This is a genomic window from Atlantibacter subterraneus, assembly GCF_007570865.1.
Classification (GTDB): Bacteria; Pseudomonadota; Gammaproteobacteria; order Enterobacterales; family Enterobacteriaceae; genus Atlantibacter; species Atlantibacter subterraneus.
Window position 1 is genome coordinate 1 of sequence record NZ_VLPS01000009.1, and the last position, 57,671, is coordinate 57,671.

Consider the following 57,671-nt stretch of genomic DNA (forward strand, 5'->3'; position numbering starts at 1 on the left):
GGATGCCGCCAGAGGGTGCGAGCTACAGGATGTAGCATCGCGCCCGACCCGAAGCCGGACGCGATAAGCCGAGGACAAATTTGCCGGGAGCAAATTTGAACGCCGCTCGCGGCGGCCCCGAAGGGGCGAGGCCCATGGATGGGCCGAGTAATCCGCGAAGCGGCGATTTCGCGCGGGGGAGCCGGGGTCGCCAGGGGGGCGGCGGCGAGCCCCACTGGCCCGTTCGCGTACACTGGCGCTTAAGACTGACTCGAAAGCCCAGGCGAACGGAACAATTCCACCGAACGGAACAATTCCACTAAACAAACCGAACAACCCCACTAAATAAAAAGGCCCCTTGCCCCCGGCAAAAAAAAGCTCCCGCCTTTCGACGAGAGCAACCAGGGTACTACAAATGAAAACCTACATTTACGGACGTACTGCAATCGCTTCGATTTCGATTTTTACATCTTTCGGTAAACGCGCCACTTCCACACACGAGCGCGCCGGGAAGTTCGCGTTGTGCTCCATAAAGAACCCGTTATACACGCGGTTCACCGCCTCAAAATCCGCCAGATCCTTCACAAATACGGTGGTTTTGATGATGTTGTTCACCGTCAGCCCCGCCGCTTCGATGATCCCTTTGACGTTCTGTAACGACTGAAGCGTTTGCGCCTCAATGTCCGCCGCGATCGCACCCGTCTCGGGGCACAGCGGGATCTGCCCGGAAGTAAAGACGAAACTGCCCATATCCACACCCTGGACGTACGGTCCGATGGCCGCCGGGGCAGTGTTGGTCGAAATAATGGTGGTGGTCATACTCACTCCTTTTGAAAAAGGTGGTACGTGCGGCTCCATCGCCGCACGTCATGATTACAGAGCGCTGGTGAATGTCCTGGACACCACATCCTGCTGCTGCTCGCGGGTCAGCGCGTTAAAGCGCACCGCATAGCCGGAAACGCGGATCGTCAGGGTTGGATATTTCTCCGGATGATCGATAGCGTCCAGCAGCATTTCGCGGTTCATCACGTTGACGTTAAGGTGCTGTCCGCCCTCAATCGCCACGTCGTGATGGAAATAACCGTCCAGCAGCCCCACCAGGTTGTTCTTACGCGCCATCTCGTCTTTGCCCAGCGCCGCCGGGACGATAGAGAAGGTGTAAGAAATTCCGTCTTTGGCGTATTTGAACGGCAGTTTCGCGACCGACGTCAGGGACGCTACCGCGCCTTTACGATCGCGGCCGTGCATCGGGTTTGCGCCCGGGGCGAACGGCGTACCGCCACGGCGGCCATCCGGGGTGTTGCCGGTTTTCTGGCCGTACACCACGTTAGAGGTGATGGTCAGAATCGACTGGGTCGGCACCGCGTTGCGGTATGTCGGCAGCGCCTGGATTTTCTGCATAAAGCGAGAAACCAGATCGCAGGCGATGCTGTCGACGCGATCGTCGTTGTTACCGTACTGCGGGTATTCCCCTTCAATCACAAAATCCAGCGCCAGGCCGTTGTGATCGCGCACCGGCATCACGCGGGCATATTTGATTGCCGACAGCGAATCCACCGCCACCGACAGACCGGCGATACCACAAGCCATGGTGCGGTGCACATCGCGGTCGTGCAGCGCCATCAGCGAGGCTTCGTAGCTGTACTTGTCGTGCATATAGTGGATCAGGTTCAGGGCGCTGACGTACTGCACCGCCAGCCAGTCCATAAAGCTGTCGAGGCTGGCCATCACGGTGTCATAATCCAGCACTTCATCCATGATCATCGGCGTTTTCGGGCCGACCTGGATTTTCAGCTTCTCGTCCATCCCGCCGTTGATGCAGTACAGCAGCGTTTTGGCGAGGTTGGCGCGCGCGCCGAAGAACTGCATCTGTTTGCCGATCACCATCGGGCTGACGCAGCAGGCAATGGCGTAATCGTCGCTTTCGAAATCCGGGCGCATCAGGTCGTCGTTCTCGTACTGCAATGAGGACGTTTCGATAGAAACTTTCGCGGCATAGGCTTTAAACGCTTTCGGCAGCGCTTCCGACCACAGAATGGTCAGGTTCGGTTCCGGCGACGGGCCCATGGTGTGTAGGGTATTCAGATAGCGGAATGAGTTTTTGGTTACCAGCGTGCGGCCATCCAGCCCCATCCCGCCGATCACTTCGGTAGCCCAAATCGGGTCGCCGGAGAACAGCGTGTCGAATTCCGGGGTACGCAGGAAGCGCACCATGCGGATTTTCATAATGAAATGGTCGATCAGCTCCTGCGCCTGCACTTCGTTCAGCACGCCGGTTTTGATGTCGCGCTCAATGTAGATGTCGAGGAAAGTCGCGGTACGGCCCAGCGACATCGCGCCGCCGTTCTGGGACTTCACCGCCGCCAGATAGCCAAAGTACAGCCACTGCACCGCTTCCTGGGCGTTACGCGCCGGGCGGGAGACGTCAAAGCCGTAGTTACCGGCCATCTCGGTGATTTGCTGCAATGCGCGCCGGTGTTCGGCCAGCTCTTCACGCAGGCGGATAGTGGCTTCCAGATCTTCGCCGCGCTCCAGTTTCGGTTGCAGATCGGCAAACTGTAATTCACGCTCGCGGATCAGATAAGCGGTGCCATACAGCGCCACGCGGCGGTAGTCACCGATGATGCGCCCGCGGCCGTAGCCGTCCGGCAAACCGGTCAACACGCCGGATTTACGGCAACGCAGCATGTCCGGGGAATAGACATCAAACACGCCCTGGTTATGGGTTTTGCGCAGATGGGTAAAGGTGTACTCGAAATCTTTGTCCATTTCGCGGCCATAGGCATCGAAAGAACTTTTGATCATGTTGACGCCGCCGTACGGGTGCAGCGCGCGCTTCAGCGGCTGGTCGGTTTGCAGACCGACGATTTTTTCCAGCCGCTGCTCGATATACCCCGGCGCGTGGGCGGTAATGGTTGTCGCGACGTTGGTGTCGAAATCGACCGGCGCATGAGTGGCGTTCTCCTTGCGGATGCCTTCCATGACCTTTTCCCACAGCTGCACGGTGGCTGGCGTGGCGTCGGCAAGAAAGCTTTCGTCGCCTTCATACGGGGTATAGTTATGCTGAATAAAATCGCGGACGTTAATCGTTTCCTGCCAGTCAGAACCGGCAAAGCCCTGCCAGGCGTCGAGATACGTGTCGTTTAACGCTACATCAACCTTCATTACAAACTCCCTCTGTACGGTACAGATTAAATAATTCGATATCAGGCAAATTCAGGCTGTGAAACCTGGCGACCCAGGCGGATAGCATCCTGAGCGATCATTTTTTCTTCATTGGTGGGGATCACCGCAGCAGCAGCGCGCGACTGCGGCGCGGAAACCACACGCGGCCCCACGCGGTTTGGCTGGGCGTTTTTGGCGTCGTCCACCTCAATGCCGAACACCTTCAGGCGTTCAATCACCAGATTGCGGATAAGCACTGAGTTCTCGCCAATCCCGCCGGTGAAGATCACCCCGTCCAGACGGCGCAGCGCGCTGGCGTGGCCGCCGATATGGCGTGCAATGCGATGAACAAATGCGCCAATCGCGCGCTGTGCGCCCGCATGGCCTTCGTGATACGCCTGCTCCAGCACGCGTAAATCCGATGACAAACCCGACAGGCCGAGTAGCCCGGAAGATTTATTCACCACCCGCTCCAGATCCTCAAGGCTCTGCCCGGTCTGGCGAGCAAGATAGGCCAGCGCGCCAAAATCCACGTCACCGCTGCGGGTACCCATAATCAGCCCTTCCAGCGGAGTCATGCCCATGGAGGTATCGACGCTTTTGCCATCCTGTACCGCGCAAATCGACGCGCCGTTTCCCAGGTGGGCAATCACCAGCCCGGCGTCGTTGGCATCCAGATTAAGCAGCGCCACGGCTTCGCTGGCGACATAGCGGTGCGAAGTACCGTGGAAACCGTAGCGGCGCACGCCGTGCTGTTCCGCATACTGATACGGCAGCCCGTAGAGATAAGCTTCCGGCTTTAAGGTCTGATGGAAACCGGTGTCGAATACCGCGACCTGCGGCAAACCGGGGAACAGATGGCGCGCGGCTTCCACACCCGCCAGGTTGGCGTAGTTGTGCAGCGGTGCCAGCGGCGACACTTTCTTGATTTGTTCAACCACGTCGTCGTTGATGATTACCGCGTCGCTAAAAATCTCACCGCCGTGAGCGATGCGGTGGCCGATTAACGTCACCGCGTCCATTAACTGACGCTTGTCCAGCTCCCCGGCGATGGCCGTCAGCGCGGCGTCGTAGGTGCTGTCAGCAAGTTTGATTTCGGTGGTTTTATCCACCACCAGCAGGGCATTGTCGGAGCCAATACTGTCGGCAATACCGGAGAGAACCACGTCGCAATGCTCAACGTCTAAAACGGAAAACTTGATCGACGACGAGCCACAATTGATGACAAGTACAACAGAATCTACGTTCATTACACTGCTCCGCCCACCCTTTCGGGTGGGCTTTGAGGTTAAACAGAGTGGGGATTAAAACAGTTTGTAAGCGATGTTCAGGATGGTCAGCAGGCCAATCAGGGTAACGAAGACGTTATCCGCACGACCTTTGTACTTCGCCAGAGCCGGGGTTTTGCCAATCGCGTACATCGGCAGCAGGCACAGCAGAGCAGCGATAATCGGCGCACCCATGGCTTCAATCAGGTCCAGGATGTTCGGGTTGGCGTAAGCCACAACCCAGGTGGAGCCCATGATGAAGATCATGCTGATGGTGTTCAGTTTGCCTTCAGAGATTTTGTTTTTATCGCCTTTGTAGCCGAACTTGAGGATCAGGCCGTTCAGACCTTCCAGCGTGCCCAGATAGTGGCCGAAGAAGGATTTGAAAATCGCTACCAGCGCAATCAGCGAGGCTGCGTATTCCAGAGTCACCGCAAAGGTAGACTTGGTGCCGCTCATGGAAGCGAAGTGGTTAGCCAGGTAAGAAAGCACCGGAATGTTCTGCGCTTTGGCTTCCGCCATGTTGGCCGGAGACAGCGTAAACAGGCAGCTGAAGGCGAAGAACATGACTACGGCAACCATCAGCATGCTGGCGCGAGAGATGATCTGGGAGCATTTTTTCTCGGTGTACTCTTTACCGAAATCGGCTTCGTACTCTTCGCGTTTGGAGACCACGAAGGAAGAGACAATCGGCGAGAAGTTAAAGGAGAACACCATGATGGAGATGCCCAGCCATACGGTCACCAGGATGCCATCGTGGCCCAGCAGGGAGATATCCGCGACGTTGGCTTGCTCGATCACCGCACCGTTCCAGTAAGGGATCAGTGACAGGGAAATCAGCACCAGGCTGGCGATAAACGGCCATACCAGGTAGCTCATCACTTTTACCATCAGGTCTTTACCAAACCAGATAACAAATGCCATCAGCAGCAGCAGGAACAGCGCCACAAAGCCGCGGTTCAACGGTGCCATGCCGAGCTGGTTGACCCAGAAGGTCATAAAGGTGTTGGTAATAGTTACGCCATAAATCCACAACAGCGGACAAATCGCGAAGAAGTACAGGAAAGTGATCACCACGCCGCCGGTTTTACCGAAGTGCTCTTCGACGGTTTCGGTGATGTTGCCTGATGGATTGCTGCCTGACAGACACAGGCGCGCCAGCGCACGGTGGCAGTAGAAGGCAATCGGATAAGCCAGCACTAACATTAATAAAATTGGAATTAAGCCGCCAAAGCCAGCGCGAATCGGGAAAAATAATACCCCGGCACCGATTGCCGTACCAAACAGACCCAGAGTCCACGTGGTGTCAGATTTACGCCAGGCGAAGCCCGACGCTTTCTGACCAGTTGCAATAGTATTATCCAAACTCATTTGAAGTATCCTGTACAAAAATTATTAGTGAGTGGTTTCAAGACCGGTAATTTGCGAAACGCGTGACAGGTCAATATTGCCACCGGAAATAATGCTAACGGTTTTCTTACCCTGGATATAATGATCAAGCTTGCCGCTTAATAATGCAGCGCTGGCTAACGCGCCTGCCCCTTCAGTGATGATTTTATTTCTCTGGATCAGATGAACCATACTGGAGCGAATTTCTTCTTCGGTAACCAGTACAATATCCGTGACCAGATCTTTAACGATTTCATAAGTTAAAACACCCGGGCGCGCTACGTCGCAACCGTCGGCGAGCGTTCCGGCATTACGGTGATTAGTAATGTGACCGGCATAATAAGAAGACGCCATACCGTGAACGTTTTCTGACTGGACGCCGATAATATTAATGCGTGGGTTGATGGATTTAATCGCCAGCGCCACGCCGGCAATCAGTCCACCACCGCCGATGGGTACGATAACGTTGTCGACATCATACAAATCTTCAAGGATTTCAAGGCCAATGGTGCCCTGACCGGCGATGACTTTTTCGTCATCAAATGGCGGGATAAATAAGCGCCCTTCCATTTCCATAATTTCACTGGCTTTCGCGATAGTTTCGTTAAAACTATTTCCGTGCAGGATCACTTCTGCTGAATAATCAGTAGTTGCAGCCACTTTTGATTTCGGCGCGCAGGATGGCATCACCACCTTGCCGTTAATTCCCAGCATGGCGCAAGAAAGAGAAACACCCTGAGCATGGTTGCCGGCCGAACAGGCCACAACACCCTGGCGTTTTTCTTCTTCAGTTAATGAACTTAATTTATTAAAGGCTCCACGAATTTTAAATGACCCGGTGCGTTGCATATTTTCAAATTTAAGAAATATTTCTCCCTTGCAACGTTCGCTTAAATAGTTGGAACGTGGTTGACCGGTTTTATAGACGCGCCCATTCAGGCGAGTGCGGGCTTCCATTATGTCATGGATGGTCAGTGGAAGATTATCGTAGGTTATCATGGTAAATCCTTTCGTAGCCGTCTGATACAGAGTTTTATTTTCAAGACGCGGCGATCCTAAGGTACATCCACCACCATTAATGTGACACACACGTCAAAACGCCCCCGGTCAATGTTTTCGGTGAGTAATTATTTAAGAAAATGCTACGGGGTCGACATTTTAATAATTTCGGATTAATTTAACTAATCCGAATTAAATAAAATAAGTAATACCTCTTTAGGGGCAATATGCTTAATTTTAAATCGAAAGTTAATTCGCGAATTAAATACAGTGATTTTAAATAAAATATGAATTACACACTTCACCGATTATTAACATATTATTTACTTATGGGTGAATTCATGATCATAAGCAGTCTGAATGTTTTTTAACCGCCGTTTTTTCTGCAAGGGAATTTTTCCGGGTGTAACCGAGCGGAGCAAAACGCGTTAAAATGAGATTCGGATCACAAAAAGATTGAACTGAACGGAGTGATGGTTTTATGATCGCCGCATTCCCACCATTCTTTTAACCATCGCGATACTTTCCTATGACAAACAACGCCGTCTCACGCAAAACCGCGTGGCTGCGGGTGGTTACGCTTGCTGTCGCCGCATTCATCTTTAACACCACCGAGTTTGTGCCGGTGGGATTACTGTCTGACATCGCCAGCAGCTTTAATATGCAAAGCGCCCAGGCAGGCATCATGTTGACGATTTACGCCTGGGTAGTGGGATTAATGTCCCTGCCCTTTATGCTGCTGACCAGCCAGATTGAGCGCCGCAAACTGCTGATAGCCCTGTTCGTAGTGTTTATCGCCAGCCATATCCTGTCGTTCCTCGCCTGGAGTTTCGAAGTGCTGGTGATAAGCCGCGTCGGCATCGCTTTTGCGCATGCCATTTTCTGGTCGATCACCGCCTCGCTGGCGATACGCCTGGCCCCGGCGGGCAAACGCGCCCAGGCGCTGAGCCTGATTGCTACCGGCACCGCGCTGGCGTCGGTGCTGGGCATCCCAATTGGCCGCGTGGTCGGGCAATATTTCGGCTGGCGTACCACCTTTTTCGCTATCGGGATGGGCGCGCTGATTACCCTGGTATGCCTGGCGCGGCTGCTGCCGAAACTGCCGAGCGAACATTCCGGGTCGCTTAAAAGCCTGCCGGTGCTGTTCCGCCGCCCGGCGCTCATCAGCATCTATATTCTGACGGTGGTGGTCGTCACCGCGCATTTCACCGCCTACAGCTATATTGAACCCTTTGTACAGACCGTCGCGGGCCTGAGCGAAAACTTCGCCACTTATATGCTGCTGGTGCTGGGTTTTACCGGGATTATCGGCAGCGTGATCTTCGGCAAACTGGGCAACCAGCACGCCTCGCTGCTGATCGCGCTGGCGATAGCTCTGCTGGTGTTCTGTTTACTGCTGCTGCTGCCCGCCAGCGCTAATCGCTGGAGCCTGACCGCGCTGTGCGCCTTCTGGGGGATTGCGATTATGCTGATCGCGCTGGGGATGCAGGTGAAAGTGCTGGCGCTGGCCCCGGACGCCACCGACGTGGCTATGTCACTGTTTTCCGGCATCTTTAATATCGGCATCGGCGCAGGCGCGCTGGTGGGCAATCTGGTGAGTATGAATCTCTCGATGGCATCGGTGGGCTATATCGGCGCTATCCCCGCACTGGCGGCGCTGGTGTGGGCGGTGATTATTTTCCGCCGCTGGCCGGTGTCGCTGGAGGATCCGGCGCGTCAGGTTAACCCGAACTAAACACGCTTTTCATCACGCTCTCCTGCCAGCTGAACCACGGGTTCCAGACCAGGCGAGCGTGAATTTTCCCCGGTTGTTGCTTAGCCTCCGTGATAGCTGGTCACAATCTCCAGCACCCCGTTAATAATAAACTGCACGCCCATACAGACCAGCAAGAAGCCCATCAGGCGCGAAATGGCTTCAATGCCGCCCTTACCCACCACTCGCATCACCGCTCCGGAGCTGCGCAGGCTGCCCCACAGGATAATGCCGACAATCACAAACAGCAGCGGCGGCGCGACGGCGATAATCCACGCCGGGAAGGCGTCGGAATGGCGCAGCGTGGACGCGGAGCTGATGATCATTGCGATGGTGCCTGGCCCGGCGGTACTGGGCATCGCCAGCGGTACAAAGGCGATATTAGTATCCGGTTCTTTAACGATCTCTTCGGTTTTACTCTGCACTTCCGGCGCTTCGTGGCCTTTCGCCGGTGGGAACAGCATCCGGAAACCGATAAATGCCACAATCAGCCCGCCCGCAATACGCAGACCGGGAATCGAAATTCCGAAAGTATCCATGACCAGTTGGCCGGCGTACCACGCCACCAGCATGATCACCACCACGTTGATCGACGTCATCAGCGCGGTGCGGTTACGCTCGGCGCTGCTCATATGGCCGGACAAACCTAAAAACAGCGCCACGGTGGTCAGCGGGTTCGCCAGGGGTAATAGCACCACCAGCCCAAGCCCCAGAGCCTTAAATAATTCCAGCATATCAGTCCTCTTACGGTGAATGGCAGGCGGAGTATAAGGAGGCGCTCGCCGGGATACCATCCTCAAAGCGTAAGGTTTCGTCGCCGTCTTTACAAACCCGGTTAGCAGCCCCAATGCATATGTGAGTGGGTAATATTTCGCCGTAAAAAGTTTAACTTACGAAACGTTTTAACAGATCGTGTCATCTTAAATCCATTCGGTTGACTTATATTTGCCTGGGCAATAATATCCGCCGTGACTAATCTACTTGCCTGGGCAATCACTGTGAATAATCCCGACGATCTGTTTAATAACATCATCCCGCTGGGTCGACTGATCCATCTGGTGAACCAGAAAAAAGATCGTTTGCTTAATGACTACCTCTCCCCGCTGGATATCACCGCCGCGCAGTTCAAAGTGCTGTGTTCCATCCGCTGTGGAGGTTCCATTACGCCGGTGGAGCTGAAAAAGGTGCTTTCCGTAGATTTAGGTGCCCTGACCCGCATGCTTGACCGCCTGGTCAGCAAAGGTTGGATCGAACGCTTGCCGAACCCCAACGACAAGCGCGGCGTACTGATCCAGCTAACCCCGGAAGGCGCGGCGCTGTGTGAGCAATGTCATCAATTAGTAGGGCAAACCCTGCATCAAGAATTAACTAAAAATATGACGGCAGAAGAAGTGGCAACCCTTGAATACCTGCTCAAGAAGGTTCTGCCGTAACCGACGGAGATAAGACGATGTCCAGACGTAACAATGATGCGGTGACGATTCATAGCATTTTGGACTGGATTGAAGAGAATCTGGAGTCCCCACTGTCACTGGAGAAGGTGTCCGAACGTTCGGGTTACTCGAAATGGCACCTGCAACGGATGTTCAAAAAAGAAACCGGCCATTCATTAGGCCAGTACATCCGCAATCGCAAACTGACTGAAATCGCACAGCAGTTAAAAAGCAGCAACGAGCCAATTTTGTTTTTGGCGGAGCGCTATGGGTTTGAATCGCAACAAACCCTGACCCGCACCTTTAAGAACTATTTTTCGCTGCCGCCGCATAAGTTCCGCGTGAATGCCACCGCGAACGATGCGCTGTACCTGCACAGAATTAACCATTAAACCTGCAACAACTTCACGTGTCGTACGTGACTGAGGAAACCATGAAATACGTCTTAGCAGCCTGCGCCCTGCTGGTACTGGCGACAGGCTCTGCTGCGGCGGAGCAATCCACCGGCTTCAGCCATCAGGAAGCCCGCGACCCAATGCTGACCTCCACCACCAATTGCACCTCGCCGTATGATTTCAATCATCGCGGCGCGGGCAGCGATAAATCAGATGAGCTTGGAGTAGCGTACTACAACTGAGTTTAGCGGCGGGCGTTGCGCCCGCCTGCATATTCAGGCTTTGCGCGCCTTACGCGCCATCGGGAAGCCAAACACATTGATGTACAGCCCGCCCATAATCAGCACCGCCCCGCACATTTGCAGCCATGAAAGCGTCTCGCCTAACAGCAGCGCGGCACTCGCCAGTCCCACTACCGGCACCAGCAGCGACAGCGGCGCCACGCGCCAGGTTTCGTAACGCCCTAACAGCGTGCCCCAAATCCCGTAGCCGACAATCGTCGCGCCAAACGCCAGGTACAGCAGCGATAAAATGGTCACCATATCGATGTGCATCAGGCTCAGCACCACCGTAGTTGGGCCATCCAGCAGCATACTGGCGACCAGGAACGGCGCGATGGGGATCAGGGCGCTCCAGACCACCAGTGACATCACCGCCGGGCGCGCTTCATGCTGCATGATCTTCTTATTAAAAATATTGCCGCAGGCCCAGCTAAAGGCACCACCCAGCGTCAGCATAAAGCCCAGCAACGGCACGTGCTCGCCGGTAAGGCTGGCTTCAATCAGCACCAGCACGCCCACCACCGCCAGCAGAATTCCCGCCAGCTGGCGCGGCTGCAAACGCTCGCCGAAGGTCAGCGCGCCGAGAATGATGGTGAAAAACGCCTGGGCCTGAAGCACCAGCGAGGCCAGCCCGGCAGGCATGCCAAACTTAATCGCACAAAACAGAAAGGCGAACTGCCCGAAGCTGATGGTCAACCCGTAGCCCAGCAGCAGGCGCAACGGCACTTTCGGACGGGCAACGAAAAACAGCGCCGGAAAGGCCACCAGCAAAAAACGTAACCCAGCCAGCAGCAACGGCGGCATGGCGTGCAACCCCCACTTGATGACGACAAAATTGACTCCCCACACCGTCACCACCAGCAGCGCCAGTAGCCCATCTTTACGTGTCATACCCTGCCCCAAAATAATTAAATAATTGTTAACACTTCACCCTACCGCAAATCTTTACAAAAAGGGACCACCAAAATATGCCTTGTTAAAAAGCACGTCAGAACAACGGGCTGGGTATACAACGCCGGTACGTCGTGGTATTGCTTGATGGCAACCCAACCGCAGCACATCTCACTGCCAATTACAAAAAGATTACAATATGCAGCCCAGGCACACATTATCTATCGGCGCACTACTCGCCTCGTCGCTCCTGTTAACCATTGGGCGCGGCGCAACATTGCCCTTTATGACCATCTATTTGAACCGCCAGTACGCGATGCCGGTGGACCAGATAGGTATTGCCATGAGTATCGCCCTGACGGTGGGCGTGTTCTTTAGCCTGGGGTTCGGCATCCTGGCCGATCGGTTCGAGAAAAAACGTTATATGCTGCTGGCCATTGCGGTGTTTGTCGGCGGCTTTATCGCGATCCCCCTGACCCACAACGCCGCGCTGGTGGTGGCGTGGTTTTCGCTGGTGAACTGCGCTTACTCGGTGTTCGCCACGGTGTTGAAAAGCTATTTTTCCGATACCCTGACCCCGGCGGTAAAAGCCAAAGTCTTTTCGCTGAATTACACCTTTTTGAATATCGGCTGGACCGTCGGACCGCCGCTCGGCACCTGGCTGCTGCTGTACGGAGTCAATATGCCGTTCTGGCTGGCGGCCATCAGCAGTTCGATCCCCTTTGTCCTGATCCAGTGCTGCGTTAAGCCGCTGCACACCCAGCCGGACAGCCAGACGGAAAAGCGCAGCGCCATCAACGTACTGTTGCAGGATCGCGCGCTGATTTACTTTACCCTGTCGGCGTTTCTCGGCTCGCTGGTGTTTGGCTCTTTCGCCTCCTGCATCGCGCAATACGTGATGGTGGTGGCGGACAACCGGCTGGCAGAAACCGTGATAGGCGTGGTGCTGCCGGTGAACGCGGCGGTGGTGGTGTCGCTGCAATATCTGGTCGGGAAACGCATTCGCGCCGAGAACCTCAAGCGCCTGATGCTGTTTGGGACGCTGTTTTTCCTGCTAGGGCTGGGCGGCTTTATGATTTCCGGAAGTAATCTATGGCTGTGGGGGTTATCCGCCGCCGTGTTTACTTTCGGTGAGCTGATCTACGCGCCGGGGGAATATATGCTGGTGGATAACATCGCGCCCAACGGTTTGAAAGCCAGCTACTTCTCCGCCCAGTCGCTGGGCTGGCTCGGCGGCGCGCTCAACCCGCTGCTGACCGGGGTGATCCTGACTCACCTGCCGCCATGGTCGCTGTTCGCAATTCTAATGGTGGCGACGTCGGGCGCATACCTGCTGATGCTGAAAGGGATGCGCGTCCCGCGAGCGGCGGCGGTAACGGAGTGTGTTTAAGATTCAGGCAGATGCCTTTTTAGACTTTGCAGATATAAGATCGCGCGGTTAACAACCAACTGAGTCAATCCTTTAAGGAATGATAATGAAGAAATGTTTAATTTGCGGCGGCGGTTATTTAACCCATGTGACCCGCGATCTGCCTTATGAACATCAAACCAGAAAGACAACGCTTAACGGCATTTCCGGCGAGTATTGCGACAAATGCGGCGAAATTATCTTCACGCCGGAAGAATGTGAGGCTTTCTGCAGCCAGGCCGCAAAGTTGAAGTCAGAAGAACATAATTCTTTCTAATCTGTTTCAGTCAATTGCCGGGCCTTCGCCCGGCTTAAATCGCTACCAGCCCCCTGACCCCTTCCTGCTCCATCTGACTGCCCGCGCCGCGCTGGATGATTTCGCCGCGCGACATCACCAGATAGCTGTCCGCCAGTTCGGCGGCGAAGTCGTAAAACTGCTCCACCAGCAATATCGCCATATCCCCGCGCTTCGCCAGTTCGCCAATTACCGCGCCGATCTGTTTAATCACCGAAGGCTGAATACCCTCTGTCGGTTCATCCAGGATCAGCAACTGAGGGCGACAGGCCAGCGCCCGGCCAATCGCCAGCTGTTGCTGCTGGCCGCCGGAGAGATCGCCGCCGCGCCGCTGTTTCATCTCATGTAGCACCGGGAACAGCGCGTAGATCTCATCGGGAACGATACGCGCGTCGCGGCCTGAAAAGCGCGACAGCCCCATCAGCAGGTTTTCTTCCACCGTTAAGCGCGGAAAAATTTCCCGGCCCTGGGGCACGTAGGCCATACCCGCCCGCACCCGCTGGTGCGGCTTCAGGCGGGTGATATTTTTATCCTGAAAGTGAACCTCGCCGGAACGGGCGGCAATCAGCCCCATCAGGCACTTCAGCAGGGTGCTTTTCCCGACGCCGTTACGCCCCAGCAGGCAGGTCACTTCCCCAGGCTGCACCTCAAACGACACGCCGCGCAGAATATGGCTGCCGCCGTAATATTGATTCAGACCGCTGACTGTTAACATTCCCGCTCCTTAGCGCCCTAAATAGACGTCGATAACCTGCTCGTTATTCTGCACTTCGCGCAGCGATCCTTCCGCCAGCACCTGACCCTGATGCAACACCGTCACACGGTCGGCGATGGTTTCTACAAAACCCATATCGTGTTCCACCACCATCAGCGAATGCTTGCCCGCCAGGGCGCGGAACAGCTCGGCGCTGTATTCGGTTTCCGCGTCGGTCATGCCCGCCGCCGGTTCATCGAGCAGCAGCAGGTGTGGCTCCTGAATCAGCAGCATACCGATTTCCAGAAACTGCTTTTGTCCGTGGGACAAGGTGCCCGCCGGGCGATGGCGCTCGGCATTCAGCCGCAGCAGGCTTAAAATCTCGTCGATGCGGTCGCGCTTTTCGCCGCTGAGGCGCGCCCGCAGCGTGCCCCACACCGACTTGTCGCCCTTTTGCGCCAGTTCGAGGTTTTCAAACACGCTCAGCGCTTCAAACACCGTTGGCTTCTGAAATTTGCGCCCGATACCCTGACGGGCGATATCAATCGACGACAGCGCGGTCAGATCGGTGGACTGGTCGTAAATCGCCCGTCCGCTCTGGGGCCGGGTTTTGCCGGTGATCACATCCATCAGCGTGGTTTTACCCGCGCCGTTAGGGCCGATAATGCAGCGCAGCTCCCCCACGCCAATCTGCAAACTGAGATCGGTCAGCGCCTTAAACCCGTCGAAACTGACGTTAATATTTTCCAGTTGCAGCACCGGGTCGGTTTGCGCGCGATATCGGTCGGTCATTTGTTGGCGGGTGAACAGCCCTTCATCCGGTTGCATCATTGCTTGCCTCGCTTGATCAGCCCCACCACGCCGCGCGGTAAAAAGCGCGTCACCAGAATAAACATCAGCCCGAGGAACAGCAGCCAGTACTCGGGCATCGCCACGGTGAACAGGCTCTTCGCGCCGTTGACCAGCCCTGCACCAATCACCGGGCCGATCAGCGTGCCGCGCCCGCCCAGCGCCACCCAAATCGCCGCCTCGATGGAGTTGGTAGGCGACATTTCGCCAGGGTTGATAATCCCCACCTGCGGCACATACAGCGCGCCCGCCAGCCCGCACAGCACCGCCGACAGCGTCCAGACCAGCAGCTTGAAGCCTTTCGGGTCGTAGCCGCAGAACGTCAGGCGGCTTTCCGCGTCGCGCACCGCCGTCAGCACCCGGCCAAACTTGCTTTTCGCCAGCAGCCAGCCGATCGCCAGGCTGAGGGTTAACACCAGCACCGTGGCGACAAACAGCCCGATACGCGTCCCGGTGGCGGTCACCGGCATCCCCAGCAGCGTGGTAAAACCGGTAAAGCCGTTATTGCCGCCAAAGCCGGTTTCGTTGCGGAAAAACAGCAGCATTCCGGCCCAGGTGAGCGCCTGGGTCATGATCGAGAAGTAAACGCCTTTGATTTTCGAGCGAAACGCGAAGTAGCCGAACAGCAGCGCCAGCAGGCCCGGCACCAGCACAATCAGCATCAGCATCCAGAGAAAACTGCTGGTACCGAACCAGTACCAGGGCAATTCGCTCCAGGACAAAAAGCTCATAAATCCCGGCAGCCCGTCCCCGGCGGCCTGGCGCATTAAGTACATCCCCATGGCGTAGCCGCCGAGGGCGAAAAACAGCCCGTGGCCCAGAGACAACATCCCGGCATAGCCCCACACCAGATCCAGCGCCACTGCCATAATCGCGTAACAGAGGATTTTGCCTACCAGCGTCAGCATCCACTCCGACAGGTGCAGCGGATGCGCGGCGGGCAGCAGCGCCAGGAACGGCAACGCCAGCAGCGCCGCCAGAATCGCGCCGCCCAGCGCCAGGCTCAGTTTGGGTCGCCGCCGGGTAGCGGCGGTGGTTAACGGCAGGCTAATCATTCAATAACCCTCCCTTTGAGAGCGAACAGGCCCTGCGGGCGCTTCTGGATAAACAGCACAATCAGCAGCAGGATCAGGATCTTGCCCAGCACCGCGCCAAGCTGCGGTTCGAGGATTTTATTCAGGATGCCAAGACTGAACGCCGCCGCCACACTGCCCGCCAGCTGTCCGACGCCGCCCAGCACCACCACTAAAAATGAATCGATGATGTAGCCCTGGCCGAGTTCCGGGCCGACGTTGCCGAGCTGCGACAGCGCCACGCCGCCCAGCCCGGCGATGCCGGAACCGAGGCCGAACGCCAGCATATCCACGCGACCTTCCGGCACGCCGCAGCATGCCGCCATGGCGCGGTTTTGCGTCACCGCCCGCACGTTCATCCCTAACCGGGTGCGGTTAAGCAACAGCCAGGTAAAGGCCAGCACCAGTAGCACAAAGCCAATCACCGCCACCCGGTTCCACGGCAGGATCAGGTTGGGTAACACCTGAATGCCGCCAGAGAGCCACGCCGGGTTTGCCACCTCGACGTTTTGCGCGCCAAACACCATGCGCACAATCTGGATCAACATCAGGCTGATGCCCCAGGTAGCGAGCAGCGTTTCCAGCGGACGACCGTACAAATGGCGGATCACGCTGCGCTCCAGCGCCATGCCGATCCCCGCCGTGACCAGAAACGCTACCGGCAGCGCCACCAGTGGATAGAGCGCCAGCCACTGCGGTGCCCAGGCGGCGAAAGCGTTCTGGGTAAGCCAGGTGCTGTACGCGCCCAGCATCAGCATCTCGCCGTGGGCCATATTGATCACCCCCAGCAGGCCGTAGGTGATGGCGAGGCCCAGCGCCGCCAGCAGCAAAATCGACCCCAGCGACAGGCCCATAAACGCCTGGCCCGCCAGTTCGCCCCACATCAGGCGCTGACCGATGGCCTGCACGCTTTTTTCTGCCTGAGCGCGCACGTCGGCATCGCTTTCAGTATGCGGATCGGTTAACGGCTGCAACCGCGCCTGCACCTGCGGCGAGCCGGATTTCTCCAGCTGTTTTGCCGCCGCCAGACGGACTGCGGGCTGCGGGCTGGTGAGATTAAGCAGCGCCAGCGCGGTAATCAGGGCATCGCGTACCGCACCGTCGGTTTCCTGCTGACGGCGCGTTTCCAGCAGCGTCGCCATCTCCGGGCTGGCATCGCGCTGTAACGTCACGGCGGCGCGCAGTCTTTCCGTGACGTTGTCACTGACCAGATAGTGAGATGCCAGCGCGGCCGCCGCCAGATTGCGCAGCCGGTTAGTCAGGCGCAGCTTTTGGGTCTCGCCCACAGGCGCAGCGGCATCGCCCAGCGGCGTTAAACTTCCGGCGCTGGCGTCAAAAACCTGTTTCTGGCTATCCAGCACCACCCGCTCAGCGGCCAGCGCTTTCAAAAAGGGTAATCGGCTGGGTTCGGGCGCAGTGCCCCAGGCTTCCAGCATTTTCGCCTGTTCGGCGCGGTTGGCGCGTCCGAAGTCATCGCCAGCGGCGGCCCATGCGCGTACCGGTAGCAGCAGCGTCACCAACAGCACATAGATAAAGGTGGCGGGTTTCATCATCACGTCTCCGCATCGGCTCTGCGTAAAATGGCCTCCTGTCGCCAGGAGGCATCAGGCTTAGTTGCTGGCGGTTTTCACCGGCTGGTCGGATTTTTTGTCGTTACCGGCGATAAACGGGCTCCACGGCTGGGCGCGTACCGGCTGTTCGGTCTGCCACACCACGTTGAACTGGCCGTTACCCTCGATTTCGCCAATCATCACCGGCTTGTGGAGGTGATGGTTAGTGGCATCCATGGTCAGGGTAAAGCCGGACGGCGCTTTGACGGTTTGCCCGGCCATGGCGGCGCGCACTTTGTCCACGTCAGTAGTACCGGCTTTCTCGACCGCCTGCGCCCACATATGAATGCCCACCCAGGTGGCTTCCATCGGATCGTTAGTCACTACGCTATCGGCGTTCGGTACTTTGTTGACTTTGGCCCAGGCTTTGTATGCAGCGACAAACTGGGTATTGGTGGGGTTATCCACCGATTCAAAGTAGTTCCACGCCGCCAGGTTGCCCACCAGCGGTTTGGTGTCGATGCCGCGCAGCTCTTCTTCGCCCACCGAGAACGCCACCACCGGTACGTCGGTGGCTTTCACCGCCTGGTTTGCCAGCTCTTTATAGAACGGCACGTTGGAGTCGCCGTTGATGGTCGAGATCACCGCGGTTTTGCCGCCCGCCGAGAATTTCTTGATATCGGCCACGATGGTCTGGTAGTCGCTGTGGCCAAACGGCGTATACACCTCTTCGATATCCTTGTCCGCCACGCCTTTGGAATGCAGGAACGCGCGCAGGATCTTGTTAGTGGTGCGTGGGTAGACATAGTCAGTCCCCAGCAGGAAGAAGCGCTTCGCGCCGCCGCCGTCTTCGCTCATCAGGTATTCCACCGCCGGGATCGCCTGCTGGTTCGGCGCAGCCCCGGTATAGAACACGTTCGGCGACATCTCCTCGCCTTCATACTGCACCGGGTAGAACAGCAGCCCGTTGAGCTCCTCGAACACCGGCAATACCGACTTACGCGACACCGAAGTCCAGCAGCCGAACACCACGTCGACTTTGTCCTGGCTCAGCAGCTGGCGGGCTTTTTCGGCGAACAGCGGCCAGTTAGACGCCGGATCCACCACCACCGGTTCAAGCTTTTTACCCAGTACGCCGCCTTTGGCGTTGATTTCATCAATGGTCATCAGCGCCACGTTTTTCAGCGGCGTTTCCGAGATCGCCATGGTGCCGGAGAGCGAGTGCATAATCCCCACTTTGATGGTATCCGCAGCCTGAACGCTGAAGGTCACGCCCATCGCTGACACGGATGCGCAGAGGGCAAAGGCTTTTAACAAGGTACGTCGTTGCATAACGATGACTCCCAAAAAATGTGCTGTGTGATTAGGATTAACGACACTTCTCCTGCCGCGCCTGGTGCAGCATATGAAGCGTAATTTTGCGAACCTCTTTCTGGCTTTGTGCGATATGCGCGGTCAGTTGGTCACACGCCTCCTCTACGTCGCGGTGGATAATGGCGAGCAAGATGGCGCTATGCTCGGCGTAGGTTGCCGCCACGCGCGGTGCCTGGGTGAAATCGAGGCGCCGCACGATGCGAATTTTCTCGGTCACTTCGCGGTGTACCCGCGCCATTTCCGGGTTCCCGGCGGCGCTCACCAGCGTCATATGAAAAGCTTCATCCCAGGGCGCGACGTCGCTGCCCTCCGCCAGGGCCGGCGAATCGATCCAGAAGCGCACCAGCTCCTGAAGCGCAGCCGGGATCGCGGCATCGGTCCGCTGGCACAGACGGCGCACCGCTTCGCTTTCCAGCACCACCCGCAGGTCGTAAAAGGCTTCCAGCGCGTCGAAATCCACCGGCTTCACCTGCCAGCCGCTGCGCGGCTGCACGTCGAGATAGCCCTCCTGCTCCAGGGCATACAGTGCCTGGCGCACCGGGGTGCGGCTGACGCCCACCCGGGTAGCGATATCCGATTCGCTGAACCGGTCCCCGGGCAGCAGCTGGAAATCAAAGATCGCCTGTTTGACGTGCTGATAGACCCGTCCGGCGATGCCCTCCTGGGCCAGCATGCTCATCAGCTGGCCGCCAGCCACAGCAGCGCATCGCCGGGGCCGACCGGACGCCCTTGCTGGCAGCCAATCGCGGTGACCGTGCCGTCGTTCGGGGCGCAGACCATCAGCTCCATTTTCATTGCCTCGACCACGATCAGTGGCTCGCCCTGCTTCACGCACTGGCCAGGCTCGACGAGGATTTTCCAGATATTGCCGTTGAGATCGGCGTTAACCCGCTGGCCCTGATGCTGGTCATCGGCGGCGTTAAGCAGGCTATTTTCCGTGACGTTGTCACTTTCATCAGTCTGCCAGCGCGCCACTTCTTCGCTAAACGCCGCCTGCTGGCGTTCGCGGAACGCGGCGATATCGGCGGCGTTATCCGCCAGAAACTGCTGGTAGGCAGCAAAGTCGAATTCACTCTCCTCAATGCGCACCTGTGCTCGCCCTTCCCGGAAGGCTTCGCGGAATGCTGTTAATTCGTCTTCGCTGACCGGGTAAAAGCGCACCTGATCAAAGAATTTCAACAGCCACGGCTCGTCGCCAAACTGCCCGTTACGCAGGAATTTGTTCCAGATGGGCAGCGTGCGCCCCACCAGCTGATAGCCGCCGGGGGAATCCATGCCGTAGATGCACATATACATCCCGCCGATGCCCACGGTGCCTTCGGCGGTCCAGGTGCGCGCCGGGTTGTATTTGGAACTTAACAGGCGGTGACGCGGGTCGACCGGCACCGCACAGGGCGCGCCGAGATAGACATCACCCAGCCCGAGGATCAGATAGCTGGCGTCGGTGATAATCCGCAGCACCTCGTCGCGGTCGCTCAGGCCGTTGGCGCGGGCGATAAAGTCGACGTTGTTTGGCAGCCACGGCGCAGCCGGGCGCACTGTTTGCTGATAGCGCTCCACTGCCGCCAGGGTGGCGCTGTCTTCAAACGCCATCGGCAGATGGACAATGCGCGACGGGATTTTCAACGTCGCCACGTCACCCAGCGACGCTTCCAGATGCAGCAGTTGCGCCATCAGTTGGGACTGGGAGATATGCTGCCCGTCATAGCGCACCTGGAGCGATCGCACGCCGGGAGAGAGTTCCTCAACGCCGGAGATAGCCGCCTCGCGGATGGCCGCCATCAGCAGATGTACCCGCAGGCGCAGCGCCAGATCCAGCACGTTCTCCCCGTACTCAATCAGGATGTAGCTGTCGCCAGCCTGTCGCCACACCACCGCCGGACGCGCAGCCTCCGCCTCCCACTGGGCGAGGATCGCCGCGCTGCGGGTCGCGCCAGGTTCAATCGAGGCCGGGATATCCGGCAGCGTATTAGCGGCGCACAGGTTGGTGACCGCCACCTGGTGCGCCAGTTCCAGCGACTGCGCCCAGGCGAAGCTCACCGGATGGAAGCGGATTTTATCGCCGGGTTTGACCTGGCCGACTTTCCACAATTCGCCTTTGGCGATGGTCACCGGGCAGACAAAGCCGCCAAGGCTCGGGCCGTCGCGGGTCAAAATCACCGGGAAATCGCCGGTAAAGTTAATCGCGCCAATAGCGTATTCGCAGTCGTGAACGTTTGACGGATGCAGGCCCGCTTCGCCGCCGTCGGCCCGCGCCCATTGCGGTTTAGGCCCGCTCAGCCGCACGCCAAGGCGGTTGGAGTTGTAATGCACTTCCCACTCGGTCGCGAAAAAGGTTTCCATCGATTCGGGGGTAAAGAAATCCGGTGCGCCGTGCGGCCCGTACAGTACGCCAATTTCCCAGGTATCGCCGTAGCTCGGGATCAGCGCCGGTTCCGGCATTTGCGGCAGGGCAATCGGCGCGGGCGTGGTGCAGGCCGCCAGTTCCGGGCGGGAAATCGCCAGGATGTCGGCGACCTTCAGCGTGCGGCCCGCATGGCCGCCAAACTGCCCGAGGGCAAAGGTGGAACGGCTGCCGAGATACAGCGGCACGTCGATGCCGTTGCGCACCGCCAGATAAGTACGGCAGCCGCGGGTAGCGCGGCCCAGCGTCAGGGTTTGCCCGGCTTTAACGATGACAGGCTGCCAGTAAGCCACCGGTTTATCGTCGAGTTGTGCCGGACAGTTTGCGCCGGTCAGGGCGATAATCGCGTCACTGTGAAAACGCAGCGTCGGGCCTTGCAGGGTAAACTCCAGCCCCGCCGCGCTCGGATGGTTGCCGACAATGCGGTTGGCAAGCTGGAACGCCAGGTCGTCCATCGGACCGGAGGGCGGGACGCCGATATCCCAGTAGCCGGGGCGGCCCGGATAATCCTGCACGCTGCTCCAAGTGCCAGGCTCCAGAACTTCAATGGCGTGGGCCTGATAGCTGACCTCATCCAGCAGCCGGGTCCACATCACCCCGGCCTTGAATTCCGGCAGCACTGCCAGCTGGCGTAGATAGTCAAGGTTGGTGGCGATGCCCGCTAACCGGGTGGCGTCAAGCGCGCGGCGCAGGTTAAGCAGCGCATCCTGGCGATCCTGACCGTGAACAATGATTTTGGCGATCATCGGGTCATAAAACGCGCTGACCTCGCTGCCGGTGCTGACCCAGCCGTCTACCCGCACATTATCCGGGAAGCAGACTTCAGTGAGCACGCCGGGGCTGGGCTGGAAGTTTTTCAGCGGATCTTCGGCGTAGATGCGCACCTCAATCGCCGCGCCGCCGGGGGCGCGGGCCATCGCCTGCCAGTCCAGCGGCTGCGCCGCCGCCAGTCTGACCATGCATTCGATCAAATCGAGACCCGTCACCATTTCGGTCACCGGGTGCTCAACCTGGAGCCGGGTGTTGACCTCAAGAAAGTAAAACGCGTCCTGCGCCGTTTCGTAGATAAATTCCACGGTGCCCGCGCTGCGGTAATTCACCGACTCCCCCAGCGCCACGGCGGCGTTGAGCATCGCCTCGCGGGTGGACTGCGGCAAATTGGGCGCGGGCGTCTCTTCCAGCACTTTCTGGTTACGGCGCTGGAGCGAACAGTCGCGCTCGCCGAGCGCCACCACTTTGCCCTTGCCGTCGCCAAAGATTTGCACTTCCAGATGGCGCGCCCGGTCGATGCAGCGCTCAAGGAATACGCCGTCATCGCTGAAGAACTGCGCCCCCTGGCGCTTGACGGTTTGCCACGCCTCGCACAGCGCCGCCATATCTTCACAGCGCATCAGGCCGATGCCGCCGCCTCCGGCGGTGGTTTTCAGCATCAGCGGGAAACCCACTTCCGTCGCCTGCTCGCAGGCCTCTTCGAGGCTTTGCAATAGCCCGGTGCCGGGCGTCATCGGCAGACCCGCCTGAGCCGCCAGCGCCCGGGCGCGGTGCTTCTGGCCGAAATCGGCGATTTGCGAGGCGTCCGGGCCGATAAACACAATGCCCGCCATTTCGCAGGCGGCGGCAAATTCCGCACGCTCGGAGAGAAAGCCGTAGCCGGGGAAAATCGCCTCTGCGCCGCTCTCTTTTGCCGCCGCGAGGATCTTATCGATATTCAGGTAGCTATCCCGCGCGCTGTCGCCGCCGAGGGCAATCGCCCGCGTGGCGTCGGCGACGTGCGGCGCGTTGCGGTCGCTGTCGGAATACACCGCCACGCTCTCAACGCCCATGCGGTTGAGGGTGCGAATGGCGCGGCAGGCGATTTCGCCACGGTTGGCAATCAGTACACGTTGAAACATGGCGTTCTCCTCAGGCGCTGTGGTGACGGGCGAGCCAGGCTTTCCAGCCGCCCCATGACGTGATATCCGTGGCGTCGGCCAGGGCATACGGCTCGCAGATAAAGCCCTTCACCTGGCGACCGTCGTGCAGCGTCAGCGAGCCGATGCCGAGCGGCGCAGGCACTTCCGCCACCAGTTCGCCAAAGCGCGCCAGCGGCACGTCCCACAGCTCCACCACAATCGGCTGGCCCCTGTCGCCCCGTGACAGGCCGGGCTTCGGCGGCGTGGTGTTTGCCAGGGCATACAGCTGATAGCTGGCGTCGGTGGTGGTTTCCTCGACAAAAACCGCGTTACGGGTGGTGAGCTGGAAATTAAGCGGCTGGCCGCGCAGGTGCGCGCCCACCACCGCCAGGCGCACAAACCCCTGCGCGGCAACCGGCGTGCTGATGGGTAACGCTTTTGAGGTTGCGCCTAACGGCAGCGGCAGCGCCTGCTGCCAGAGGCGACCGAAATCCGCCAGCGCTGCGTCGTGCCAGGCCGGGGCGATTAAGGTGATGCCCGCCGGTAATCCGTCGGCGCGAAAATCCCCCGGCAGCGCCAGCGCGCTGAGATCGGCAAGGTTGGTGAAGTTGGTGTAGGTGCCAAACTGCGAGTTGTAGCGCACCGGCTCCTCAGCCATCTCGTCGATGGTGTGGATGGTGGGAGATGTGGGAACCACCAGCGCGTCGAACCCGGCCAGCACGCTGTTGATTTCCCGGGCCAGCGCGGCGCGGGTGTATTCCGCCTGCCAGGCGTCGCAGGCGCTGAAGCGCTTGCCGCCTTCAACGATGCCGCGCACCGTCGGATCCATCGCTTCGGGGAAACGCGCCAGGATATCGCCCACCGCCACGGTGCGCTCCGCCACCCAGGCCCCGGCGTAGAGCTGTTCGGCAAGCTGGCGGAACGGGGTGAAATCAACAGGAACGCACTGCACGCCCAGCGCTTCCAGCCGCGTCAGGCTTTTGGCAAAGGCGGCTTCACTCAATTCATCGCCAAAGAACTCAAGGCGATCCGGCACCGCCAGCCGCGGCTTAACGCTAAAGCGCGCGGGGGCGGTAAACGGATTGCGGCGCGAGTAAGCGTCTTCAGCGTCAAACCCTCCGGCGATGCTGGCGACTTTCGCCGCGTCGTCAACGGTGAGGGCGAATACCGACACCGTATCGTTGAGGCGGCAGGCAGGCACCACGCCGCTGGCCGAGAACCAGCCTTTGGTTGGCTTGAGACCAACAATATTGTTGAAGCCCGCCGGAACGCGGCCCGATCCTGCGGTATCGGTGCCGAGGGCAAACGGCACCAGCCCGCGCGCCACCACCGACGCCGAACCGGAACTGGAGCCGCCGCTGACGTATCGGGCGTCAAAGGTATTGGGCACCGCGCCATACGGCGAGCGCGTCCCCACCAGACCGGTAGCGAACTGATCGAGGTTGGTTTTACCCACCACAATCGCCCCCGCCGCTTTCAGCTTCGCCACCACGGTGGCATCTTTTTCCGGCAGATAGGCAAACGCCGGACAGGCGGCGGTGGTTTCAAACCCGACGACGTCGATATTATCTTTCACCGCAAACGGCACGCCCCACAGCGCGAAATCGTGCGGGCTTTTGCCCTCTTTCAGCCAGGCGGCTAATTGAGCAATTTGCGAATCGATTAATTCCTCGCTGGCACAGCTAATCCACGCGGGATCCTGTTTATCAAATCCATTTATAAGCTGGCGATAAATATCTGACAGGGCATCGAACGAGTGAGAACAGAATTGTTTCCATTCATCGAGCGTCATTACACCGGGCGAAGAAGAGAGTGGCATCATTGGCTGGCATCCCAACTGGTATACAAGATGGGAGGAATAAAGCAATTGTGATGCCAATATTTATAAATGATTAAATATCAAAGGATTGGATTATTTTTATTGGTTTATTCAATTTTAAATGAACGTCCAGTGAATAATTTGGTGCAAGGCTGCATTAAAGCCGTGCAATAAAACAATATCCGCCAGGATTAACCGGCGGATATTAGTTTTTATGATGGCTGATGATTATCAGTAATAAGAAATGGCAATAATTACCACACTTCAGCGGCAATATCCGTCACCAGACGGACTTTATTCCACTGCTCGGCAGGGGTAATGGCGTTGCCCTCTTCGGTAGAGGCAAATCCACACTGCGGGCTGAGGCAAACCTGGTTGAGATCCACATACTGTGACGCTTCTTTCAGGCGTGCTTTTATCTGCTCACGGTTCTCCAGTTCGCCGTTTTTGGTGGTGATCAGGCCCAGCACCACCTGCTGTTTGCCCGGACGGATAAAGCGCAGCGGAGAGAAATCGCCGGAACGGTCGTTATCGTATTCAAGGAAAAACGCGTCGACGTTAACGGTGCCGAACAGCACTTCGGCCACTGGCTCATAGCCGCCTTCGGCAATCCAGCTGGAGCGGAAGTTGCCCCGGCAAACGTGCAGGCCGATGGTCAGATCGTCCGGTTTGCCTTCCAGCGCCTGGTTCAGCACACGGGCATAAATCTGCGCCAGCTGGTCCGGGTCTTCGCCGCGATCGCGGATCTGCTGGCGCTGTTCGTCAGAGCACAGGTAGGCCCAGACGGTGTCATCGAGTTGCAGGTAACGACAGCCGGCGTCGTAAAACGCGCGGATGGCATCGCGCCAGGTCACGGCGAGATCGGCGAAGTAGTCATCGAGATTCGGGTAGACGTTGCGGTCAATGGCCGCCGCGCCGCCGCGGAAGTGCAGCACGCTCGGGCTGGGGATAGTCATTTTCGGCTCGGCGTTACCGCTGACGCTTTTCAGAAAGCGGAAATCTTCCAGCATCGGATGGTTGCCGAACGCCACTTTGCCGGTAACGCGCACGCTCTGGGCTTTGGTCTGGATGCCGGAGAACTGGATCCCCTGGTTGACTTCCACCAGCTCCACGCCCTGCAGTGCGGCAAAGAAATCAAGATGCCACCAGGCGCGGCGGAATTCGCCGTCGGTCACCACCGTCAGGCCGCAGGCGCACTGCTCTTCCACACAGGCGCGGATGGCATCGTTTTCTACCTGGCGCAGCTGGCTGGCATCGATATCGCCACGGGCGAACTGTTCGCGGGCGCTTTTAATGGCGTCAGGGCGTAAAAAACTGCCGACAACATCGGCGCGGTATGGGGGAAGTTGGCGTTGCATGGTGTCTCCTTGACCCTGAAGATAATTGCCCAGGGTGATTGTTCGCATTATGAAGTTTTAGCCATCTGGACGGCTAGATGCATTGAGAGTGTCATGCAGCGGCAGGTTGTGCAAACGAAGAAAATTCACGGCACATGAGAAAAATTCACGTTGGGATGAGGATTGTTCAGGGCATCCGGTCGGATGCCCAGTCAGAGATCAGGCGAGCTGGCGCGCGGTGGGATAATCGGTGATCAGCACATCGATGTATTTACCGTTCAGCGCCCCGCGAATGGCGTTGACCTTTTCGGTACCGCCCGCCAGCGCCACCACGTGCGGGCAGTCGCGCACCTGGCTTAGCTCCATGCCGATCACCGGATCTTCCTCTTTGCTGAGCACCGGTTCACCCTCGGCATTGTAGTAATGCAGGCAGATATCCCCCACAGCACCGCGCGCCGCCAGGGTTTTCAGCATGGCTTCGCCGTAGTAGTTGCCGGAATTTTTCAGCAGCTGCGACGGCTCCAGATCGCCGATGCCGAGGATCGCCACGTCCACTTCGCTGAATTTACGCACCACTTCCGCCACGTCATCGCTCGACACCAGTCGGGCACGCTCTTCCACCGAATGCTCGATGCTCTGCGAGGGTAACAGCCAGGCCTGGCAGCCCAATTGCGCCGCGAGATTCTGGGTCAAAATGGTCGCCTGCACATTGCCGTTCGGCCCCACGCCGCCCAGCAGTTGGATCACCCCGCGCGCTTTGATGCTCTGCGGGTGCAGTTCATCCACCATGGCGCGGATGGTGCTGCTCCAGGAAGAGATGCCCACTAAATCATCAGGACGCAGCCGCGTTTCTACGTAATGCGCGGCGGCGCTGCCGATGGCGTGTTTGATTTGCGCCGATGACGCCGGTTCATCCACGTCCACCACAATCGCCTGGCGGATACCGTATTTCTGCTCCAGCGCGTTCTCCAGCGACAGAAAAATATTCGGCGGTTGGATCACGCTGATTTTCACCACTCCTTCTTTCTGGCAGCGGGTGATAGCGCGCGAGACAAATGACTGCGAAAGCTGCAGAAGGCCAGCAATTTCAGATTGCTTCATTCCATCGACATAATAGAGCGTGGCGATTTTCACCAGCAGCCGTTGTTCATCCTGTTTTGACATAGCACCTCCTGAGTCCCCCTGTATTTTTATTCAAGACTGAATAAATAACAAGTAAGGCCCCTTTTTGACCCAAAAGTGAACAAATTGTGATCGCTTTCGCCTTTTCATCATTTCGCTGAATTGACCGTAGACAGATCTAGTTCCGGGGCATATGGTTACATTGAATAATAAATCATGTTTGAATATATATTCAATGTGGAGATAAAAATGAAACACACCCTACTGAAAGCATCATTAGTGGCTGCGCTGTTTGCGGCTTCTGCCAACCTCTATGCCGCTGACAACGGACTGATTGCCATCATCACCCCTTCACACGACAACCCGTTCTTTAAAGCCGAAGCGGACGGCGCTGCCGCTAAAGCCAAAGAGCTCGGCTACACCACGCTGGTGGCATCGCATGACGATGACGTGAACAAACAGAACCAGCTGATTGAGACCGCCATCGCCCGTAAAGCCAAAGCAATTATTCTCGACAACGCCGGGGCAGACGCCACCGTCGGCCCGCTGGAAAAAGCCAAAGCCGCTGGCGTTCCGGCGTTCCTGATCGACCGTGAAATCAACAAAACCGGCGTCGCGGTGGCCCAGATTGTGTCTAACAACTATCAGGGCGCGCAGCTCGGCGCAGAGAAATTCGCCAAACTGCTCGACGGCAAAGGCAAATACGTTGAGCTGCTGGGCCGCCAGTCGGATACCAACGCCCACGTGCGCTCTCAGGGCTATCACGACATCCTCGACGACTACCCGGACATGAAAATGGTGGCCCAGCAGACCGCCAACTGGAGCCAGACCGAAGCTTTCAACCGTATGGAAGCCATTCTGCAAACCCAGCCGGATATCGTCGGCGTGATTTCCGGTAACGACACTATGGCGCTGGGCGCAGAAGCGGCGCTGAAAGCGGCGGGTAAAACTAATGTGATCGTGGTGGGCTTCGACGGCAGCGACTATGTGCGCGATTCAATTAAAGCTGGCAGCAACATCAAAGCCACCGTGCTGCAACCGGGCTGGGAGCAGGCGCAGATGGCGGTCGTTCAGGCGGATTACTACCTGAAAAACGGCAAAGCCAAAGAGCAGGAAAAACAGTTGATGGACTGCGTGCTGATTGACGATTCCAACGCCTCCAAACTGAACACCTTCAAACTGAGCAACTAAGCCGGAGGTTGTATGTCGTTGAAACAATGGGGTATTGGCGTGTTGTGTTGCAGTACCCTGTTGCTGACTGCCTGCCGGGTGGTGGATCTGGACGAGAATGGTAAACCGATCATTCCGCCAGATCCCAACGCGAAAGCGAGTTTCGCCAATATGACACCCGCGCAGATAGCGCAACAAACATGGGACAGCCGGGTCAGCGCCCCGGCGCGCGACCATGCGCTGGATGCCGCGACGCTGCCCAACAGCCCGACGCCGCAAAGCGTGTTTGTGCGCCTGCACAGCAACATCGAGAAAGTGGATTTAACCAATGCACGCGAACGGTCAGTGACCGTGACGCTGAACAATAAGCCGCTGGAGGTTCAGATTGGGCCGCTGATCAGGGGCAATGCGGTGCGCGATGCCGCCGGTTTTAAATTTGAGGATTTCACCAACCAGGTCCAGTTTGCTCAGCTTTCCAAAGCCTATAACCGCGAAGCGGTGAAACACTTGCCGCCGGTTGACGCCTCATGGCAGCAGCAGCCGGTGACGATGCTGATCGCCGGAAATCTCAAAGATGGCGTGCTGTCCGACGCCGTGGCGCTGGATATCCAGCAGGGAGCGAAATAATGCAGGATCCGATTGTTTTGCGTACCCGTGGCGTGTCGATGCTGTTCCCCGGCACCGTGGCGCTGGATAACGTCGATTACAACGTCTGGCGCGGCAAAGTAAATGTGATTATCGGCGAGAACGGCGCGGGGAAATCCACGCTGATGAAAATCCTCGCCGGGGTGCAGCAGCCGAGCACCGGCACCATCGAACTCAACGGCAAGCCGGTGCATTTCGCCAATACCCGCGACGCCGCCGCCCACGGCATCGGCATGGTGCATCAGGAGCTTAACCTGTTTGAGAACCTGACCGTGGCGGAAAACATCTTTCTGGGCCGCGAGCTGCAACAGGGGCTGAAGCCGATTGATGAAGCCACCCAGATCCAGCGCAGCGCGGAACTGCTCAAGCGCCTCGATCAGCCGATCTCGCCAAACGAGCAGGTGGCGAATCTGAAAGTCGGCCAGCAACAACTGGTGGAGATCGCCAAGGCGCTGGCGGAAGACGCGGATATTTTAATCCTCGACGAGCCTACTTCGGCGCTGAGTAAAACCGAAGTGGAGATCCTGTTCCGGGTGATCCGCGAACTCACCCGCCAGGGCGTCTCCATCATCTATATCTCCCACCGGCTGGAAGAGCTGATGGCGATTGGCGATGTGATCACCATTCTGCGCGACGGCAAGTTTCAGGCCGAGGCGCAGGTCAGCGACATCGACGTGCCGTGGATCGTGCGCGAAATGCTCGGCAGCGAGCCGGTGTCCAGCTTCCTGACGCCGGGCCGTGAGTTTGGCGCACCGGTGCTGGAAGCGGAGCACATTACCTGCGTCAACGCTTCGGGCAATGCAGTGGTGGACGACGTGACCTTTAACGTGCGCGCCGGGGAAATCGTCGGTATTTACGGGCTGATGGGCGCGGGCCGCACCGAGCTGTTTGAGTGCCTGCTCGGCACCAACCGCAACTATCTCGGCAAATTGTGGCTGGACAGCAAACCGGTGCCGCCGCGTTTATCCACGGCGGAGCGCATCCGCATGGGGATGAGCCTGGTGCCGGAGGACCGCAAGCGCACCGGTATCTTCCCGATCTCGTCGGTAGCCAGCAATCTGACCATCGCCAGCCTGTGGCGGCGCTTGCAGAGCGGGTTCGCGATTTCCAGGCGCGATGAGGAACAGGTGGTGGCGACCACCATCGGCAATCTGTCGATCAAGGTCTCCTCGCCGGAAGTAGAAATTCAGGCGCTGAGCGGCGGCAACCAGCAAAAAGTGGTGATTGGCCGTTCGCTACTCACCAACCCCAAGCTTTTGCTGCTGGATGAACCGACGCGCGGTATCGACGTGGGTGCCAAAGCCGACGTGTTCCGCATGATGGTGCAGCTCTCCGAACAGGGTATCGCGGTGGTGTTTTCTACCTCGGATCTGAAAGAAATTATGGCGGTGTCGGACCGCATCCTGGTGATGTCCGGCGGCAAAGTGACCGCTGATATTCCCCGTGAAAACGCCGAAGAGTCGGCATTGGTTTCCGCTAGTGCACAAGGGTTCTGATATGAAAACGAATGAGACAGTCGCGCTTAACGCAAGACCCGCCTCGCTATTCAGTTCGCGGGAAAATATCCTCCTGCTGCTGTTAAAGCTGCGCACCTTTATTGCGCTGTTTTTGATAGTCGGCTTTTTCTCCATCATGGTGCCCGACTTCCTCGCCATGGGCAGTATGGTGATCATGATTAAACACATCGCCATCAACGCCTTCCTGGCGCTCGGCATCACCTTTGTGATTATCACTGCGGGCATTGACCTGTCCATCGGCGCGACGCTCGGGCTGTGCGGAATGATCGCCGGATGGCTGATCACCAAAGGCATCGTGCTGCCGATGTTCGGCATCGCGATTTTCCCCAGCGTCTGGGTGATTGTGCCGTTAGTGCTGCTGATTGGCGGGCTGATTGGCGCGACCAACGGCTGGATTATCACCCGCTATAACGTGGCCCCGTTTATCTGCACCCTCGGCACCATGTACGTGCTGCGTGGCGCGGCGATGCTGACGTCGGGAGGCGAAACCTTCCCCGGCCTTTCGGGTAACCCGCAGTTGGGCAACACCGGTTTCGACGAGATCGGCGCGGGTAACTTCCTCGGTATGCCCTGGGCCATCTGGATGATGATTGTGCTGGCAATTGCTATCGCCTACGTCGCCCGTCGCCTGCCCTTTGGCCGCCACGTTTACGCCATCGGCGATAACGAACGCGCTGCCGAACTGTCCGGCGTGAAAGTAAAACAGGTAAAAATTTGGGTGTATACCCTCTCCGGCTTCTGCGCCGCTATCGCCGGGATTGTGGTCTCTGCGCAGCTGGTGGCGAGCCATCCGGCGAACGGTACCGCCTTTGAGATGAACGCTATCGCGGCGGTGGTGCTCGGCGGAACCTCGCTGGCAGGCGGACGCGGCACTATTCTCGGCACCCTGGTCGGCGCGTTTGTGATCGGCTTCCTGGCCGATGGTCTGGTGATGATGGGCGTCAGCGAGTTCTGGCAGATGGTGATCAAAGGCATCGTGATTATTGTGGCGGTGATTATCGACCAGATGCAAAACCGCATGCAGCAGAAAGCCGCCGTGGTGGCCCAGAAAGTCGCGATGGAAGGTAGCGCAAAAGCGTAGCGCGTCACAGTTTGGTTCGAAAGGCGCTTTTTTTTACCCTTATCGAATAAATATTCATATATGATTTTTAATGCAAGAGGTAAGCCTATGAATCCGTTTTCATTGTCGGTTGCGGATCTGGAAAAGAAAGCCCGCGCGGTGCGCCGTCGCATCATAACGCTCAACGCTAACAGCCCGGCAGGCGGGCATACCGGGGCCGATCTCTCCCAGGTTGAGATCCTCACCGCGCTCTATTTCCGGGTGATGAACTGTTCGCCGGAACTCGTCAACAGCGACCAGCGCGATATTTATATTCAGTCCAAAGGCCACGCGGTCGGCGGTTACTACTGCGTGCTGGCGGAAGCCGGGTTTATTCCGGTGGAGTGGCTGTCGACCTATCAGCACGCTGATTCCCACCTGCCCGGCCACCCGGTGAAGCATAAAACCCCGGGCGTGGAGCTGAATACCGGCGCGCTCGGCCACGGATTACCGGTGGCGGTGGGCATTGCCCTGGCGGCCAAACGCAGCAACAGCGCGCGCCGGGTATTTGTGGTCACCGGCGACGGCGAACTGGCGGAAGGCAGCAACTGGGAAGCGGCGCTGGTGGCGGCCCATTACCAGCTCGATAACCTGATCATTATTAACGATAAAAACAACTTACAGCTGGCGGGTTTAACCAAAGATATTCTCAACACCGATCCGCTGGATGAAAAATGGCGCGCGTTTGGCATGGAAGTGACCCAGTGCAGCGGCAACGACATGCAGGACGTGGTGACCACCATTGAAGGCCTGAAGCCGGGCGGCAAGCCGCACGTGATTATCGCCAATACCACCAAGGGTGCGGGCGTGTCATTTATTCAGGGACGCGCGGAGTGGCACCACCGGGTGCCGAAAGGTGAAGAAGTGGAACTGGCTCTGGAGGAACTGAAAGATGAGTAATAGCGAACATCTGGCAACGGTGATGGTAAATGCGTTTATCGACGCGGTTGAGCGCGGCGTCGATCTGGTGCCGGTGGTGGCGGACTCTACCTCTACCGCCAAAATCTCGCCGTTTATTAAACAGTTCCCGGACCGGCTGGTTAACGTCGGCATCGCCGAGCAAACCCTGGTGGGCACCGCCGTGGGGCTGTCGATGGGCGGTAAAATCGCCGTCACCTGTAACGCCGCGCCGTTTTTGATCTCCCGCGCCAACGAGCAGATCAAAGTGGACGTCTGCTACAACAACAGCAACGTCAAACTGTTCGGCCTGAACGCCGGGGCCAGCTACGGCCCGCTGGCCAGTACCCACCACAGCATTGACGACATCGCCGTGCTGCGCGGATTTGGCAATATCGAAATCTACGCCCCTTCCTGCCCGGTGGAATGCCGCCAGATTATCGATTACGCGCTGGATCACGTTGGCCCGGTGTATATCCGCCTCGACGGTAAAGCGCTGCCGGAGCTGCACGACACCAGCTACCGTTTTAAACCAGGCGCAATTAACGTATTGCGCGAAGGCGCGGACGTGGCGCTGGTGGCGATGGGCTCCACGGTGCATGAGATCGTCAGCGCCGCCGCCGCGCTGGCGGACCAGGGCATCGATGCGGCGGTGATCAACGTGCCGTCGATTCGCCCGTGCGATACCGCACAGCTGCTGGCCGCGCTGCAAAAATCCCGCCGGGTAATCACCGTGGAAGAACACAACGTCAACGGCGGCGTCGGCAGCCTGGTGGCGGAAGTGCTGGCGGAAGCCGGTTGCGCCATCCCGCTAACCCGGCTGGGCATTGCCGACGGCGGGTATGCCATCGCCGCCGATCGTAAGGATATGCGCGCCCATCACGGTATTGACGCCGCCGGTGTGGTACGCAAAGCCACTGCGCTGTGTGAAGGAGCATAACCATGTCGAGCCCAATAATTCTCGCGATTGATGAGGGCACAACCAACGCCAAAGCGGTGGTGGTCAACCGCGAAGGGCAAATCGTCGGGCGCTGCGGCGTGGGAGTGGAGATCCGCCACCCGGCTCCCGGCCTCGCCGAGCAGGATCCGCTGGCTATCTGGCAGGCGGTAGTCGAGGCGATTAACGGCTGTTTACAGCAGGCCGGGCCGGTGCAGGTAGCCGGGATCGCCATCAGCAACCAGCGCGAATCGGTATTAATCTGGCAACGCACCGACGGCAAACCGCTTACCCCGGTGGTGAGCTGGCAGGACCGCCGCTCGGAGGCGCGCTGCGCTGAACTTCAGGCGCAAGGCCATGACGCGCTGATTACCCGACTTACCGGATTGCCGGTGGATCCGCTGTTCCCGGCGGCGAAAATCAGCGCCCTGCTGGATGCCCTGCCCGATGGCGTGGCGCGCGCCGCGCGCGGCGAGCTGTGCATCGGCACCCTCGATAGCTGGCTGAACTGGCAGTTCACCGGCGGGCGCGCGTTCACCACCGATTACGCCAACGCCGCCCGCACCCAGCTGTTCAATATTTATGACGGCCAGTGGGATGGGCAATTGCTGGCGCTGTTTAACGTCCCACGCGCCGCGCTGGCGGACGTCAGGCCGTCGAGCGGTTTACACGGCGAAGTGCAGGTTGGGTTTATCCCCGGCGTACCGGTGGGCACGCCGATCCTGTCACTGATTGGCGATTCCCACGCCGCGCTCTACGCCCAGCGCCGCGCCTGCGGCAACGTGGTGAAAGCCACTTACGGCACCGGGTCGTCGCTGATGTTTTCGATTCCAGAACCGGTGTCGCGGGCCAATCGCCTGAGCACCACCCTCGCCTGGCACGACGGCGAACGCACCTTCGCGCTGGAAGGCAATATCACCCATACCGGCTCCGGCGCAGCCTGGCTCGGGCGGATGCTGGGGATAAACAACCCGGCAGAACTGACCGCGCTGGCGCAGTCGGTGCCGGACAATCAGGGCGTCTATTACGTTCCGGCGCTGTCGGGCCTCGGCGCGCCCTGGTGGGATCTCCAGGCGCGCGGCACGATTTGCGGCTTAACCGACGCCGCCACGCCGGCGGTGCTGGCGCGCGCCGCGCTGGAATCGGTGGTGTATCAGATCGCCGATGTGTTTTTCGCCATGGAGCAGGCCTGCGGTCAGCCGCTGGAAACGCTGTGCGTCGACGGCACCGCCACTCAAAACCGCTGGCTGATGCAGTTGCAGGCCGACGTTTTACAACGACCGTTAATTATTCAGCCTGCCGCCGAAGTCTCGGCGCTGGGTGCCGCGCTGCTGGCCGGTAATGCGCTGGGCTGGTGGCAGGATGAAACGCCTGCGGCACTGGCGAGCCAGGGCGAACGTATTGAACCGCAGCCCGCGCGGCAACAACAGATGCAACAAAACTATAAACAGTGGCTTGAAGCCGTGGCGCGCTGCCGCTTTCAGCCCAAATAATCCTTTTACTGGAGTGATGCCATGTCCCGTATCCCACATCAATTAACCTTCGGCGTAATTATCGGCAACCGCGGATTCTTCCCCAGCTATCTGGTGGCGGAAGCCCGCGAGCAGGCTGAAGCGCTGTTCTCCCGCCTCGGCATCAATACCGTGATGCTGAAAGATGGCGAAACCTACCTCGGCGGCGTGGAAACCCGCCAGGATGCCAAAGTGTGCGCCGAGCTGTTCCGCAAGCACCGCGACCAAATCCACGGCGTGGTGGTACTGCTGCCGAACTTTGGCGATGAAAAAGCGGTGGCGGAAGCCATTCGCCTGTCCGGCCTTAACGTGCCGGTGCTGATCCAGGCCGAAGAGGACAACCTCGATAAAATGGGCCTCGCCACCCGTCGCGACAGCTTCTGCGGCAAGATTTCCCTGTGCAACAACCTGCGCCAGTACGGCATTCCGTTTACCCTGACCACCCAACACGTTTGCGCGCTGAGCAGCGAAGTTTTCGCCGGTGATTTGCAGCGCTTTACCCAAATCTGCCGGGTGGTGAGCTCGATGAAAGGCGTGCGCATCGGGGCCATCGGCGCGCGCCCGGCGAGCTTCAACACCGTGCGCTACAGCGAAAAACTGCTGGAGAAAATGGGCGTCGCGGTGGAAACCCTCGACCTGTCGGAGATCTTCACCCGCATCAAACACATCAGCGATGACGACATCCGGGTGCAGGAAAAACGCGGCATCCTGATGGATAACGCCGACGCCAGCGCCATTCCGGCGGACAAACTGGTGACCATGGCGAAACTGTTCGTGGTGATCAGCGAATGGGTGACGGCCAACGATATCGACACCACCGCCATTCAGTGCTGGACGTCGCTGCAAGAAAATCTCGGGATTAACGTCTGCTCAATCATGAGCGTGATGTCCGGCCAGCTGATGCCGAGCGCCTGTGAAGTGGACGTGATGGGCGCGCTGTCAATGTACGCGCTGGCGAGCTGCTCGCTGAATCCGGCGTCGATTGCTGACTGGAATAACAACTTCGGCGACGATCGCAACAAATGCGTGCTATTCCACTGCGGTAACTTTGCCAGCGCCAGCCTGGAATCCCCGGCGATGGGCACCGCCGATATCATCGGCACCACCGTGGGTAAAGAGAACACCTGCGGCGCAGTACACGGACGCCTGAAGAGCGGCCCGCTCACCTACTTCCGCCTCTCGTCAGATGATTTTACCGGCGAGATCAAAGCCTACGTTGGTGAAGGCCAGTCGGTGGACGACGCGCTGGACACCGTGGGCTGCCGCGCGGTGATTGAAGTGCCGCATCTGGAAAACCTGCTGGCGTGGATCTGCAATAACGGCTTCGAACACCACGTGGCGATGAACCACTCGGCCACCGGCGCGGTGTTGCAGGAGGCGTTTAATAAGTACCTGGGGATTAGCTGTTACTGGCATCGTTGATTTTTGATCAACGCTGCAACCGCACGCGGCGCAGGGCCGGGTGCGGTTTTTTTTTGGTAAGGGTTGAGGGGCCGATACGAGCGGAAACTTGCCTTTGTACGACTAGTAAAACTGACACGAAAACGTCCAGATCCCCTCGGGTGACTTGTGAAAGTAGCCGATACCATTGTCCGACCACATCCAGTTTACCTTTTCCTCTGACCCCACCTGAAAGACAAAATCCTGAATCCCTGCACCATGTTGTATCTCCGTTGGATATCCTCCGACCTTGGTTCCCCTGTAGCGGTTAAAATCATCAAAGAAACGGTTACTTGCTTCTTCATCATCATTTACGTCAGCAAGATCAATAATATCCCAGGCGTCCTCCCACCCCGGAGCATCATCATTGACGCTCACCCATCGAACCGGAAATGCGCGATACGGAGTGTCTGTTGCAGGCAATAACTCCAGCCCCTCAAGGGTGGCATATTCGCGTATTAGCCACCCCTCGCCATGAGGTTTATCGAATGGATGGCTTTCTAAATTGTGATAGAGCACCAGCAGTGCGACATCCTTCAGTTGTTCAGGAACCACGGGAAGCTCATCTACACGAATCTGAAGAAGCGGAAACATCGGTTGCCCTTTCCAGACTGGCAACCCTTCACCAGGAAGAGAGACACCTTTCAAAAACCAGGATGTGACAGGGTCTGCAGTGGGGCGAAATCCCCCGAATTGCGCCACCGAGGCCGGGCGTAATTGGGATCTGAGTTCTTGTAAAACTAACGCACTTTTGGATTTCATATTTGCAGCCTTGCGTATGCAGATGCTCTTTGGAGACTGAAAGAGAGACTTTTTATTTTAGATCGTAATGATTATCCAACAGACCTGGTTTTTTTGTGGAGTGTTTGAAGAGTAGTGAGGGTCTGGCTCTGGTGCGAGGCGGATGGATTTGCTGGGTTGAAGGGCTGCTATGAGCGTGAAGCGGACATTGGTCATTATATACCAGCCTGAAAGATGACTACCGAAGCTACAGCGATTCAGTTCATTCATCTACAAATGGTTCCTTTACATTTCATATGTTGATATCCTCAACGATATGCCACAGAGCAGTGCCAATGTTTTTATAACCATATGTTTTTCCAATTACTTTAGTTGAGGTGACAATGATATCAATCAAAGATCTAACTCTTGGCTATGCTGATGCTGAAAATTATAAGAGAAGGGAAAATAAAGAATTACTTAACAAAGTATTCATACGTGATAATCACTTGTCTGAATTATGCGAGCCAAATATATCGTTTCTTGTAGGAGAGAAAGGTACTGGTAAAACCGCGTACTCTATCTATCTCTCAAATAACAATATTAACAACACACTAGCCACAACTAAATATATAAGAGAGACAGAATACCAAAAATTTATCACTCTTAAATCCGAAAAGCATTTAAGTTTGTCTGATTTTTCTGGCATATGGAAAGTTATTCTATATTTATTAATTTCCAAACAAGTATTAGATAAAGAAGGGGCAATTTCAAAGTTACTAAACTATTCAAAATTCTCATCACTTACTGATGCAATAGATGAATATTATCTCAAGGCTTTCTCACCAGAAATAATTCAAGCCCTCAGTTTTGTTCAAGAATCAAAAATTGCAGCCGAATTACTTCATAAGCATGCAGCCTTAAAAGGTGAAGAAAGAGAGTCTTTGTCTTTTTCCGAGAGCAGATTTCAGATAAATTTATTTTATATACAAAAAAAATTTGAAGATGCCTTTAGCCAAATACGTTTATCTCAAAACCACATTTTATTTATCGATGGTATCGATATCCGACCCTCCTCAATTCCATACGATGATTATCTAGAATGTATCAAAGGATTAGCTCACGCCGTCTGGGAGATTAATAACGATTTCTTCCCAAGTATAAAGGGAAGAAAAGGGAGAATGAAGGCAGTTCTTTTGATCAGACCAGATATATTTGAATCCATAGGATTACAAAATCAAAATGCAAAAATCAGAGATAATTCAGTATTCTTGGACTGGCGTACAGAATATGTTAACCACCGTAACTCTCAATTATTTGAGGTACTAGATCATCTGCTTGGGACTCAGCAAGAAGTGACACTTGAAAAGGGGCAAGCCTGGGACCATTATTTCCCTTGGAATTCACCAAATGTTCGTGATGATTATAACCATCCCACATCATTTATTAATTTCCTTCGTTGGTCCTATTATCGCCCAAGAGATATATTGCGAATGCTCGAGATTATTAAATCACACACCAACGGTGATAATGGGAAAAATCAATTTACTCTAGATGACTTTGAAAATCCTAGCATGCAAAGAGATTACTCTAACTATTTACTCGGAGAAATAAAAGATCATTTGTCATTTTATTATGGAAGTGAGCATTATGAGATTTTTTTAAAGTTCTTTGAATTCCTCTCTGGAAAAGATACTTTCGATTATACTGAATACCTCTTAGCATATAAACAACTTGAAACTCACATTGGCTCCATTTCCACTACAAAGCCAAAATTTATGACGACAGCAAACGACTTCCTTCAATTTCTGTTTGATCTTAATGTAATATGCTATATAGAAACAACCGAAGATAATAGTAGATTTATACGTTGGTGCTTTAGAGAAAGAAGTTATGCAAATATTTCACCAAAAATAAAAACAGGAATGAAATATCAGATATTTTATGGTTTGGCAAAATCATTAAATGTCGGAAAAACTTTAAAAAAATAAAAATAAAATGGCGAGTGGAAAACACTTGCCATTCATCTAATAGCAACGATTAATAGTAGATAATTTTAAATGAACGCAGACCGAGTTGTGCAATCTGATCATTTACCAAATATCTAAAATACTATCTGGACTGAGTGATGCCAATCATAGCGCCAATACTTCTTCGCGAGTGACACTTGATGCAGAAAGCTATTTTAAAACACGCGATAAAAATCATCTTCCCTGCCCTATCATCATATGATGTTGTACAGGGAGAGCTGGTTAGCGATGCGACCAAGACACACTGATATGCCCGTTGATCCATAGGGTGCTGAATCTACTTGTTTATAATGTCCGCTGCTGGCACGAAGCAGACCCCTACTCTGATAACCTTTCCCGACTCCCCCCGAAAAAAATCACTCCTCTCCCCTAACCTCAGTAACAACGCGCTGGCGGTAGCAATCCGCTGGCCCAAGTCTGTCCCCCTGCGATGAGCAAACTTTCAGCACCGGCAACGGCTCGCCGTTCTCCTTATCCAGCAACACAAGGTGTATTTCGCCCTGTTCAAACAGATAGCGCTCACCCCACTGCTGCATGGCGACCACGATCGGAAATCCGGAGCGGCCCCTTTCGGTCAGGATGTATTCCTTGTAGGCGCTGCTATCGGAGGCCGGGCGGATCTCAAACTCGCCGATATCCACCAGATGCTTTAGACGTGCAGCCAGGATGTTTTTCGCGAGCCCAGGGTTCTTCTGGAACTCGCTGAATCGACGTACATCATCAAAAGCTTCACGAATGATTATTAAACACCAGCGCTCGCCTATCGACTCTAAGGTCCGGGCGACGGCGCATTCGCTGGTTCTGAGCGTTACATAAACAGCCCGTTTTCCCTCTGTTCAGAGATTAAAAAACGATAGCGCTTTGATTTCAGCCTGAGGATTAGCTTGTTCAACTGCCGACAAAAAGCCGGAGAAGTTGTGATTAAAAATGGTTAAGTTATTGAAAAACTCAACGTGCTTTTTCTCGCCATGGTTAAGGTAGCTAACCAACCAGTTTTGCCGGTTATTTATTTTGGTAAAACCTGGCTTTATTTGAATAATTTCACCGAGTGGAATTTTACGGGTAATGTCATTGTTAATTTCATATAAATAGTCGCTGTCGTAATAATAGTCTTTCTGCGAAGCCCCCCGAAAAATCGAGGGGTTCGCGGAAATTTTTTTCAGGCCATTACTTTCTGAAATGAGGCGCTTAGGATGTCGCACCGCCCTGAAAAACAGTCTGATCAGAATGAATAACACCATCATGGGTAAAGCCACGGACAGGATATTCATTATTTCTTGCATCTTTACCCCCGCTATCAGTGAATAGTCATACTTAATGATGAATTTCAGGCTGTCAAACTCTTCACAGGCCGCAGCGCAAACCACACTCCCGCCGTCAGTACCAGCAGCATCCCGCTGGCCACGGACAGCACGGCGCTGTGCGATTGCTTAAACGCCACGTTGGCGGCATTGACCACCTGCTCGCCCAGCGCCGGGCTAAGCTGTTGTGCCACCAGCAGCGCCTCGTTGATTGACGCGCTGGCCTGGGCCATCAGCGTGGCGGGGAGTTCCGTCGGCAGTTCAATGGAGCCGCTGAACGAATGGCTTAAAATCATGCCGAAAATGGCGATGCCCATGCCCGCGCCCAGTTCATAGGCCATGGTTTCAATCGCTCCTGCCGCCGTAGCCTTTTCCTTGGGTGCCGCCGACATAATCGCGGCGGTAGAGGCCAACAGCGCGGTGGCGGCGCTAAGCCCCAGCAGAATCATCCAGCCCCAGGCCACGGCGCGCTGGTTTGCCATGTCGGTCATCGCCAGGCCGTAAAAGCTCAGGGCGCTTAGCGCCATGCCGAGCGTGGCCACCTTACGCAAGCCAAAGCGCCCCACCAGCGCCCCCGCCGCCGGGCCGCTAAAGCTACAGGCCAGCATCAGCGGCAGCATAAACAGCCCGGCCTCCAGCGGCGTAAAGCCGTGGACAAATTGCAGCTCCTGCGCCATCAGCAATTCGAACCCCACCAGGGTAATCATCGCGGTAAGCGCCATCAGCACGCCGGTTAAAATAATGCGGTGGGTAAACAGCGTCAGGTCGATCATCGGCGCGCTTGCCCGCAGCTGGCTGCGGATAAACAGCGCCATCAGCAACCCGCCGCTGATTAACGCCCCGAGCACCAGCGTCAGATTGCTGTTCGCTTTCAGGCTGGTTTTCGCCGCCAACACCAGCAGCAGGATCGCGGCGATCAGCATCAGCGCCTGGGTTAAATTCAGGGTTTGCGCACGCTGGACCGGCTGGCGCGGAATGCAAAATGTAGTAAACAGCAGCACCAGCGTGATAATCGGCAGATTAATTAAGAACACCGATCCCCAGTAGTAGTGTTCCAGTAGCATACCGCCTACCAGCGGGCCAAACGCCGCGCCGCCAGAGCCAACGGCGACCCAGATCCCCAGCGCGATACCGCGCTCGCGCTCGTTATTAAAGGTGCCGCGAATACCCGCCAGCGTCGCGGGGACGATCATCGCCGCGCCCACCGCCAGCAGCGCCCGCGCGGCAATCAGTTCGCTGGCCTGGGTTGAAAACGCCGCCGCCAGCGACGCCGCGCCAAACAGCGAACTGCCGATCAGCGTCAGGCGCTTATAGCCGATGCGATCGCCCAGCGCACCCATCGGCAGCACCATCCCGGCCATCACCAGCGAATAGATATCAATGATCCACAGCAGCTCGTTGCCCGACGCCCCCAGCGCCAGGGTTAATGACGGCACCGCCACGTGCAGTACCGTGGCGTCGATGGCGACAGGAATATAGATCAGCACCAAAATGGCTAAGGTATACCACTTACGAAACATACATTTATCACTCTTTACACTAATTTGGACAGATGTCCAGATTTGCGATTCTACGGAAATTTGAACGCGCGTCCAACTTTTTTGATACACTGACGGTCCGCCATTGAGGAGCTATTTATGAGTTATATGAGCCGGGAAGACCGTCGGGAAAACGTGATGGAAGCGGCAATGCGCGTGGCGCTGTCCGAAGGGCTTGCCGCCATGACAGTACGCCGCATCGCCAGCGAGGCCGGGATCGCCGCAGGCCAGGTGCATCATCATTTTGCCTCGTCGATGGCGTTAAAAGCCGAGACGTTTTTGCGCCTCAGCCGCCAGTCGCTGGATCTGGAAAGCGCCCCGCCGCTGAAAAGCTGGCGAGCAAAGCTCAACTGGACGCTGGGATTTGATAACCCTGATATCGAGCAATATCTCCGGTTGTTTGGCGAAGCGGAAGCCCTCGCCCGGCGCGAAGCGGAAATGAAACAGGCGTGGATAATATCGATGGAAATGTGGCATGACGCGACCCGGCAAATTATTTCCGCTGGCGCAAATGAGAATGAATTTCAACTTCTCGACAGCCCGGAAAATATTGCCTGGCGAATTATTGCTTTTGTCAGCGGGCTGGATGGCATTGTTAAACTGGGATTATCCGGAATGGATGAAGAGGCCTTTCGCCGTAACGTTGATATTATGATTAATAATGAATTAATGCCCGCGTCATAAAAATGAAGTATGAAAATACGCAGCGCTAATAAATGTGAATTGGGTCACTATTACTTTTTATCAACTTATTAAAGGTTATCTATAACATTCACCGCTAAGGGCTTAACTATTACAATTAGTAACAATTAACCAAGCGGTTAATCCACCCCGCCCCCTGTTTGTGGCGCTTTTTTATCTATTCTTGTTTTGTTCACCCATTCAATTTTGTCGCTTTATTTTCAAACGGATGCGCCATTCTCCGCCGTAACCTTTTGTTTCTAATGCCGATTCAGGCAAGGGGCGATCATGTTACCGACAACGACCAATACCAATAGTTATTTATTAAAAGACTGGAAACCCGAAAACGACGCCTTCTGGAACAATAAAGGGAAAGCCATTGCGCGCCGCAATTTAGTCATTTCCGTCGCCTGCTTATTATTAGCCTTCTGCGTCTGGATGTTATTTAGCGCCGTGGCGGTCAATCTCAATAAGGTCGGGTTTAATTTCACTACCGACCAGCTTTTTTTATTAACCGCGTTACCGTCATTATCCGGCGCTATTTTACGGGTGCCCTACTCCTTTATGGTACCGGTGTTTGGCGGGCGTTACTGGACGGTGTTAAGCACCGTGATCCTGATTATTCCCTGCGTCTGGCTCGGCTTAGCGATTCAAAACCCGGCTACTCCGTTTGAAGTATTTATGATTATTGCGCTGCTGTGCGGATTCGCGGGGGCGAATTTTGCCTCCAGCATGGGCAATATCAGCTTCTTCTTTCCCAAAGCCCGCCAGGGCAGCGCGTTAGGGATTAACGGCGGAATGGGCAATCTGGGCGTCAGCGTGATGCAGATGGTATCCCCGCTGGTGATCACCCTGCCGATGTTCGTGTTCCTGGGGGTACACGGCGTCGAGCAGCCGGACGGTTCCTCGCTGTGGCTGGCTAACGCCGCCTGGATTTGGGCACCGCTGTTGCTGGTCGCTACCGTCGCCGCCTGGTTCGGCATGAACGATATCGCCAGCTCAAAAGCGTCGATTCGCTCCCAGCTGCCGGTGCTGAAGCGCGCGCATTTGTGGCTGTTAAGCCTGCTGTATCTGGCGACCTTCGGCTCGTTTATCGGCTTTTCGGCGGGCTTTGCGATGCTGGCGAAAACCCAGTTCCCGGACGTTAACATCCTCAAGCTGGCGTTTTTCGGCCCGTTTATCGGCGCGCTGGCCCGCTCGGCGGGGGGCATGATCTCTGACCGCTTCGGCGGCGTGCGGGTGACGCTGATTAACTTCGTGTTTATGGCCCTGTTTAGCGCCCTGCTGTTCTTAACCCTGCCGGGCAGCGGCTCGGGCAGCTTCATGGCGTTCTATCTGGTGTTTATGGGGCTGTTTCTCACCGCCGGTTTAGGCAGCGGATCCACCTTCCAGATGATTGCGGTGATTTTCCGGCGCATCACCATCTACCGGGTGAAGCTCAAGGGCGGCAGCGAGCAGCAGGCCCAGCAGGAAGCGGTCACCGATACCGCCGCCGCGCTGGGCTTTATCTCTGCCATCGGCGCGGTGGGCGGTTTCTTTATCCCCAAAGCCTTCGGCACCTCGCTGGAGATGACCGGCTCGCCGGTGGGCGCGATGAAGGTGTTTCTGGTGTTCTACATCGTTTGCGTGCTGGTGACCTGGCTGGTGTATGGCCGCCCTCAGCGCGGAAAAAAATAACTATCGATTCGGCAGTGTAATTCAGGAAGCCTTCTTCCTGTCAGGAGAAAGCAATGAGCAAACTTCTCGACCGATTCCGCTATTTCAAACTCAAAGGCGACACCTTTGCCGACGATCACGGCCAGGTGATGCACACCAACCGCGACTGGGAGGACAGTTATCGCCAGCGCTGGCAGTACGATAAGGTGGTGCGCTCCACGCACGGCGTGAACTGTACCGGCTCCTGTAGCTGGAAAATTTACGTCAAGAACGGCCTGGTGACCTGGGAAACCCAGCAGACCGACTATCCGCGAACCCGCCCCGATCTGCCCAACCACGAGCCGCGCGGCTGCCCGCGCGGAGCCAGCTATTCCTGGTATCTGTACAGCGCCAACCGGCTGAAGTATCCGCTGGTGCGTAAACGTCTGATCGAACTGTGGCGCGAGGCGCTGACCCACAACAGCGACCCGGTGGAAGCCTGGGCGTCGATTATGGCCGACCCGGAAAAAACCCAGAGCTACAAGAAAGTGCGCGGGCGCGGCGGATTCATCCGCTCTAACTGGCAGGAGCTGAATCAACTGATTGCCGCCGCCAACGTCTGGACCATCAAAACCTATGGCCCGGACCGGGTAGCAGGATTTTCGCCGATCCCGGCGATGTCGATGGTTTCCTACGCGGCGGGCACCCGCTATCTGTCGCTGCTCGGCGGCACCTGCCTGAGCTTTTACGACTGGTACTGCGATTTACCCCCCGCGTCGCCGATGACCTGGGGCGAGCAGACCGACGTCCCGGAATCCGCCGACTGGTACAACTCCAGCTATATCATTGCCTGGGGCTCTAACGTGCCGCAGACCCGCAGCCCGGACGCGCACTTTTTTACCGAAGTGCGCTACAAAGGCACCAAAACCATCGCCATTACCCCGGACTACTCGGAAGTAGCCAAACTGTGCGACCAGTGGCTTGCCCCAAAACAGGGCACCGACAGCGCGCTGGCGATGGCGATGGGCCACGTGATTTTGCGCCAGTTCCATCTTGATAACCCTGGCGACTACTTCATCAACTACTGCCGCCGCTATACCGATATGCCGATGCTGGTGCTGCTGGAGCCGCGCCCGGAGGGTTACTCTGCGCCGGGCCGGATGCTGCGCGCCAGCGATCTGCTGGACGGTTTGGGCGAGGCCAACAATCCGGAATGGAAAACCGTGGCCTATAACCGCGCCGGGGAGTTAGTGGTGCCCAACGGTTCGATTGGCTTTCGCTGGGGCGAACAGGGCAAATGGAACCTGGAAAGCCTGGCGGCAGGCGTGGAAACCGAACTGGAGCTGAGCCTGCTGGGGCGGCATGACGCCATCGACGAGGTGGCATTCCCCTACTTCGGCGGTCAGGAAAATCCGCACTTCCGCCACGTCAAACGCGACCCGATCGTGCTGCACAAGCTGCCGGTGAAAACCCTGGCCCTGGCGGACGGTAGCACAGCCAGAGTTGTCAGCGTTTACGATCTGATCCTGGCGAATTACGGCCTCGATCGCGGGCTGGACGATGAACACTGCGCCAGCGACTTCAGTGAGATCAAGCCCTACACCCCGGCCTGGGCGGAGCAGATTTGCGGCGTACCGCGCCAGCATATCGAGCAGATTGCCCACGAGTTCGCCGATACCGCGCTGAAAACCCACGGTCGCTCGATGATTATTCTCGGCGCGGGGGTCAACCACTGGTATCACATGGACATGAACTACCGGGGGATGATCAATATTCTGGTGTTCTGCGGCTGCGTCGGGCAGACCGGCGGCGGCTGGGCGCACTACGTCGGCCAGGAGAAATTAAGGCCGCAAACCGGCTGGCTGCCGCTGGCGTTCGCCCTCGACTGGAACCGCCCGCCGCGCCAGATGAACAGCACCTCGTTTTTCTATAATCACGCCAGCCAGTGGCGCTATGAAAAACTCACCGCTCAGGAACTGCTCTCGCCGCTGGCGGACCCGTCTAAATTTACCGGCCATCTGATCGACTTTAACGTGCGCGCCGAGCGCATGGGCTGGCTGCCCTCCGCGCCGCAGCTGGGGGTTAACCCGCTGCATCTTGCCGCCAGAGCCAAAGAGGCCGGGATGTCGCCCATCGACTATACCGTCCAGTCACTGAAATCCGGCGATTTACGCTTCGCCTGTGAGCAGCCGGACAACGGGCAGAACCATCCGCGCAATATGTTTATCTGGCGCTCCAATCTGCTGGGCTCGTCCGGCAAAGGCCACGAGTACATGCTGCGCTACCTGCTGGGCACCGAAAGCGGCATTCAGGGCGAGGATCTGGGCAGCACCGACGACGTGAAGCCGGAAGAGGTGGAATGGCAAGGCGGCGCGATCGAAGGCAAGCTGGATCTGCTGGTGACCCTCGACTTCCGCATGTCCAGCACCTGTCTGTTCTCGGATATCGTGCTGCCTACCGCCACCTGGTATGAAAAAGACGATATGAATACCTCGGATATGCATCCGTTTATTCATCCGCTCTCTGCCGCCGTGGACCCGGCCTGGGAATCGAAAAGCGACTGGGAGATTTACAAAGGGATCGCCAAAGCGTTTTCGGCGGTGTGCGTCGGGCATCTGGGAAAAGAGACCGACGTGGTGTTGCAGCCGTTGCAGCACGATTCCCCGGCGGAGCTGGCGCAGCCGTTCGATATCCTCGACTGGCGTAAAGGCGAATGCGATCTGATCCCCGGCAAAACCGCGCCGAACATCATGGTGCTGGAGCGCGATTATCCGGCCACCTGGGAGCGCTTTACCTCCCTCGGCCCGCTGATGGATAAACTCGGCAACGGCGGCAAAGGCATCAGCTGGAATACCGAAAGCGAAGTGGAACTGCTCGGTAAGCTCAACTACCGCAAAACCGACGGCCCCGCCGCCGGACGGCCCAAAATCGACAGCGCCATTGACGCCTCGGAAGTGATCCTGGCGCTGGCCCCGGAAACCAACGGCCAGGTGGCGGTGAAGGCCTGGGAAGCGCTGAGCAAAATCACCGGACGCGAACATCATCATCTGGCGCTGCCGAAAGAGGACGAGAAGATCCGTTTTCGCGACATCGTGGCCCAGCCGCGCAAAATCATCTCCAGCCCCACCTGGTCCGGGCTGGAAGACGAGCACGTCTCCTATAACGCCGGTTACACCAACGTCCATGAGCTGATCCCGTGGCGCACCCTGTCGGGCCGCCAGCAGCTGTATCAGGACCATCTGTGGATGCGCGCCTTCGGGGAAAGCCTGGTGACCTACCGTCCCCCGGTAGATACCCGCAGCGTCAGCGCCATGCGCGATGTGCCGTCCAACGGTTTCCCGGAAAAAGCGCTTAACTTCCTGACGCCGCATCAGAAATGGGGCATCCACTCCACCTACAGCGAAAACCTGCTGATGCTTACCCTGTCGCGCGGCGGGCCGATTGTCTGGATCAGCGAAAGCGACGCCAGAGAGTTGGGCATCGCCGATAACGACTGGATCGAAGCCTTTAACGCCAACGGCGCGCTTACCGCCCGCGCGGTGGTCAGCCAGCGCGTGCCGCCGGGCATGACCATGATGTATCACGCCCAGGAGCGCCTGATGAATATCCCCGGTTCGGAGGTGACCGGTATGCGCGGCGGCATTCACAACTCGGTGACCCGCGTCTGCCCGAAACCGACCCATATGATCGGCGGCTACGCTCAGCTGGCCTACAGCTTTAACTACTACGGCACAGTGGGTTCCAACCGCGATGAATTCATCCTGATCCGCAAGATGCGCAACATCGACTGGCTGGATGACGAAGGCAATAACCAGCGTCAGGAGGCGGCAAAATGAGAATACGTTCGCAAGTCGGTATGGTGATGAACCTGGATAAGTGCATCGGCTGCCACACCTGTTCAGTGACCTGTAAAAACGTCTGGACCGGGCGCGAAGGCATGGAATACGCCTGGTTTAATAACGTTGAAACCAAACCGGGCATCGGGTATCCGAAAAACTGGGAAGATCAGGACCGCTGGGAAGGCGGCTGGATCCGCAAAATCAGCGGACGGCTGGTGCCGCGCCTCGGCGGCAAGCTGGGGGTGATGTCGAAGATCTTCGCCAACCCGGTACTGCCGTCTATCGACGATTATTACGAGCCGTTTACCTTCGATTATCAGCATCTGCATAACGCGCCGGAAGGCAAACACGTCCCCACTGCCCGCCCGCGCTCGTTACTCACCGGCAAACGGATGGAAAAAGTGGAATGGGGGCCGAACTGGGAAGAGCTGCTGGGCGGCGAATTTAGCAAGCGCCAGGCGGACAAGAACTTCGAGGCCATGCAGACCGAGATGTACGGCCAGTTCGAAAACACTTTCATGATGTACCTGCCGCGCCTGTGCGAGCACTGCCTGAACCCAAGCTGCGTGGCGACCTGCCCGAGCGGGGCGATTTATAAGCGCGAGGAAGACGGCATCGTGCTGATCGACCAGGACAAATGCCGCGGCTGGCGGTTGTGCATCAGCGGCTGCCCGTACAAGAAAATCTACTTTAACTGGAAGAGCGGCAAGTCGGAGAAATGCATTCTCTGCTATCCGCGCATTGAATCCGGCCAGCCGACGGTGTGCTCGGAAACCTGCGTCGGGCGCATCCGCTATCTCGGCGTGGTGCTGTACGACGCCGACCGCATCCTCGAGGCCGCCAGCACCGAACATCAAACCGATCTTTACGAGCGCCAGTGCGACGTGTTCCTGAACCCTAACGATCCAAACGTGATTGAAGAGGCGCTGAAACAGGGCATTCCGGCTAACGTAATCGACGCGGCGCAGAAATCCCCGGTATACAAAATGGCAATGGACTGGAAGCTGGCGCTGCCGCTGCACCCGGAATACCGCACCCTGCCGATGGTCTGGTACGTGCCGCCGTTGTCGCCGATCCAGTCGGTGGCGGATGCCGGCGGCCTGCCGCGCACCGATTCGGTACTTCCGGCGGTGGAAAGCCTGCGCATTCCGGTGCAGTATCTGGCGAATATGCTGAGCGCGGGCGATCCGGCCCCGGTCTTGCGCGCCCTGAAGCGCATGATGGCGATGCGTCATTATATGCGTTCGCAAACCGTCGAAGGCGTGACCGATACCCGCGCCATTGATGAAGTGGGCCTCAGCGAAGCTCAGGTGCAGGAGATGTATCGCTATCTGGCAATCGCCAACTACGAGGACCGCTTTGTGATCCCCACCAGCCACCGGGAAATGGCCCGCGACGCGTTCCCGGAACGCAACGGCTGCGGCTTTACCTTCGGCGACGGCTGTAAGGGTTCAGACAGTAAATTTAACCTGTTCAACAGCAGCCGTATCGACGCCATCAACATCACCGAAGTGCGCGACAAAGCGGAGGGTGAATAATGCAAAGCTTAAAAATTATCGCCCTGCTGATCGAATACCCCAACGAAGAGCTGTGGGAAGCGGCGGACGAACTGCGCGCCGCCGTGGCGCAGGACGCGCCGCGCGTTACGCCGTTTGCGGAACAGCTTTTTGCCGCCCCGCTTATCGACAAGCAGGCGGAATGGTGCGAGCTGTTCGACCGGGGCCGCGCCACCTCTTTGCTGCTGTTTGAGCACGTGCACGCCGAGTCGCGGGATCGCGGCCAGGCGATGGTGGACCTGATGGCGCAGTATGAAAAAGCTGGCCTGCAACTGGACAGCCGCGAACTGCCCGACTGGCTGCCGCTGTATCTCGAATACCTCAGCATCCAGCCTGAACAGGACGCGCTTCAGGGGCTGAACGATGTGGCGCCAATCCTGGCGCTGCTGGGCGGGCGGCTGAAACAGCGTCAGTCGCCGTACAGCCAGCTGTTCGATGCCCTGCTGGCGATTGCCGGTAGCCAGTACCGCAGCGACAGCGTCGCCTCTCAGGTCACCAAAGAAGCACGCGATGATACGCCGCAGGCGCTGGACGCCATCTGGGAAGAGGAGCAGGTGAAGTTTATCGACGACCAGGGTTGTAGCACCGATGCATCACCGCAACAGCAGCATCAGCGGCGTTTTAGTGACAACGTCACGCCTCAGTATCTGGATATCAGTGCCGGAGGTCCCAAATGATCAACTATCTGAACTTCTTCTTTTATGACATCTACCCGTACCTGTGCGGAACGGTGTTTATCCTCGGCAGCTGGCTGCGCTACGACTACGGGCAGTACACCTGGCGTGCCGGCTCCAGCCAGATGCTGGATAAAAAAGGCATGACGCTGGCGTCCAACCTGTTTCATATCGGGATTATCGGCGTGCTGTTTGGCCATTTCTTCGGAATGCTGACCCCGCACTGGATGTACGCGTGGTTTTTGCCGATGGCGACCAAACAGCTGATGGCGATGTGGCTTGGCGGGATTTGCGGGGTGCTGACGCTGGTAGGCGGATTGATGCTGCTGTACCGGCGGATTTTCAACCCGCGCGTGCGGGCCAGCTCCAGTAATGCGGATATTCTGATCCTCGCCCTGCTGATGATCCAGTGCGCGCTGGGCCTGCTGACCATCCCGTTTTCGGCGCAGTTTATGGACGGCAGCGAAATGCTCAAGCTGGTGGACTGGGCGCAGGCGGTGGTGACATTCCAGGGCGGCGCGGCAACTTATCTTGACGGGGTGGCGTTCGTTTACCGGGTACATCTGGTGCTGGGCATGACGCTATTCCTGCTGTTCCCCTTTACCCGGCTGGTGCATATGTGGAGTGCGCCGGTGGAGTACTTCACCCGGCGCTATCAGATTGTCAAATCCCGCCGCTAGTTCCTGCTCAGCGGCTGCGTTTGGCGTGACGCTCCCAGTTATCCAGCCGCTGGGCATCCGATTTTTTCAGCGCCACATAACAGGCTCCGCTGCCGCCGTGATGGGGCAGCGCGCTACAAAACGCCTGCACCTCTTCGAACTCCCCTAACCAGCGCGCCAGATAGCTGCGCACAATGTTGGCGTGGGATTTCTCTTCCCGCCCTTTGCCGTGGACGATCAGCACGTTACGCAGCCCCTGCTGTTTTGCCTGATGGATAAAGGCAAACAGCTTTTGTCGGCACTGCTCCACCGGCATACGCAGCAGATTCAGGTTCGCCTGTTGCGGGTATTTACCCTGGCGCAGTTTATCCAGCACCCCCTGCTGTACTCCTTCACGCTTAAATTCCAGCGGCTGATCCAGCGGCACAATGTCCAGATAACCGGTGGTTAAAAAGTTGTCGAGTTGCAGCACGTCTACTGGCGCGACGGTACGGGCAGGCTTCGGCTTTTGCCAGGTGGTGCAGGAGGCGTTTTTCAGCGGTTTAACATCATCCATGGCCTCAAGAAAAAGTGATTTATCGTCAGGTTTCATATGCGGGCCTCCGGATGTCTTGCAGGTCAGACACTATAGCCGCCCTTGCCGCGGGCCTCAAGATAGTCATTAATCTTATCAAAACGTGCTTATGTATTATTTTAGGAGTTCGCTTGGATTTGCCGGAAATATCTCTTTTATTCACCGGTGGTAATTTTTTGAGCGGCGAATAATGCAGCAATATTTATTCATCGAATCGTTTCGCTGTTATTTTTGTGAATTTAATCACTTAAATTAATTATTAATTTTAATTCTTCATTGCTATACCTTACTCAACCTGGCACACAGGAAATAGTGCAGGAAATAAGCCCCGGACGCACTGCTGTGTACTGTGGAGCCTGTTTGATGTCGGCAGGCTCTTTTTTTATTTTTAAAAAGAACGTTATCTGGAAATAATTAGCACCTGCTTTTTCTTTTATTCACTGCCAGAAGGTAAGTGCCCTGCGGCGCAATTCATTCTCGTTAAGGGGTATGTCGAATATATCTGGAACGTGCTATGTTGGCGCAATCCCTTATCTGGTGAATATAATCATGCTAAACCTTCTTGAAGATAAAATAGACACCCCGCTGGGGCCGCTGTGGATATTGTGCGACGAGCAATTCCAGCTGCGGGCCGTGGAATGGGAAGAACACAGCGACAGAATGGTTGAGCTACTCAATATTCACTACCGCATCAGCGGCTATAGCCGCGTCGCCAGTCACAACCCCGGCGGGCTGAGCAGGAAATTACAGGACTATTTCGACGGCGATCTGGCGGTTATCGACACGCTGCCCACCGCGACGGCCGGTACGCCGTTCCAGCGCGAAGTCTGGAAAGCGCTGCGCGACATCCCGTGCGGGCAGATCCTCTCCTATGGTCAACTGGCCGCGCAGCTGGGCCGCAGTGGCGCGGCGCGCGCGGTGGGGGCAGCCAACGGCTCCAATCCAGTGAGCATTGTGGTGCCCTGCCATAGGGTGATCGGCAGCAGCGGCGCATTAACCGGCTATGCGGGCGGCGTCACCCGTAAAGAGTGGCTGCTGCGCCACGAAGGTTATCTTTTAATTTAATTAAACTTTCTTTTCGGAACTTTTAATATCCCCAGTAATCAAGGGGATAGCAAAAAAGTGCTACTTTTTTCATGTGTTTGTGATCGGTTTGCTGTTCCGGTCGATTTACCTGCTCAACAAAAAGATGTTAAAATTGACCAATATCAATGTAAGGCTTGAGCAGACCTATGATCCCGGAAAAGCGAATTATTCGACGCATTCAGTCTGGCGGTTGTGCTATCCATTGTCAGGATTGCAGCATCAGCCAACTGTGCATCCCTTTCACCCTCAACGAACACGAGCTCGACCAGCTTGATAACATTATCGAGCGTAAAAAACCGATTCAGAAAGGGCAGACGCTGTTTAAAGCGGGTGATGAGTTGAAGTCGCTGTATGCCATTCGTTCCGGTACCATCAAGAGCTACACCATCACCGAACAGGGTGACGAGCAGATCACCGGTTTTCACCTGGCGGGCGATTTAGTCGGCTTTGACGCCATTGGCTCTGGTCATCACCCGAGCTTCGCTCAGGCGCTGGAAACATCCATGGTCTGCGAAATCCCGTTCGAAACCTTAGACGATCTTTCCGGTAAAATGCCGAATCTGCGTCAGCAGATGATGCGTCTGATGAGCGGTGAGATCAAAGGCGACCAGGATATGATCCTGCTGCTGTCCAAGAAAAATGCCGAAGAGCGTCTGGCTGCGTTTATCTATAACCTGTCGCGCCGTTTTGCCCAACGCGGTTTCTCGCCGCGTGAGTTCCGTCTGACCATGACCCGTGGCGATATCGGTAACTACCTCGGCCTGACGGTAGAAACCATCAGCCGTCTGCTGGGTCGTTTCCAGAAAAGCGGGATGCTGGCGGTAAAAGGCAAATATATCACCATCGAAAACAGCGACACCCTGGCACAGCTGGCAGGCCATTCGCGCAACGTCGCATAACCGCACTTTTTTAAACGCCGTATCGTTAGATTTTTTTAATTTATTGATCCGGCGTTTGCTTCTCCCCTGTTTCATTCAATCTCTATGGGTTAATCTTACTTTACAGACTGTGGTTTGCAGTTGTAAGGAGACCCTGTATGGCAAATTATCAAAACATGCTGGTGGTGATTGACCCAGGCCAGGACGATCAGCCCGCGCTGCGGCGTGCGGTGTATTTGCATCAACGCATTGGCGGTAAAATCAAAGCCTTTCTGCCGATTTATGATTTCTCGTATGAGATGACCACCCTGCTGTCCCCCGATGAGCGCACCGCGATGCGCCAGGGCGTGATTAGCCAACGAACCGCATGGATACGCGAACAAGCTCAGCACTACATCGAATCGGGCATCCCGATTGACATCAAAGTGGTGTGGCATAACCGCCCCTTTGAAGCCATCATCCAGGAAGTGAAAACCTGCAAGCACGATTTGGTGCTGAAAATGACCCACCAGCACGACAAACTCGAATCCGTGATCTTCACCCCCACCGACTGGCACCTGCTGCGTAAATGCCCGTGCCCGGTGTGGATGGTGAAAGACCAGCCGTGGCCGGAAGGCGGCAAAGCGCTGGTGGCGGTGAACCTGGCGAGTGAAGAGATTTACCACAACGCGCTGAACGACAAGCTGGTGCGCGAGACGCTGCATCTGGCCGAGCAGGTCAACCATACCGAAGTACACCTGGTGGGCGCGTTCCCCGCCACGCCGATTAACATCGCCATCGAACTGCCCGATTTTGATCCCAGCGTGTATAACGACGCGATCCGCGGCCAGCATTTAATTGCCATGAAGGCGCTGCGCCAGAAATACTCGATCGGCGAAAACATGACTCACGTCGAAAAAGGCCTGCCGGAAGAAGTGATCCCCGATCTCGCCGAGCATTTGCAGGCCGGGATTGTGGTACTGGGTACCGTGGGCCGCACCGGCCTGTCCGCTGCGTTTTTAGGCAATACGGCGGAACAGGTTATCGACCATTTGCGCTGTGATTTGCTGGCGATTAAACCGGACGACTACCAAACCCCGGTTGAACTGGACGACGACGAAGACGATTAACCTCAGTTGCCTTTAACAGCACGCCCCCCGCGGCGTGCTTTTTTATTGGCTGCATGGTTAAAATAGACACACCCTGATGCCTGGAGTAACATCGCTATTCTGTTTCAAAAGGGAGTTTGCAGACTGATGTCGCCGACAATTTATGATATCGCGCGGGTTGCAAAAGTATCTAAATCTACCGTTTCGCGAGTTCTCAATAAGCAAACCAATATTTCTGATGATGCCCGTGAGCGGGTTTTAAAGGCCATAGAAGAATTAAATTACCAGCCGAATAAACTGGCGCGCGCCCTGACGTCATCCGGTTTTGACGCCATTATGGTTATTTCTACCCGTTCTACCAAAACCACCTCCGGCAATCCTTTTTTTTCCGAAGTTCTCCATGCCATTATCGCGCGGGCGGAGCATGAAGGCTTTGATGTGATATTACAAACTTCAAAGAATAGCGCTGAAGATTTAGAAAAGTGCCTGACCAAAATAAAACAAAAAATGGTTAAAGGCATTGTTATGCTCAGTTCACCGGTAAATGAGCACTTCTTTGCGGAGCTGGACCAATATAATATTCCGGTGGTGGTTATCGGTGGGCTAAAGGGCTGTTATCAAAACATCGTGTCCGTGGATACCGATAATTATCAGGATAGCATCGCGTTAACGCAAACCCTGATTGACCGGGGTTTTCAGCGCATCGCCTGTTTGCATGCACCGCTCGATTATTATGTATCACTCGACCGGCTTGAGGGATGTAAAACGGCGTTAATGCGCAACGGGCTCTCGGTCGATGCCGCGCTGATGGTTGACGGCGGTTATACCCAACAGAGTGCGCTCGAGGCGGCGGAAAAATTATTAACCTGCTCTCCACTTCCCGAGGCCATTTTCGCTACCGACAGTCTGAAGTTAATGAGCTTGTATCGCGTGGCGGCGCGTCTGAACATAGCTATTCCGCAGCAGCTGGCGGTGATCGGCTATAGCGATGCCATATTATCGTTTATGCTGACGCCGCCGCCGAGCGGCATTGAAGTGCCCATTCAGGCGCTCGGGGAGACCAGTAGCGCGTTATTGTTCGATCGTATTGCGAATAAGCCAACCCCGGCATCAATATTACTTGCCACAGAAAATGTAATTACCGGGTCGATTCCAGGATAGCGTTCTGAGCGCAGGTGCGTCAGCCTGCGCCCAATGGGATATAACGAACGTTAAGGAAGGATCGTTAAAAGGCGTAATTCACGCCTATACCTGCATAGTGGAAAATATCATGGGTATCGTTTTCGCGATGCGTCTGCCATTCGTAGGCATATTCCAGCGTCATTGATAAACCGTTCTCGAAATCATGGGCGTACAGCAGGCCCAGACGGTTGTAATCATGATCTTCCGAATCGGAACCGTCATCCTGCCAGTCCCAGTTACTCCAGCGATCGATGGTTAAGCGGGTATAAGGCGTAAAGGTATTATTCCCCAGCGCGATAGGGAAATAGATACGCGCCTCGTTAGTGGAAAACTCGCCCTGCTTATTGCCGCTCTCCGTGTTATAGCCGCGCTCAAGATAATAGTGCGCCTGAACCGAGAACGTCTCATTAAAGTGATAATTCAAACCGGTTTCCGTTTCGACGCGGCTATCTGAATAACCGGTTTTATTGAGATCGTTGACGAAGCGATACCAGGCCAGCCACCCTTCAAACGCCAGATCCTGATTAATTTTCACATTCCAGTCCGGCTGAATTTTCCAGCGCTGGCTATTGGCGGTACCGGCAGGCGAACCATCCTCGTTTTTAAAATGGTAACCGTAATTACGCACGCCGCCGGTTAAACCCAGCGAGAAATCGTCGTTTTCAATTAACTGATAACGCAGATTAAATTCCGGGCGGTTGAAATAAGTGCCGCGCGTCATTGAACTGTAATCAACCGGGCCTTCCTGATACATCACCAGATTAATACTCCAGGGGCCATAAGCAGCGTTGAAATATACGGAGGGTTCATACAGCCCGTCCATATCTTCCGCCTGGCCTTCGACGTTTTCAATTTCGTACATCGCGCCGACGCTGTATTTCCAGCTATTTTGCGGTGTTTCCTGCGCCTGAGCACACATTGCGCCGGCAACAGGCAACAGTAGCAGCGTCCGAATTATGGCATTCATATTTTCGTTCCTTCATTTGTAGGTACTTCAGAGGTTATGCAAAGGCAAGGCGCACGCCTGCCTTTGCGGTCGTTAATCGATGGCGTGTTCCGTCTCGCTATTAAAGAAATGGGATTTAGTCATATCAAAATGAATAGGCAGCGTTTGCCCGGCGTAATAGTGCCCGTCCGCGCTGGCGCGAACCACGAACTCATGCGCACCGACGGTGGTATAAAGCATAAATTCCGCCCCGGTTAATTCCGCCACGCTAATATGCGCATCGACGCTATTATGGGGCTGTGCCCGGGGGGAAATATCTTCCGGACGGATACCCATGATGATCGGCTTGCGGTGATATCCCCCGGCATTAAGTTTCTCGAGTTTTTCTTCCGGTAGCGCCAGCTTCAGGGTTTCGGTGACAAAATGGCTGCCGTCGAACGCCCCACGGACAAAATTCATCGCCGGTGAACCGATAAAACCTGCGACAAACATATTGGCCGGATGGTTATAAACCGTTTTCGGCGCACCCACCTGCTGAATAATGCCGTCTTTGAGGATCACAATCCGCGTCGCCATGGTCATGGCTTCGGTCTGATCGTGGGTGACGTAAATCATGGTGGTATTGAGCTTTTGATGCAGCTTGCCGATCTCGGCGCGCATCTGCACCCGCAGTTTGGCGTCCAGATTCGACAGGGGTT

49 protein-coding genes (1 of these 49 running past the window's edge) are annotated in these 57,671 nt (G+C 56.5%); 25 read left to right on the top strand and 24 right to left on the bottom strand.

Features of this window, described 5'->3' with window-relative positions; all coding sequences use genetic code 11:
- Positions 1–408: 408 nt before the first annotated feature.
- From FND52_RS17025 to tdcB, 5 genes are read right to left on the bottom strand one after another with little or no spacing between them, the layout of a single operon-like run.
- Complete coding sequence (locus FND52_RS17025) at positions 409–798, bottom strand: RidA family protein (protein WP_144132065.1); 390 nt, start codon at positions 796–798, stop codon at positions 409–411.
- A 54-nt stretch (positions 799–852) separates the two neighbouring features.
- Positions 853–3,144, bottom strand: coding sequence for a formate C-acetyltransferase (gene pflB / locus FND52_RS17030; protein ID WP_125293349.1), 2,292 nt, complete (start codon positions 3,142–3,144; stop codon positions 853–855).
- Between the two features lie 41 nt (positions 3,145–3,185).
- On the bottom strand, positions 3,186–4,394 hold the full coding sequence (gene tdcD / locus FND52_RS17035; protein WP_144132067.1) for a propionate kinase: 1,209 nt from the start codon (positions 4,392–4,394) through the stop codon (positions 3,186–3,188).
- A gap of 54 nt (positions 4,395–4,448) precedes the next feature.
- Positions 4,449–5,783, bottom strand: coding sequence for a threonine/serine transporter TdcC (tdcC, locus tag FND52_RS17040; RefSeq protein ID WP_144132069.1), 1,335 nt, complete (start codon positions 5,781–5,783; stop codon positions 4,449–4,451).
- Between the two features lie 24 nt (positions 5,784–5,807).
- Positions 5,808–6,800, bottom strand: a complete 993-nt coding sequence (gene tdcB / locus FND52_RS17045; protein WP_125293352.1) for a bifunctional threonine ammonia-lyase/L-serine ammonia-lyase TdcB — start codon at positions 6,798–6,800, stop codon at positions 5,808–5,810.
- Between the two features lie 529 nt (positions 6,801–7,329).
- On the opposite strand from tdcB, the gene FND52_RS17050 reads away from it, so the two are divergent.
- Entirely contained in the window at positions 7,330–8,535 is a 1,206-nt protein-coding gene (locus tag FND52_RS17050) for a sugar transporter (RefSeq protein WP_144132071.1), read from the top strand.
- Positions 8,536–8,615: 80 nt separating this feature from the next.
- Here FND52_RS17050 and FND52_RS17055 read toward each other — a convergent pair whose 3' ends face one another.
- Positions 8,616–9,287, bottom strand: coding sequence for a MarC family NAAT transporter (locus tag FND52_RS17055; protein ID WP_125293354.1), 672 nt, complete (start codon positions 9,285–9,287; stop codon positions 8,616–8,618).
- 264 nt (positions 9,288–9,551) lie between these two features.
- On the opposite strand from FND52_RS17055, the gene marR reads away from it, so the two are divergent.
- From marR to marB, 3 genes are read left to right on the top strand one after another with little or no spacing between them, the layout of a single operon-like run.
- The gene (gene marR, locus FND52_RS17060; RefSeq protein ID WP_125293568.1) at positions 9,552–9,986 is read left to right on the top strand and encodes a multiple antibiotic resistance transcriptional regulator MarR; all 435 of its coding nucleotides are present in this window, start codon (positions 9,552–9,554) and stop codon (positions 9,984–9,986) included.
- A 17-nt stretch (positions 9,987–10,003) separates the two neighbouring features.
- Positions 10,004–10,378 (top strand): MDR efflux pump AcrAB transcriptional activator MarA, encoded by a 375-nt coding sequence (gene marA, locus FND52_RS17065; RefSeq protein WP_002435664.1) that lies wholly within the window; start codon positions 10,004–10,006, stop codon positions 10,376–10,378.
- A 41-nt stretch (positions 10,379–10,419) separates the two neighbouring features.
- A complete protein-coding gene (gene marB / locus FND52_RS17070) occupies positions 10,420–10,623 on the top strand; it encodes a multiple antibiotic resistance regulatory protein MarB (protein WP_125293355.1) in 204 nt (67 codons plus the stop codon).
- Positions 10,624–10,656: 33 nt separating this feature from the next.
- Here marB and eamA read toward each other — a convergent pair whose 3' ends face one another.
- Positions 10,657–11,553 (bottom strand): O-acetylserine/cysteine exporter, encoded by an 897-nt coding sequence (gene eamA, locus FND52_RS17075; protein WP_144132073.1) that lies wholly within the window; start codon positions 11,551–11,553, stop codon positions 10,657–10,659.
- 199 nt (positions 11,554–11,752) lie between these two features.
- Here eamA and ydeE point away from each other — a divergent pair, with 199 nt between their 5' ends.
- Positions 11,753–12,943, top strand: coding sequence for an efflux MFS transporter YdeE (gene ydeE, locus FND52_RS17080; protein WP_144132075.1), 1,191 nt, complete (start codon positions 11,753–11,755; stop codon positions 12,941–12,943).
- A gap of 85 nt (positions 12,944–13,028) precedes the next feature.
- Positions 13,029–13,238 (top strand): type II toxin-antitoxin system MqsA family antitoxin, encoded by a 210-nt coding sequence (locus FND52_RS17085; protein ID WP_144132077.1) that lies wholly within the window; start codon positions 13,029–13,031, stop codon positions 13,236–13,238.
- Between the two features lie 34 nt (positions 13,239–13,272).
- On the opposite strand, the gene urtE is transcribed toward FND52_RS17085, so the two are convergent.
- The 10 genes from urtE to FND52_RS17135 all read right to left on the bottom strand — a co-directional run bounded on the left by urtE (position 13,273) and on the right by FND52_RS17135 (position 27,412).
- The gene (gene urtE, locus FND52_RS17090; protein WP_144132079.1) at positions 13,273–13,971 is read right to left on the bottom strand and encodes an urea ABC transporter ATP-binding subunit UrtE; all 699 of its coding nucleotides are present in this window, start codon (positions 13,969–13,971) and stop codon (positions 13,273–13,275) included.
- A gap of 9 nt (positions 13,972–13,980) precedes the next feature.
- Entirely contained in the window at positions 13,981–14,778 is a 798-nt protein-coding gene (gene urtD / locus FND52_RS17095; protein WP_144132679.1) for an urea ABC transporter ATP-binding protein UrtD, read from the bottom strand.
- On the bottom strand, positions 14,778–15,851 hold the full coding sequence (gene urtC / locus FND52_RS17100) for an urea ABC transporter permease subunit UrtC (RefSeq protein WP_144132681.1): 1,074 nt from the start codon (positions 15,849–15,851) through the stop codon (positions 14,778–14,780). The genes urtD and urtC overlap by 1 nt, the downstream gene beginning before the upstream one ends.
- Complete coding sequence (urtB, locus tag FND52_RS17105) at positions 15,851–17,425, bottom strand: urea ABC transporter permease subunit UrtB (RefSeq protein ID WP_167509374.1); 1,575 nt, start codon at positions 17,423–17,425, stop codon at positions 15,851–15,853. The genes urtC and urtB overlap by 1 nt, the downstream gene beginning before the upstream one ends.
- Positions 17,426–17,482: 57 nt before the next feature.
- Positions 17,483–18,754 carry an urea ABC transporter substrate-binding protein gene (gene urtA / locus FND52_RS17110; protein ID WP_144132081.1) on the bottom strand — a complete coding sequence of 424 codons (1,272 nt, stop codon included), beginning with the start codon at positions 18,752–18,754 and terminating at the stop codon, positions 17,483–17,485.
- A gap of 37 nt (positions 18,755–18,791) precedes the next feature.
- Positions 18,792–19,475, bottom strand: coding sequence for a GntR family transcriptional regulator (locus tag FND52_RS17115; RefSeq protein WP_125293362.1), 684 nt, complete (start codon positions 19,473–19,475; stop codon positions 18,792–18,794).
- Entirely contained in the window at positions 19,475–23,092 is a 3,618-nt protein-coding gene (gene uca / locus FND52_RS17120; RefSeq protein ID WP_144132083.1) for an urea carboxylase, read from the bottom strand. The genes FND52_RS17115 and uca overlap by 1 nt, the downstream gene beginning before the upstream one ends.
- A gap of 10 nt (positions 23,093–23,102) precedes the next feature.
- Positions 23,103–24,914: an allophanate hydrolase gene (gene atzF / locus FND52_RS17125; RefSeq protein ID WP_144132085.1), complete on the bottom strand. Its 1,812-nt coding sequence runs from the start codon at positions 24,912–24,914 to the stop codon at positions 23,103–23,105.
- Between the two features lie 251 nt (positions 24,915–25,165).
- Positions 25,166–26,269: a cobalamin-independent methionine synthase II family protein gene (locus FND52_RS17130; protein WP_125293365.1), complete on the bottom strand. Its 1,104-nt coding sequence runs from the start codon at positions 26,267–26,269 to the stop codon at positions 25,166–25,168.
- 198 nt (positions 26,270–26,467) lie between these two features.
- Positions 26,468–27,412 carry a sugar-binding transcriptional regulator gene (locus FND52_RS17135; protein ID WP_125293366.1) on the bottom strand — a complete coding sequence of 315 codons (945 nt, stop codon included), beginning with the start codon at positions 27,410–27,412 and terminating at the stop codon, positions 26,468–26,470.
- A gap of 207 nt (positions 27,413–27,619) precedes the next feature.
- On the opposite strand from FND52_RS17135, the gene FND52_RS17140 reads away from it, so the two are divergent.
- The 8 genes from FND52_RS17140 (at position 27,620) to FND52_RS17175 (ending at position 36,568) form a co-directional block, all read left to right on the top strand.
- Complete coding sequence (locus FND52_RS17140) at positions 27,620–28,561, top strand: D-ribose ABC transporter substrate-binding protein (protein WP_125293367.1); 942 nt, start codon at positions 27,620–27,622, stop codon at positions 28,559–28,561.
- Between the two features lie 12 nt (positions 28,562–28,573).
- Complete coding sequence (locus tag FND52_RS17145) at positions 28,574–29,167, top strand: DUF2291 family protein (RefSeq protein WP_144132087.1); 594 nt, start codon at positions 28,574–28,576, stop codon at positions 29,165–29,167.
- Positions 29,167–30,681, top strand: a complete 1,515-nt coding sequence (locus FND52_RS17150; protein ID WP_185760725.1) for a sugar ABC transporter ATP-binding protein — start codon at positions 29,167–29,169, stop codon at positions 30,679–30,681. Before FND52_RS17145 ends, FND52_RS17150 begins: the two co-directional genes overlap by 1 nt.
- A 1-nt stretch (position 30,682) precedes the next feature.
- Entirely contained in the window at positions 30,683–31,783 is a 1,101-nt protein-coding gene (locus FND52_RS17155; RefSeq protein WP_144132089.1) for an ABC transporter permease, read from the top strand.
- A gap of 87 nt (positions 31,784–31,870) precedes the next feature.
- A complete protein-coding gene (locus FND52_RS17160) occupies positions 31,871–32,701 on the top strand; it encodes a transketolase (protein WP_125293370.1) in 831 nt (276 codons plus the stop codon).
- Positions 32,694–33,638, top strand: coding sequence for a transketolase family protein (locus FND52_RS17165; RefSeq protein ID WP_125293371.1), 945 nt, complete (start codon positions 32,694–32,696; stop codon positions 33,636–33,638). The genes FND52_RS17160 and FND52_RS17165 overlap by 8 nt, the downstream gene beginning before the upstream one ends.
- A 2-nt stretch (positions 33,639–33,640) precedes the next feature.
- Positions 33,641–35,128, top strand: a complete 1,488-nt coding sequence (locus FND52_RS17170; protein WP_144132091.1) for an FGGY family carbohydrate kinase — start codon at positions 33,641–33,643, stop codon at positions 35,126–35,128.
- Between the two features lie 21 nt (positions 35,129–35,149).
- Complete coding sequence (locus FND52_RS17175; protein WP_144132093.1) at positions 35,150–36,568, top strand: L-fucose/L-arabinose isomerase family protein; 1,419 nt, start codon at positions 35,150–35,152, stop codon at positions 36,566–36,568.
- Between the two features lie 102 nt (positions 36,569–36,670).
- On the opposite strand, the gene FND52_RS17180 is transcribed toward FND52_RS17175, so the two are convergent.
- Positions 36,671–37,348, bottom strand: a complete 678-nt coding sequence (locus tag FND52_RS17180) for a DUF1963 domain-containing protein (protein WP_144132095.1) — start codon at positions 37,346–37,348, stop codon at positions 36,671–36,673.
- A 362-nt stretch (positions 37,349–37,710) separates the two neighbouring features.
- Here FND52_RS17180 and FND52_RS17185 point away from each other — a divergent pair, with 362 nt between their 5' ends.
- On the top strand, positions 37,711–39,297 hold the full coding sequence (locus FND52_RS17185; RefSeq protein ID WP_144132097.1) for a P-loop ATPase, Sll1717 family: 1,587 nt from the start codon (positions 37,711–37,713) through the stop codon (positions 39,295–39,297).
- Positions 39,298–39,692: 395 nt separating this feature from the next.
- Here FND52_RS17185 and FND52_RS17190 read toward each other — a convergent pair whose 3' ends face one another.
- From FND52_RS17190 to FND52_RS17200, 3 genes are all read right to left on the bottom strand, one after another.
- On the bottom strand, positions 39,693–40,100 hold the full coding sequence (locus tag FND52_RS17190; RefSeq protein ID WP_144132099.1) for a winged helix-turn-helix transcriptional regulator: 408 nt from the start codon (positions 40,098–40,100) through the stop codon (positions 39,693–39,695).
- A gap of 72 nt (positions 40,101–40,172) precedes the next feature.
- Complete coding sequence (locus tag FND52_RS17195; RefSeq protein ID WP_144132101.1) at positions 40,173–40,619, bottom strand: hypothetical protein; 447 nt, start codon at positions 40,617–40,619, stop codon at positions 40,173–40,175.
- Positions 40,620–40,663: 44 nt separating this feature from the next.
- Entirely contained in the window at positions 40,664–42,157 is a 1,494-nt protein-coding gene (locus FND52_RS17200) for a SmvA family efflux MFS transporter (protein ID WP_144132103.1), read from the bottom strand.
- Positions 42,158–42,274: 117 nt separating this feature from the next.
- Here FND52_RS17200 and FND52_RS17205 point away from each other — a divergent pair, with 117 nt between their 5' ends.
- From FND52_RS17205 to narI, 6 genes are all read left to right on the top strand, one after another.
- Positions 42,275–42,859, top strand: a complete 585-nt coding sequence (locus FND52_RS17205; protein WP_144132105.1) for a TetR family transcriptional regulator — start codon at positions 42,275–42,277, stop codon at positions 42,857–42,859.
- Between the two features lie 285 nt (positions 42,860–43,144).
- Positions 43,145–44,533, top strand: a complete 1,389-nt coding sequence (locus FND52_RS17210) for a NarK family nitrate/nitrite MFS transporter (protein ID WP_144132107.1) — start codon at positions 43,145–43,147, stop codon at positions 44,531–44,533.
- 53 nt (positions 44,534–44,586) lie between these two features.
- Positions 44,587–48,327, top strand: coding sequence for a nitrate reductase subunit alpha (locus FND52_RS17215; RefSeq protein WP_144132109.1), 3,741 nt, complete (start codon positions 44,587–44,589; stop codon positions 48,325–48,327).
- Positions 48,324–49,868, top strand: a complete 1,545-nt coding sequence (gene narH, locus FND52_RS17220; protein WP_125293379.1) for a nitrate reductase subunit beta — start codon at positions 48,324–48,326, stop codon at positions 49,866–49,868. The genes FND52_RS17215 and narH overlap by 4 nt, the downstream gene beginning before the upstream one ends.
- A complete protein-coding gene (gene narJ, locus FND52_RS17225; RefSeq protein ID WP_144132111.1) occupies positions 49,868–50,563 on the top strand; it encodes a nitrate reductase molybdenum cofactor assembly chaperone in 696 nt (231 codons plus the stop codon). Before narH ends, narJ begins: the two co-directional genes overlap by 1 nt.
- Positions 50,560–51,240, top strand: a complete 681-nt coding sequence (gene narI, locus FND52_RS17230) for a respiratory nitrate reductase subunit gamma (RefSeq protein WP_125293381.1) — start codon at positions 50,560–50,562, stop codon at positions 51,238–51,240. The genes narJ and narI overlap by 4 nt, the downstream gene beginning before the upstream one ends.
- Before the next feature lie 7 nt (positions 51,241–51,247).
- On the opposite strand, the gene smrA is transcribed toward narI, so the two are convergent.
- Complete coding sequence (gene smrA / locus FND52_RS17235) at positions 51,248–51,811, bottom strand: DNA endonuclease SmrA (protein ID WP_144132113.1); 564 nt, start codon at positions 51,809–51,811, stop codon at positions 51,248–51,250.
- 531 nt (positions 51,812–52,342) lie between these two features.
- On the opposite strand from smrA, the gene ogt reads away from it, so the two are divergent.
- From ogt to FND52_RS17255, 4 genes are all read left to right on the top strand, one after another.
- On the top strand, positions 52,343–52,858 hold the full coding sequence (ogt, locus tag FND52_RS17240) for a methylated-DNA--[protein]-cysteine S-methyltransferase (protein WP_125293383.1): 516 nt from the start codon (positions 52,343–52,345) through the stop codon (positions 52,856–52,858).
- 167 nt (positions 52,859–53,025) lie between these two features.
- Positions 53,026–53,778, top strand: a complete 753-nt coding sequence (gene fnr / locus FND52_RS17245; RefSeq protein ID WP_125293384.1) for a fumarate/nitrate reduction transcriptional regulator Fnr — start codon at positions 53,026–53,028, stop codon at positions 53,776–53,778.
- A gap of 137 nt (positions 53,779–53,915) precedes the next feature.
- Entirely contained in the window at positions 53,916–54,866 is a 951-nt protein-coding gene (gene uspE, locus FND52_RS17250; protein ID WP_125293385.1) for a universal stress protein UspE, read from the top strand.
- A 126-nt stretch (positions 54,867–54,992) separates the two neighbouring features.
- Positions 54,993–56,006, top strand: a complete 1,014-nt coding sequence (locus FND52_RS17255) for a LacI family DNA-binding transcriptional regulator (RefSeq protein WP_144132115.1) — start codon at positions 54,993–54,995, stop codon at positions 56,004–56,006.
- A 64-nt stretch (positions 56,007–56,070) separates the two neighbouring features.
- Here the strand turns inward: FND52_RS17255 and FND52_RS17260 are convergent, their stop codons facing one another.
- Both FND52_RS17260 and FND52_RS17265 read right to left on the bottom strand, forming a co-directional pair.
- On the bottom strand, positions 56,071–56,994 hold the full coding sequence (locus tag FND52_RS17260; RefSeq protein ID WP_144132117.1) for an OmpG family monomeric porin: 924 nt from the start codon (positions 56,992–56,994) through the stop codon (positions 56,071–56,073).
- A 72-nt stretch (positions 56,995–57,066) separates the two neighbouring features.
- Positions 57,067–57,671, bottom strand: partial view of an ABC transporter ATP-binding protein gene (locus FND52_RS17265; RefSeq protein WP_144132119.1) — the 3' portion only. Its footprint extends 478 nt past the window's final position; 605 of the gene's 1,083 nt are visible here — the last part of the coding sequence; its start codon lies beyond the right edge, outside the window; it ends in the stop codon at positions 57,067–57,069.

Excerpts from the sequence above, each read along its gene's own strand:
- FND52_RS17025 (WP_144132065.1), bottom strand. The coding sequence starts at position 798 with ATGACCACCACCATTATTTCGACCAACACTGCCCCGGCGGCCATCGGA.
- pflB (WP_125293349.1), bottom strand. The coding sequence starts at position 3,144 with ATGAAGGTTGATGTAGCGTTAAACGACACGTATCTCGACGCCTGGCAG.
- tdcD (WP_144132067.1), bottom strand. The coding sequence starts at position 4,394 with ATGAACGTAGATTCTGTTGTACTTGTCATCAATTGTGGCTCGTCGTCG.
- tdcC (WP_144132069.1), bottom strand. The coding sequence starts at position 5,783 with ATGAGTTTGGATAATACTATTGCAACTGGTCAGAAAGCGTCGGGCTTC.
- tdcB (WP_125293352.1), bottom strand. The coding sequence starts at position 6,800 with ATGATAACCTACGATAATCTTCCACTGACCATCCATGACATAATGGAA.
- FND52_RS17050 (WP_144132071.1), top strand. The coding sequence starts at position 7,330 with ATGACAAACAACGCCGTCTCACGCAAAACCGCGTGGCTGCGGGTGGTT.
- FND52_RS17055 (WP_125293354.1), bottom strand. The coding sequence starts at position 9,287 with ATGCTGGAATTATTTAAGGCTCTGGGGCTTGGGCTGGTGGTGCTATTA.
- marA (WP_002435664.1), top strand. The coding sequence starts at position 10,004 with ATGTCCAGACGTAACAATGATGCGGTGACGATTCATAGCATTTTGGAC.
- marB (WP_125293355.1), top strand. The coding sequence starts at position 10,420 with ATGAAATACGTCTTAGCAGCCTGCGCCCTGCTGGTACTGGCGACAGGC.
- eamA (WP_144132073.1), bottom strand. The coding sequence starts at position 11,553 with ATGACACGTAAAGATGGGCTACTGGCGCTGCTGGTGGTGACGGTGTGG.
- ydeE (WP_144132075.1), top strand. The coding sequence starts at position 11,753 with ATGCAGCCCAGGCACACATTATCTATCGGCGCACTACTCGCCTCGTCG.
- FND52_RS17085 (WP_144132077.1), top strand. The coding sequence starts at position 13,029 with ATGAAGAAATGTTTAATTTGCGGCGGCGGTTATTTAACCCATGTGACC.
- urtE (WP_144132079.1), bottom strand. The coding sequence starts at position 13,971 with ATGTTAACAGTCAGCGGTCTGAATCAATATTACGGCGGCAGCCATATT.
- urtD (WP_144132679.1), bottom strand. The coding sequence starts at position 14,778 with ATGCAACCGGATGAAGGGCTGTTCACCCGCCAACAAATGACCGACCGA.
- urtB (WP_167509374.1), bottom strand. The coding sequence starts at position 17,425 with ATGATGAAACCCGCCACCTTTATCTATGTGCTGTTGGTGACGCTGCTG.
- urtA (WP_144132081.1), bottom strand. The coding sequence starts at position 18,754 with ATGCAACGACGTACCTTGTTAAAAGCCTTTGCCCTCTGCGCATCCGTG.
- FND52_RS17115 (WP_125293362.1), bottom strand. The coding sequence starts at position 19,475 with ATGAGCATGCTGGCCCAGGAGGGCATCGCCGGACGGGTCTATCAGCAC.
- uca (WP_144132083.1), bottom strand. The coding sequence starts at position 23,092 with ATGTTTCAACGTGTACTGATTGCCAACCGTGGCGAAATCGCCTGCCGC.
- atzF (WP_144132085.1), bottom strand. The coding sequence starts at position 24,914 with ATGATGCCACTCTCTTCTTCGCCCGGTGTAATGACGCTCGATGAATGG.
- FND52_RS17130 (WP_125293365.1), bottom strand. The coding sequence starts at position 26,269 with ATGCAACGCCAACTTCCCCCATACCGCGCCGATGTTGTCGGCAGTTTT.
- FND52_RS17135 (WP_125293366.1), bottom strand. The coding sequence starts at position 27,412 with ATGTCAAAACAGGATGAACAACGGCTGCTGGTGAAAATCGCCACGCTC.
- FND52_RS17140 (WP_125293367.1), top strand. The coding sequence starts at position 27,620 with ATGAAACACACCCTACTGAAAGCATCATTAGTGGCTGCGCTGTTTGCG.
- FND52_RS17145 (WP_144132087.1), top strand. The coding sequence starts at position 28,574 with ATGTCGTTGAAACAATGGGGTATTGGCGTGTTGTGTTGCAGTACCCTG.
- FND52_RS17150 (WP_185760725.1), top strand. The coding sequence starts at position 29,167 with ATGCAGGATCCGATTGTTTTGCGTACCCGTGGCGTGTCGATGCTGTTC.
- FND52_RS17155 (WP_144132089.1), top strand. The coding sequence starts at position 30,683 with ATGAAAACGAATGAGACAGTCGCGCTTAACGCAAGACCCGCCTCGCTA.
- FND52_RS17160 (WP_125293370.1), top strand. The coding sequence starts at position 31,871 with ATGAATCCGTTTTCATTGTCGGTTGCGGATCTGGAAAAGAAAGCCCGC.
- FND52_RS17165 (WP_125293371.1), top strand. The coding sequence starts at position 32,694 with ATGAGTAATAGCGAACATCTGGCAACGGTGATGGTAAATGCGTTTATC.
- FND52_RS17170 (WP_144132091.1), top strand. The coding sequence starts at position 33,641 with ATGTCGAGCCCAATAATTCTCGCGATTGATGAGGGCACAACCAACGCC.
- FND52_RS17175 (WP_144132093.1), top strand. The coding sequence starts at position 35,150 with ATGTCCCGTATCCCACATCAATTAACCTTCGGCGTAATTATCGGCAAC.
- FND52_RS17180 (WP_144132095.1), bottom strand. The coding sequence starts at position 37,348 with ATGAAATCCAAAAGTGCGTTAGTTTTACAAGAACTCAGATCCCAATTA.
- FND52_RS17185 (WP_144132097.1), top strand. The coding sequence starts at position 37,711 with ATGATATCAATCAAAGATCTAACTCTTGGCTATGCTGATGCTGAAAAT.
- FND52_RS17195 (WP_144132101.1), bottom strand. The coding sequence starts at position 40,619 with ATGCAAGAAATAATGAATATCCTGTCCGTGGCTTTACCCATGATGGTG.
- FND52_RS17200 (WP_144132103.1), bottom strand. The coding sequence starts at position 42,157 with ATGTTTCGTAAGTGGTATACCTTAGCCATTTTGGTGCTGATCTATATT.
- FND52_RS17205 (WP_144132105.1), top strand. The coding sequence starts at position 42,275 with ATGAGTTATATGAGCCGGGAAGACCGTCGGGAAAACGTGATGGAAGCG.
- FND52_RS17210 (WP_144132107.1), top strand. The coding sequence starts at position 43,145 with ATGTTACCGACAACGACCAATACCAATAGTTATTTATTAAAAGACTGG.
- FND52_RS17215 (WP_144132109.1), top strand. The coding sequence starts at position 44,587 with ATGAGCAAACTTCTCGACCGATTCCGCTATTTCAAACTCAAAGGCGAC.
- narH (WP_125293379.1), top strand. The coding sequence starts at position 48,324 with ATGAGAATACGTTCGCAAGTCGGTATGGTGATGAACCTGGATAAGTGC.
- narJ (WP_144132111.1), top strand. The coding sequence starts at position 49,868 with ATGCAAAGCTTAAAAATTATCGCCCTGCTGATCGAATACCCCAACGAA.
- narI (WP_125293381.1), top strand. The coding sequence starts at position 50,560 with ATGATCAACTATCTGAACTTCTTCTTTTATGACATCTACCCGTACCTG.
- smrA (WP_144132113.1), bottom strand. The coding sequence starts at position 51,811 with ATGAAACCTGACGATAAATCACTTTTTCTTGAGGCCATGGATGATGTT.
- ogt (WP_125293383.1), top strand. The coding sequence starts at position 52,343 with ATGCTAAACCTTCTTGAAGATAAAATAGACACCCCGCTGGGGCCGCTG.
- fnr (WP_125293384.1), top strand. The coding sequence starts at position 53,026 with ATGATCCCGGAAAAGCGAATTATTCGACGCATTCAGTCTGGCGGTTGT.
- uspE (WP_125293385.1), top strand. The coding sequence starts at position 53,916 with ATGGCAAATTATCAAAACATGCTGGTGGTGATTGACCCAGGCCAGGAC.
- FND52_RS17255 (WP_144132115.1), top strand. The coding sequence starts at position 54,993 with ATGTCGCCGACAATTTATGATATCGCGCGGGTTGCAAAAGTATCTAAA.
- FND52_RS17260 (WP_144132117.1), bottom strand. The coding sequence starts at position 56,994 with ATGAATGCCATAATTCGGACGCTGCTACTGTTGCCTGTTGCCGGCGCA.